The sequence below is a fragment of the Pseudaminobacter soli (ex Zhang et al. 2022) genome (assembly GCF_014595955.1).
GTDB lineage: Bacteria > Pseudomonadota > Alphaproteobacteria > Rhizobiales > Rhizobiaceae > Kumtagia > Kumtagia pseudosoli.
This window is the reverse complement of record NZ_JABVCF010000005.1, coordinates 57,672-115,342: the sequence shown is the minus strand read 5'-3', so window position 1 is coordinate 115,342 and position 57,671 is coordinate 57,672. Positions and strand designations below refer to the sequence as shown.

Sequence of the window (57,671 nt, the reverse complement as noted above, 5' to 3'; positions counted from 1 at the left end):
CCATGACCAGGCCGCGAACGATGCGGAACACGCCGGGGCTCGAAGCGAAGACGACGGCCACGAAGATATTGAGCTGATTGGGATCGATCGAGACGACGCCGAGCGGATCGGCATCGAACACCAGCCCGACATAGATCCAGCCACCCAGCACAAGGGTGAGAGCGAGCAGCGGATAGAGCCGCTCCGGCCGGTTCTTGAAGCGCGTGTAGAACAGCACCACGAAGAAGATGATCGGGAAGAGGAAGAACAGGCCGGCCAATCCGTAAGGGATCGGCGTGTCCATGATCCCCGGCGTCACCAGTAGATAAAAGAGCAGGATCACCGGGAAGGCGAGCACGAGGTTGGCGAGGAACGACAGAACCGAGTCGATCCTGCCGCCGTAATAGCCGGCCGGCAGGCCGAGCGTCGTCCCGACCATCAGTGCAAACATCGTCGCCGTAGGCGCGATGATCAGCACGATCCGACTACCGAAGACCATGCGGCTGAACACGTCGCGCGCCAGCTTGTCGCCTCCGAACAGATAGACACCGCCATGATCCGGCACGATAGCGCCCGGCATGGCGTCTTTCATCACCGGGATCTGCGCCAGCGGGTCGAACGGCGCCACCACATGGGCGAAAATGGCCGTGAAGAGCCAGAAGCAGCAGATGACAACGCCGGCTATGCCGACGCCGCTCTCGAAGAGCTGGCCGTAGAGTCCGAGCCTCTTGCGGTAGATCATGCTGGCGCCAAGCAGGAACGCGAGCGCGATCCATACCGGCCAGAAGCGCGCGAACACGCCGACGATGGTCTGGAGGGTGCCTATGTTTTCAAGCTGCACGGGCGCGCCTCACTGCACTCTAATGCGAGGATTGAGATAGGCGTAGCCGATGTCGGAGATGAGCTGCGTGAACAGCACCACGAAAACCGATACCAGCGAACACGCAAGCAGCAGGTCGATGTCGTTGTTACCGGCAGCTTCCACCAGCGTGTAGCCAAACCCTTGGTAGCGGAACATGGTCTCGACGATCACGACGCCGGTCAGAAGCCATGGAAACTGCAGCATGATGACCGTGAATGGCGCGATCAGCGCGTTCCGCAGCGCATGCCTGATCACCACCTTCGGGAAGCTCAGGCCCTTGAGTCGCGCCGTGCGGATATACTGCTGCGTCATCACCTCGACCATCGAGGCGCGCGTCATCCGCGCGATGTAGCCGATGCCGTAGATCGCCATCGTCATCACCGGCAGAGTGAAGTTGTAGAAGGTGATGCCCTGCCCTGTCGCCGAGGCGGCCGAGCCGTTCAGCCAACCGAGCCATGAGGCGAAGATCACCGTAAAGATGACGCCGGAAACGTATTCAGGCGTCGCCGTCGTGGTGATCGAGGCTACCGAGAGCGTCCTGTCGGTCCGCGAGCCTTCGCGCATGCCGGCGAGGATGCCGATCAGCAGAGCGATGGGCACCATCGTCGCCATCACCCAGAACATCAGGATGCCGGTGGCGGCCAAGGCCGGCCAGAGCTTTGTCGATACTTGCGTCTTGAACTTCGTCGAGCAGCCGAAATCGCCTTGGAGAATCCCGCCATAATAAGGTTCGGCGGGCTCGTCGCAAAACGAGAAGCGGGGCTTGGACTGGCCCGTCTGCGGATCAATCGCCGGCTGCTTCTGCACGACGCCGAGCCACTGGCCGTAGCGCACGAAGAAGTTTTGGCGATAGCCGTTCTTGACGAGCCAGCTTTCCAACTGCTCGGGGGGGCTGCGCATATCGAGTTGGCTGATGGCGAGCTTCTTCAGGTTCGGCTCGAGATTGACCATGAAGAACACGACCATGGTCAGACAGATCATCGTGACCAGCATCGTGCCCAGTCGGCGCACAATGAAACCGAGCATTATGCCCCCCTGCCGCTTATTATCGGGGTCAGTGTTCCACACCCCTTATCGTTGGGAAAAAGGGGGCGGAAACCGCCCCCTTTCCGGGGACTATTCTCAGGCTTCGTCGAGCCAGACCTTGCCGAAGTCGTGCTCGTAGGTCGGATGCATGCCGTGGTTCTTAACCGCCGGCACCGAGTTGTTGTAGAGCTTACGCCAGTACGGCTGAATCATGATGCCGGAGTCCTGAAGGATCGTCTCGATGTCCTTCATGACGACCTTGCGCTTCTCCGCATCGGCGATGCCGAGCGCCTCGCCGATCTTGGCGTCGAGATCGGGATTCGAGTAAGCAGTCTCGTTCCAGGCCTCACCGGTGCGATAGGCCACCGCAATCACCTGGATGCCGAGCGGACGCATGTTCCAGTTCGTCTGGGAGAAGGGATACTTCGTCCAGTCGTTCCAAAAGGTGGACCCGGGCAGAACGGTGCGCTTCACCTTGATCCCGGCATCGCGCAGCTGAGCAGCGACAGCATCGCCCGTGTTCTTGTGGTAGTCCTCGTCGACGGTAATGAGGTCGTGCTCGTAGTCGGCCAGCCCCTCATCCTCGAGCATCTTCTTGGCGCCCGCGGCGTCGCGTGTCAGCTTCGGCAGTTCCACATACTCCGGATGGATGGGGCAGACGTGGTGGTTCTCGGCCACCGTGCCGGCATTGCCGTATCCAAGCTGCAGCACGACCGCGTTGTCGACCGCCTTGCAGATCGCCTGACGAACCTTCTGGTTGTCGTAAGGCTTGTTCTGGACGTTCATGCGGGTGCAGACGGTGGCCGAGGTAACGACCTCCGAAGCCGGTGCACCGACCCCCTCCAGGATCTGCACATAGTCCGCGGTCGTCTCGTGGTTCGTGTGGACCTCGCCGGATTCGAAAGCGGAGACCATCGCCGACGGATCGGTGCCGTAGTCGATGAACTCGACGCCGTCGAGATAGGCTTCGCCGCCCCACCACTTGCCGTCCTCGCGGCGCTTGTACACGACCTTCTGGCCGACATCATAGGAGACGAGCTCGAACGGACCGGTGCCGATCGGGTTCTTGACGAAATTCGCGCCGGTCTCGTCGAAGGAGCGGTGGACGACGAGGCCCGGATAGTCGCAGAGCTGCGGGATCAGCGCGATGTCCGGCTTGGTGAGCTTGAGCTTCACCGTCATGTCGTCGACGCGCTCGACCGAGCCCTCGCGCAGCTTGCCCGTCTTTTCGTCGACCAGCGAACCGAGGCGGCCCGGCATGGAGTTGCCTTCGGCGCTCTTGTCGGCCCAGCGGGTGAAGTTGTGGATCACGTCGTCGGCGTTGAAGGTGTCGCCGTTGGTCCAGGTCACGCCAGGCCGGATATGGAGCGTGTACTCGGTGGCGTCGTCGTTGAGCTCCCAGCTCTCGAGCAGATATGGCTCGAAAGTGTACTCCCTGGTGTACTTCACCAGCGGCTCGAGCGTCTGCCGCTGAGCGTTGGCGATCTCCGACCAGTCAGCGGTGCGCGGATCCTTGGGGTCCTTGACCGACATGGCAACCTTGATGACGCCGCCCTTCTTGGGCTCCTGCGCAGCGGCCGGGGTCGGCGCTGCAAGGCCGATCATGCCGTATGCCATGGCCGTGGACGCACCGAAGACACTCGCGAGCGCGAGGAACTCGCGGCGGTCGACCGTCCCCGCCTTCGCGCCTTCGGCCATCTTCTCGATATGCGCCGGCACGCGGTCGCCGTTACTCCTGTAGAACGCCATTGATCTCTCCCCTATGTGGCGGTTTCGCCTTTAACATTCAGCATCCGCCGCTTGATGTCAAAGCGGACTGCCGGTGTTCCCGGACGTAAATTTGCAATTTTGCGGCAGGGCGGTTCGCGCGAATACGACATCATTGACGCAAATTGGCATATTTGCGTCGCGATATACGGTTTTGCGCTCTGACGCTACGTTATGGCTGGGCGAGCGGAGCACCAGAACCAGAGCGCCCGAACGGCCGGGCCAGTTCCAGGGGTATTGAGTCAGCCCTGTTCTCAGTACTCTTTCTCGTAGAAAATGCCTCCCTTGGCCTCGCCGTCCGTTCGCGCTTCGCCGCGCAGCTTGACCCCTTTGCCGACGTCGAGATCGATGGCGGCGCGGCCGGAGCCTGCCCGATCGCCGGATTCAATCGTGATGTAGGTCCGCTCGTTGAGATGCTTGCCGATGGAAACGGCCGTCCCGCCCTCTTCTGTCGTCCTGACGTCGAGATCGTCCACGCCAAGCGTGTCCCGCAGCGAATTCAGGAGCGAGGTCGAGCCACCAGCGCCCGCGAGTTGAGCGGCGGCATCGGCGAGTTGGGCGATCTGCAGAGGCGACAGGTTCGACATCTCCCGTCCGAAGATCAGCCGCGCAAGCACCTCGTCCTCGGGAAGAGCGGGCGTCGAGGTGAAAGTGAACTGCGGATCGTTAGCCCGCCCGGTGACAAGGACCATGGCCGTCGCATCGCTGGCTACCGATTCGGCAGCCAAGTCGAGATTCGGCACCAATGACCCTGCAAAATCCAGGGTGCCGCGTGTGAAGACCAGTCGGCGCCCCAACAGGGTCAGTCGCCCGCGCCTTAGTGTGAATTCTCCGGTTGCTTGCGGCGACGACAGCGGACCGACCATCCTCAGCGAGCCGCCCAGTTCGGCATCAAGCCCGCGTCCCTGGACGAAGATCTGCTGCGGTGCGTTGACCGTGAGGTCGAGGGTAATCCCTCCGCCCCCGGTACCGGTCGCCGGTGTCCTGGGCCGCAGCGCCCGGTCCTGCGCGATCACGTCGGCGGGCGCGTGTCTATGCTTGACGTTCAAGGCCGCGAGCGAGCCCGGGAGACGCTCCGGAACCTGGATCACGGTCCTGCCCAGGTTGACAGTTCCGCCGAGTTGCGGAGACAAAGCGAGTGGCCCCTTAACGGTCAGGTCTCCAGACATCGTCGTGGTGACAACCTCGCCGTCGGTGTAACGAGCGTCGACGAGCTTGAGGGTGATGTCCGCCGGGAACCCGTCTGCGAGCCCGACCGACCCCGACCCCGTCAGCGCCCCGCCGGCAGCGAGCCTGCCCGTCAACCGATTGATCGTCGCCCGCCCGCCGCCGAGAGCGATCTCGGCCGCGATGTCCTCGACCGCGACACCAGAATCGACATGGACGAGGCGCGCCCCTGAGGTTTTGACCGAGCCTCCGATCACCGGAGCGGCGGCACCGCCCGTAATCGTTATGTCCGCATCCGCCGTGCCCGTCAGGGAAAGGCCCTGCTCCGCCAACCGTGCCGCAAGGACGGAGAACGGGACGCTTCCGTCGAGCCTGATATTGAGTTGCGGCACGCCTGCCGTGCCGACCGTGCCGCTGCTCCTGAGCCGGATCCCCGAGCCTGCGTCTGCGGTCGCATCGAAGCTCAGCCGGTTGTTCTCGAACGTGCCCGTCGACTGCAGCGAGAGGGGGGCAAGTCCGGCAGATTGGGTCTGAGCTGTCTGGGCGCCGGCCCAGTCGATCGAATAGCGCACGTTCGGAGCCGCGGGTGTTCCGGTAACCTTGACTGTGCCCGATATCGTTCCCGCAGCGTCGAGCCCCGGTGCAACTGAGTTTGCAAGCGATGCCGGCAGTCGAGAAAGCGCGACATCCAGGTTGAGGGAGGAGCCGGCGGTTCCCGAGACCGTAGCCGTGCCCCCGCCCAATGCGAGGGAAAGCTTGTCGAGCATCGCCTGGCCGTTGGCGATCCTGACCGCCGAGGGGCGTGCCAGCGCCGTCCTTACGCCGCGCACGGTCGCTTCGGCTGAGGCGAGGTCGACCGTCGTAGTGCCACCCTCCACTTTCGCGCGCCCCGCTGCCCGCACCGGAATGTCGTTCACGTTCACCCCGCCGTTGAAGCGGGTCCAGTCGCCCTCGCGCGAGAGATCGACCTCCAGGTCGCGCACGATGGTCGTGCCGCTGCGGATCTCGCCTGCGCGGACCTTGCCGGAGACGCCGGGCGAAGAGAGATAATCCGCGATCAGTGCATCAAGCGACACCGAGCGGGCAGAGAAATCATCCCGCGAGATGGCATCGGAGTTGAGGGCAATGTGCGCCTGAGCCTTGCCGCCTTCGCGCGTGAATTTGGCCGTCCCCTTGGCGCTGCCTTCCACCTTCTCCAGCGCCAGGGCAGCAAGTGGCCCGACCTCCGGCAGATCGAAGGCGATGCTCCCCTCCGGCACGAAATCCTCGTCCAGGGTCAGCGAGCCGGAAATGCGATTGGGGCCGAGCGTCAGGGCGAGATCGCGCACCGCCCGCACTCCTCCGGCGGTACTTAGCACCGCCTTGCCGTCCAAGGGCTGGCCGGCGACGCGTCCCTTCAGGCTCACGGACGCCTCTGGCATGGCGAGGTCGGCCTTGCCCGAGGCGTTGAGTTCGAGGTTCTCGATCGCGCGGTCCGCGACGGTCATCCTGTCGCTGGTGACCTTCAAGGCCACATCCGGCGCGGAAAACGCTCCCTTGGCGCTCGCAGTGAACGCGATCGATCCGGCGGCCTTGTCGGCGAGCGGGGAGATGTCGGTGAGCGACCCGGCGATCTCGGCATCGATGTTCCCGACGCCGACGCGGACGATGCCTTGGCCGGTAAGACCACCGGACTGCAACGCGAGCGCATTGGCCGAGACGTTTCCCTCCTGATCGCGCACGAGACTGGTCGAAAGCGTCACTTTCTCGGCCAGCACCGGCCTTGCCGCCGACGGCAGCGCAGAGGACAGCACATCGGCGTTGAGGTCGAGCGTCACCGAGCCGGTGCGGAGAGAGACGGTTCCATGAAAATTGCCGTCGATCGCATCGCTGCGGAGGATGCCCTTTTCGACCGTCAGCGCGTCGGCCGAAAGAGCGCCCCCGATCTCAGCGCGCACCTCTCCGGCGACAAGCGGCGCCAGCGACTGATTCTCCAGCTTGAGCTCGGCAGCGGTTACGGCACCGTGGACCGGACCTGCGCGCGATTTCAGATCGAAGCGGTCCGAATGAAGCGCGATACCGAGATCGGTCAGACGCACTGTGTTGGTCGCGACGCTTTTCAGGCTGGCCGTAACGTCCAGAGCCGCTGCAGCCGGGTCGCCGGTCAGGCGAATGCTTGCGGCGCCGACGGTCACGTCCAGCGGCGCTTCGTCGGTGCCGAACGACAGCGGCACGCCCGCGGTTCCGGCGCCAAGCTGCACGTCAAGATCGACCGGTCCGGCGGGAGTGTAGGTGCCAGTGGCCGAGGCGGTCAGCGCCGCATTGGTGAACTCGGCGCGCTCGATCCGAACCGGACCGCCGCCGCCCGAGGCAACGGCAACTTCGAAGCCGGTCTTGCTGGCCAGAAGTTTGTTGAGAGGCTCGGGTGCGAAGCGCGCGAAAGCTCCCTCGCCGCTGGCCTCGACCACGTTGCCGGCCTCCGTCAGCCGATGTTTTGTCGAGAAGTTGGCCACCGTCTCGCCTTCCATCGCGACCGTTCCCGTGGCCGTGGTGTCAGCGAGCGGCCCTTGGAACGACAAACGGATGTCGGCCGGAGGCTGGCCCGGCACCAGGTCCGGCAGCATTGCGGCGACTGTGCCGGAAAGCCTCGGAGCTTTCAGAAAATCAGCGATCAGCGCGTCTATGGAAATCGCCCGCGCCTCGACGCCGCCCCTGCGAATCGCGTCCGCGTTAAGCACCAGATTCGCCTGGGGCACGTCGCCATCCTTGCCGAAGCGCAACGTGCCCTTTGCCCCGCCCTCGACCTGCTGTCCGGCGAGAGCTGCCAGCCGGGACAGATCAGGAAGATCGAGGTTCAGGGTTCCTGTCGGCCGGAAACTCTCGTCCAGTGCCACGGTGCCAGACACCTTGTTCGCCCCGAGAGAGACGGCGAGATCGCGCAGATCCCGGTTAGCGCCCACCGAAGCCAGGAGGGCGCTCGCCTGCAGCGGCTCACCCTCGAAGCTCGCGGTTAGGGAGAGCCGGCCTTGCGGATTGGCCGGGTCCACATGCCCCGAAGCGGTGAGGTTCACCTGGTCGAGCGCTCGGTCGCCCACCCCGATCCGCTCGCTGGTCAGCGCAAAATCCACCTCAGGCGAAAACAGCGACCCGCGCGCAGTGGCTGTCATGGACGCAGCGCCGGACAACTCGGGCGAAACACGCGACACGTCGGCCAGAGAACCGGTGAGCCGCGCGTCTATGGACCCATCGGCTAGTCGGGCCGACCCTTCCGCCGTCAGGCCGGCGGACTTCAGAGAGATTGATTCGGCAGCAATATCGCCTTTTTGGTCGCGAGCAATCGTCGCCGACAGGCTCGCTCGCTCGCCGAGCGCAGTCCGCACCTGTGGGGGAAGTGCGGACGAGGCCACATCCGCCGAGAGTTGGAGATTGATCGACCCGTCCAGGAACGAAATGTTCCCCGACACGCCGCCGTTGAGCGCATCACTCCGCAAGGAAGCGCTGGTCACGCGCAGCGCCTCTGGCGAGAGCGCGCCCGCAAGCTCGACCCGCACTTCTCCTGCAACGAGGGGCTTCAGCGTAGGGTTGTCGACGACCAGCGCGGAGGCGGTCGCGGCGCCGATCACCGGTCCCGAACGGGCTGCGATGTCGAATGCATCCGAGTGCAGGGTAATGCCGAGGTCGATCAGCCGCGTGTCACCGGTCGAAACCAGCGGAAGGCTCGCCGCAATGTCGAACGTCGGCGCATTGGCGTTGCCTTGGACCCGAAGGGTCGCAGACCCAAGCGTGAGGTCGACCGGCGCCTCGTCGGTGCCGAAGGAGAGCGGCACGCCCGCCGTGCCCGAAGCCAGCTCCAGCGAAAGATCAGCCGCGCCAGCGGGGTTGTAGCTGCCGTGCGCGGAGGCCTTCACCGCCGAATTGGCGAACTCGGCGCGGTCGATCTTGACCTCGCCACCGCTGAGTGTGCCCGCCACATCGAAGCTGGTGCGACCATCGAGCAGCCGTCGCATCGGCTCCGGCGCGAAGCGGGCGAAAATCCCCTCTCCGCTTGCCTCGATGTCGCTGCCAGCAACGGTCAGCCGATGCTTGGCGGTGAATGTGGAGACGGTCTCGCCTTGCATGGCCAGTGTGCCCGAGCCGGTCAGTTCACTGGCGGTGCCGGCGACGGTCACGCGCACATCGGCAGCGGGCTGGCCGGGAACGAGATCGGGAAGTGACGCGCCAACCGTGCCGGAGACGCGCGGGTCTTTCAGGTAGTCGGCAACCAATGCATCGACGGAGACGGACCGCGCCTCGATGCCGCCGCGGCTGATGCGATCGGCCGCGAGCGCGAGATTCACCTGGGGCTCATCGCCCTTCCGCGAAAGCTGGGCGGTTCCCCTCGCCTCGCCCTGCACCTCCTGGCCGATGAGCGCCGCGAGCCGGCCAAGATCCGGCAGGTCGAGCGTCAGCGTTCCGACCGGCGTGAGCCGGTTGTCGAACACGAGCGTGCCGGCGATCCGGTTCGGGCCGAGCGATGCCGAGAGATCGCGCAACTCCGGACTGGCGCCATTGCCAGCCAGCGTGCCGCTCGCCTGCAGCGGCTGCCCTTCGAACGAGCCTTTCAGCGAGACGTTCGCCTGTGGGTTTGCCAGTTCGGCAAGGCCGGAGGCGGTGAGTTCGAGGTCCTCGACGGCATGCTCGCCGAAGCCCAGCCGCTGGCTGGTCAGCGCCAGCTCCAGGTCGGGGGCAAGCAGCGCGCCGCGTGCGTTCGCCGTCAACGACACGGGACCAGACGCCTGCGGGACGAGCCGGGAAACATCGGCCAGCGCGCCCGTGAGTTCGGCTTCTAGACTACCGCCGGAGAGCCGCGCGGAGCCGTTCGCAGTAAGGCCGTCCGACTGAAGCGAGAACTGGTCGGCCGAAACGTTTCCCGCGGCATCCCGCGCCAGATTGCCCGAGAGCCTCACCCTATCGCCGAGCGTGGGTCGCACCTCGGCCGGCAGCGCCGATGCTGCGATATCAGCCGACAGCTGCAGCGCGACCGCTCCATCGCTGAAGGAGGTCTGGCCGGAGAAATCGCCATCGACGGCATCGCTCCGCAGCGATCCTTCCGCGACGGTCAGCGCGTCCTTCGACAGTGTCCCGGCCAGTTCCGCCCGGACCTCGCCGGCGACCAGGGGCGCCACCGACGGATTGTCGACCGCGATTTCGGCGGCTGCGGCAGAGCCGCTAATCGGACCTGACCTGCTGGCAATATTGAAACTGTCCGAGTGAAGCGTGATGCCGACGTCGGTCAACTTGACGCCGCGCGCTTGCACGCGTGGCAGGCTGGCGACTATGTCGAGCGCCGGCTCACCGCCCTCGCCGAACGCGCGGGCGGTCAGTGTGTGAAGCACGATGTCGAGCGGGCTTTGGGAAGACCCAAGCGGCAGCAGCACGCCCTCGCCCTTCGCCTCGACCTCTAGCGCGAGATCGGTCATGCCGGCCGGATTGTACGCGCCAGTTGCAGAGGCCGTGACGGCACTGCTTTCCAGCGTGCCCCGCCTGATTTCCAGGACACCGCTCGAGGTGAGTGTGGCGGCGATGTCGAATCCGCTGTTGCCGGCGAGCATTGGGCGCAGTTTCTCGGGCATGAAGCGTGCGAACTCGCCGTCGCCCTTGGCTTCGATGGTCCGCCCAGCCTCGCTCAGGCGGTGGGTTCCGGTCGCGCTGGCAACGAGCGCGCCGTCGATGGCGAAGGTCGCGGTTCCCTGCCAGTTCGCCAGCGGGCCCGAGCCGGTCACGATCACGTCGACGGCGGGATCACCCGGCAACTGCAGAAGACTGGCGAGAATGCCCCCGGAAGGCTCGGACGCCTTTAGATCCAGTTCGAGCTTGTCCTGGGCGGGCGCAAACTCCACCGCGGCCCGCAACTCGCCGGCGGTACCATCGGTCCGCTCGACGGTAAGATCGGCCGATACGGTGACCGGCCGGGCAAGCGCCACGGCTCGGCCCCTGGCCGATACGCTCGCGACCCGGCCGCCGGTGATGTCTTTCCCGAGCCTGATCTCGGGAATGGCGAGGGAGCGGATGGAGATATCCAGCGGCAGCGACGACCCGCCTTTGTCAGGCGCCCTTTCCTGTGTCTGAGGCAGTCGCGAAAAGTCCACCCGTTCCGCGGCAAGGCGATCGGCCTCCAGCCTTCCCCACAACAGCGTGAGCGGCGACCAGTCGGCTTCCACGCCCTGCAATTCCAGCCACGGGCCTTCGGCATCCTCGATCACCACCCTGTCGACCGCCAGATATCCCGACCAGACGCCCTTGATCCCGCTCACCGTGATCTGCCGGTCCGGGGTCGAGGCGAGGTCCGAAACTACGGACGCGAGGGTGTCCCGTCCCTTCTCCGGTACGGTCAGGACGGCCGCCGCCCCCGCCGCGACAAGGAGCACGACGAGAAGCGTGTAGACCAGAATCCGCAGGATACGTCGGAGCAGCGCCATCTATCCGATCCCGAACCTCAGGCCCGCCGCTCAGTCAAGCTGGGCAACCGGGCGGAATTCGGGTTTGGACATCACCCCAGACGCGGCGAGCAATCCCGGCGCCGAAAGAGATTTCACTGTGATGTCCCTCCCTTTCCTCGACTTTGGTCAGAATGCCTGGCCGACGCCGGCATAGATGCCGAAGTCAGGATCGCCGTGGCCCTTGTTCAGCGGTACCGCAGCATCGATTCGCAGTGGGCCGAACGGCGTAAGATAACGCAAGCCCACGCCTGCTCCGAACTTCAGATCGGAAAAGTCGGGGAATTCCTCGAGCGAGACGGTACCCGCGTCGACGAACGGCACGACTCCGAAGTTTTCCGTGACGGCCATCCGCAGTTCCGCCGAAGTTTCGAACAGCGAGAGGCCGCCCGTCGGCTTGTCATCCGGGCCCTTCGGACCGATGCCCTGATAGGCATAGCCTCGCACCGAGCCTCCGCCCCCGGCATAGAAGCGCCGGTCGGCCGGAATTTCCTCGACACCGGCACCCAGAATGCTGCCCAGATTGACGCGGCCGGCAAGCACGTACTGGTCTCTCGCATCGAGCGCCTGATAGGCCGAGGCCTCACCTCTCAGTTTCACGAAGGTCGTGCCGCCGATCGTGTCGTAGGCGGGTTCCGCATAGGCGAGCATTCGAAAACCCTCGGTCGGGTTCAGCTTCTCGTCGCGGTTGTCGAGGGCGTACTGCAGCGGCGTCGAGACGATCAGGTACTGGCGGTTGTCCACGAAGGCGTCAGTGATCTTGGAATAGTCGACCGAGAACTCGCCGGAAACGCTCTGCGACTTGGAGATGTCGTAGGCCAGGCCGACACTCGCCTTCGAGGAGAAGCGGTCGTAAGCGTCCGGATGCTCGAAGACCGTCCTGGCGTTGGCGAAGAAGCGTGAAGCCGGGCCGACCACGCCCGGCTTCTCGAACATGATCGCCGCATTGTAGTTGAGCTTGCCGATGTCTGTGTCGGCCCCGATGCGGCCGATCGATCCTTCGATGCGCAGCTTCTCCGCGCGCCCGAACAGGTTGCGGTGGCCCCAGTAGCCCTCGAGCCCCAGTCCCTCGGTGTTCGACAATGTCGCGCCCACGCCGAAAACGCGCGGCTTGCGTTCGGTGACCGTGATCTTGGTCGGAATGTTGCCGTTCGCGTCGAGCGCATCGGCCTCGGTGACCGCAACGCTGTTGAAGACGGCGAGGCCTGTCAGCCGATCCCGCGCGGCATCCAGATCGTCGGGAGAATAGATGCGCCCGGGCTCGAGGCCTGCCATGTAGGCGGTGAAATCGCGATCGACCTGCTGGGTGCCGTCCACCGCCGCCACACCGTAGCCTGCGATGGGTCCAGCACCCACGGAAATGGCCACATCCAACGTCTTGGTATTGTGGTCGGCGATCACATCCCGTCCGGTAACCGTCGCGAGCGGCCGCCCCTGCTCCTTCAGTTTTCGTACGATATCCTTCTCGGCCTTCAGGATGCGCACCGAACCGGCATCGCCACCGGGGACCAGATCGAACGCCTCCGGCGAAAGGCCGGCGGCGTCGCCCCCGAGGCTCACCTGGCCAAGCACGAACGGCGGACCAGGATCAACGGTGATGGAAACGGGTATGGGCTGGCTCCCGAACTCCGCGTCGGCGGGCAGGTCGTCGATCGACTTGCCCTCGATCAGGATCGTGACGATCCCTTCGTAGCGCGCCTCCTCGTAGAGCGCCGCGACCAGCCGCTCGCGATCGTTGCGCGCCCTGGTGATCAGGCCCAGCGAGCCGGACACCGGCCGGTCCTTCTCGGTGACCAACTGCGATGCGTCGTTGAGCTTCTTGGCCAGTCTCGGATCGGCGCCTTGTACGTCCAGCGAGACCGTGTACCGCCGCGGGTCGACGATGCCGGCCTCGTCGTCATCCCTCTCGAAGAACTTGAAGCCGAGAAACTCGAACGCGGTAGCCGGTTGAGCGGCAACGGCCAGCGAAGTCGTGCAGAGCATGCCGGAAAGCAGAAGCCGCGCGATCCGGAGGGCCGCGCTAGTGCTACTCGAATTCGGCGGTCTCCACTGCATGTCTACCGCGAAAATACCCCGAAGAATAATTTTGATTTCGTGAGGTGTATCATTCGTAAAGGGACCACAATCGCCATGTGTGGAATCGCTGGTTGACGGATGACCTGCCGCATTGAGTCACGTATGATCAAGCGGCCTAGCACGTCTGCCCAAGCCGGCCAACCGCCTACCGAACGTCATCTGGAGACGGCTGGGAAGTGTGGCGGGAATGCATTTTCGCAGGCGAGGAAGCACTGGGGGTTGCGATGCGCGCTGTACGTTTCCTTTCGGCCTTCCTCCTGCTGGTTCTGGCAGGGGCCGCACCTGGACTTGCCGCAGAGGCGAGGCAGATCGCCACGACGCCGGACAGTGACTATTTCGGCTTCGACCTGCGGGCCGAGCAGAATGTCTCGCTCGACCAGTGCAAGGCGATCTGCCTCGGCGACGCCCAGTGCCGCGCCTTCACCTACAACACGAAGGCCAAGTGGTGCTTCCTGAAGTCGGACTTCGCCACGGTGAAGACCTTCAACGGTGCCGTAGCGGGCAAAGTGGTGACCATCGACGGCGAGCCGGACATCGGCGCGCCCCCCGAAATCCCGTTCTTCCCGACATGGATGGCCGACGAAGCGAGACAATATCGCACCAAACTGCTGGCCACGTCCCCGTCCGAGCAGCAGGGACTGGTCACGCTCACTGAAAGCGCGAAGCAGGATCTCCGGACGGGCGATGCGAACGCAGCCATAGCGAAGTACGGCTCCGCCATCCGCATCGCCCCTCAAGACGCTAGGCTGTGGCTCGCAATGGCGCACGCCAACCTCGCCGCGCACGGCAACGGGCAGGAGATGACGGGCTACAGCCGCGATGCGACCTCCGCGGCCTGGAATGCCTATCAGCTTTCCCGCATGAGGCCAGTTCGCGCCGAGGTGCTTGCGGTGATCGCATCGGGGCTCGACCGCCGCGAACTCTCCCGCCCGGCGCTCCAGGCCTATGAAGCAAGCACCGACCTCGTCAATTCCGCTGAAGTCCGATCGCAATACGAGGACCTGAAGGCGCGGAAAGGCTTCAGGATCGTCGAGCATTCGATCGACGCTGACACACACTCGCCGCGCGTCTGCGCCCAGTTCTCCGAGGAACTGGTCAAGATCGGCGTCGACTACGCGCCTTTCGTGACCGTCGACGGTGCCGCGCCGAAGGCGGTCGAAGCCAAGGACCGCCAGATCTGTGTCGAGGGCCTGGAGCACGGCAAGAACTACAACATCACCTTCCGGGCGGGCATCCCGGCCGCCATCGGCGAGACCATCACCTCGCCCGTGGCGCTGTCGGTTTACATCCAGGATCGCGGGCCGACCGCCCGCTTCACCGGAGACAGTTTCGTCCTGCCGGCGCATGCGCGCCGTGGCATTCCGCTGGTCACGGTCAACATGGCCGTCGCAGACATGAAGCTCTACCGGATCGGCGACCGGTCGCTCGCCCAACTTCTCTCCGGCTACCAGTTCCTGCGCCAGCTCGACGGCTACGACATCACCAACATCGCCGACCAGATCGGCGCGCCCGTCTGGGAAGGCAAGCTGGAGATCGCCAACGAGCTCAACAAGGAGATCACCACCAGCTTCCCCGTCGACGAGGCGCTGCCCGATCGCGCGCCGGGCGTCTATGTGCTGACTGCGCAGCGTGAGAACGACACCAGCGACACCTGGACCTCGCGCGCGACGCAGTGGTTCGTCGTCTCCGACATCGGACTCTCCGCCTATACCGGCCAGGACGGTCTCAACGTCTTCGCCCGCTCGCTCGGCTCGGCCAAGCCGCTGGCCGGTGTGGAACTGACGCTGCTTGCCCGCAACAACGAGATTTTGGGCAAGGCCACCTCCGATGCGAACGGCCGCGCCACCTTCTCGCCCGGCCTGACCCGCGGCTCGGGCGGCATGGTGCCGGCGGTGCTCACCGCCAGTTCCGGAGGAAACGACTTCGTCTTCCTCGACATGGTCCGCGCCGGCTTCGATCTTTCGGACCGCGGCGTGGCGGGACGCGAAGCGCCGGGCGCGCTGGACGTCTATACCTGGACCGAGCGCGGCATCTACCGCGTCGGCGAAACAGTGCATGTGGCGGCGCTGGCCCGCGACCATACCGCCAAGGCGGTCGAGAACCTGCCGCTCACCTTCGTCTTCTCGCGCCCCGACGGCGTCGAGGACCGGCGCATGACGAGCGACGGCAGGGCGGCGGGCGGCCATGCGGTCGACTTGCCCCTCACCGCCGACGCCATGCGCGGCACCTGGACAGTCTCGATCTACACCGATCCCAAGCAGCCGGCGGTTTCCAGCCAGATGTTCCTGGTCGAGGACTTCGTGCCGGATCGCATCGAGTTCACGCTGGGAAGCGACAAGGACGAGATCGCCGCGGGCGAGCCGGCGAACATCACTGTCGACGGGCGTTTCCTCTATGGAGCGCCCGCCGCAGGTCTCGCGCTCGAAGGCGAGATCGTCGTGCAGAGCACGCGCGACTTGGTGAATTTCCCGAACTTCCAGTTCGGCCTTGCAGATGAGCAGGAGGGCGACGCTACCCGCATCCCCCTCGTCGCCCTGCCGCCGGTCGGTGAGGACGGCAAGGCAACCTTCCCGGTCAAGGTGGATACCCTGCCTTCGACCACGCGACTGCTGACGGCGAAAGTGACCGTGCGCATGCTTGAGAGCGGCGGCCGCGCCATCGAGAACTCGAGCGACCTCGGCGTCAAGTCGACGGCGGACGCAATCGGCATCCGCCCGGACTTTTCCGGCGGCCAGGTGCGCGAAGGCGACACCGCCGGGTTCACGGTGATCATGCTCGACCCCAACGGCAGCCGTAAGGCGCTTTCAGCCGCGCAATGGTCCCTCGTGAAAGTCGAGCGCGACTACCAGTGGTACCGAAGCGGCAACTTCTGGAACTACGAGCCGGTCACCCACACCCGCGCGATCTCGAACGGCACGCTCGACATCGCTGCCGACGGGTCGACCACCCTGTCCATGCCGGTGGACTGGGGCCGCTACCGCCTCGAGGTGACAACGGCCGATCCCGAAGGGCCGGCCACCAGCGTGGAATTCGACGCCGGGTGGTATGTGATGGCGACCTCGACCGAGACGCCGGACGGGCTCGAGATCGCGCTGGACAAGGACAAGTATGCGCCGGGCGAGGTGGCGAAGCTCAAGATCTCGCCGCGTTTCGCCGGCGAGTTGCTGGTCACGGTCGGCGCCGAGCGCCTGCTTTCCACCCAAACCGCCACCGTGCCGGAAGGCGGCGCGACCATCGACATTCCCGTCTCGGCAGACTGGGGCGCCGGCGCCTATGTCACCGCCACGCTGTTTCGCCCCGGCGACGCGCAGGAATCGCGGATGCCGGCGCGCGCCATCGGCCTCAAGTGGCTGACCATCGATCCCGGCGCCAAGAAGCTCGACGTGGCGCTCGCGCCCGTCGCCAAGACGCAGCCGCGCCAGCCTCTCACGATCCCGGTGTCTGTCACCGGCATAGCGTCGGCGACTGACGCCTATGTCACGGTCGCGGCGGTCGACCTCGGTATCCTGAACCTCACCGACTACCGGCCGCCGAACCCCGAGAGCTGGTATTTCGGCCAGCGCCGGCTCGGCCTCGAACTGCGCGACCTCTACGGCCGCCTCATCGACGGCTCGCTCGGCGCGGCGGGAAGGCTGCGCACCGGCGGCGACGGAGCCGCCATGACCTCACACGGCAGCCCGCCCACCGAGAAGCTGGTGGCGTTCTTCGCCGGCCCGGTGAAGCTCGATTCCGAAGGCAAGGCGGCGATTTCGTTCGACATCCCGCAGTTCAACGGCACCGTCCGCATCATGGCCGTCGCCTGGACGAAGGACGCCGTCGGCCATGCCTCCACCGACGTGATCGTCCGCGACCCGGTGGTCATCACCGCCGGCCTGCCGCGCTTCATGGCGCCGGGCGACGCCGCCCTGATGCGGCTGGACATCGCCAACACCGACGGTCCCGACGGCGACTACGAGTTCCTGGTGGAGACCACCGGCGACCTCTCCACCGGCAACGCAGCGCTTCCCGAGAAAGTCACATTGACCTCAGGGCGGCGCCAGACGGTCACCGTGCCGCTGGTCGCGCAGACGGCCGGAGACGCGACTGTCACCGTGCGGCTCGCCCATACCGGCGGCACCGCGGTGGACCAGACGCTACATGTGCCGGTGCGGCCCGCCACCCTGCCGGTCACCAATCGACTCGTGGTCGACCTTGGCCCGAACGGCAGCCTGCGGGTGGACCGCGAGTTGCTTGCCGAAAGCGTGCTGCCGGGCGCCCATGTCAGCGTCGGCGTGAGCCCGTCCGCGGCGCTCGACGTACCCTCGCTTCTGCTTGCACTCGACCTCTACCCCTATGGCTGCGCGGAGCAGACGACCAGCCGCGCGCTGCCGCTGCTCTATGTCAGCGAGTTGGCTGCGGGTGCCGGCATGTCGGACGACCCCGCCCTGCGCGAGCGCATCCAGAAGGCGATCTACGCAGTGCTCAACTACCAGTCCTCTTCGGGCAGCTTTGGCCTCTGGGGCCCCGGCTCCGGCGACCTCTGGCTCGATGCCTACGTGACCGACTTCCTGACCCGCGCCCGCGAACTGAACTACGACGTGCCGCAGCAGGCCATGGACCAGGCGCTCAGCAACCTGCAGAATTCGCTCGCCTACGACGTCAACCTGCAGGATCGTGGAACCGAGATCGCTTATTCGCTCTATGTCCTGGCGCGCAACAAGAAGGCCTCCGTCGGCGATCTCCGATACTATGCCGACACGCAGATCGAGGCCTTTTCGAGCCCGCTCGCGATCGCCCAGCTCGCCGCCAGCCTTGCTCTCTATGGCGATACGCAGCGCTCCGAAGCAACGTTCCTGGCAGCGCTCCAGCTGGCGCAGTCCCAGAGCGAGCACGATTACTCCCGATCGGACTACGGCTCGCGCCTTCGCGATGGCGCCGCCATGCTGGCGCTCGCCGCCGAAAGCAAGCCGATGTCTTCGGTCGTTCCGCGACTGGTCAGCTTCGTCAGCGCCGAGCGCCAGGCGACCCGCTGGAACAGCACGCAGGAGAACGCCTGGATGCTGCTCGCCGCCCGCGCGCTGAGCGCCAACGCGGCCGACATGCGGCTCGCCGTGAACGGCGTCGAGCACACCGGCGTGTTCTCGGAGCGCTTCGAGGGCAGCGAGATCGTCGAAAGCCCGATCATCGTCACGAACACCGGACAAGACACCGCGCAAGCCGTGGTCACGGCGGTCGCCGCGCCGGTCCGGCCGCTGCCCGCCGGCGGCGACGGCTTCACCATCGAGCGCACCCATTACCGGCTCGATGGCACCGAAGCCAACGTGACCGAGGTCAGGCAGAACGAGCGCTTCGTGGTCGTTCTGAAACTCACCGAGGAGAACGATTGGCCCTCGCGGGTGCTGGTCAGCGACCTCCTGCCGGCCGGCTTCGAGATCGACAATCCCGGCCTCGTTTCCAGCGCAAACCTCGCCAACTTCCCATGGCTGGCGCAGACGGAAGCCGCGCATCTCGAATTCCGCGACGACCGCTTCGTCGCGGCCTTCGACCGCAGTGCGGACAGCCCACACGAGTTCACGCTGGCCTATGTCGTCCGCGCGGTGACGCCCGGCGTCTACGCGCATCCGGCCGCGAGCGTGGAGGACATGTACCGTCCGCAGTTTTCCGCCCGCACCGCCACGGGGATGATGGAGGTGAAGGAGTAGCGAAATCATCTTGGGCATAGCGAGATGCCTCGCAGCAGCATGACCGAGTCAGCGGGCACTAGTCTCAGGGCATCGCCGTTTGAGCCATTGTTGAGGGCTGCGAAAGAGAGCCCGCCTGACCTAGGCCTCGCCACTCGTCACTTTACATCTGCAGCGGCTCACGTCGGCATCAGGTGAGATTGATGCTGAACGTTCAGAAATACCTGAAACGCCTACTCTACGCAGCCGCAGCGCTTGCCACCTTCGCCGCCGTCACCCTGGCCGCTCTCATTTCTCTCGATCGCGCCTTCCCGCCACCTATCCCCGAACAAATCGCCGTCTCCCGCGAGGTGGTGGACCGCGACGGCGCGCTGCTCAGGACCTATGCCACGCAGGACGGCATCTGGCGCCTCGGCGTGTCGCTCGACCAGGTCGATCCCGCGTTCGTAAAGATGCTGGTCATCTATGAGGACAAGCGGTTCTGGGACCATGCCGGCGTCGACCTACTGGCGCTCGCCCGTGCTGCCGGCCAGTTCGCCGCCAACGGCCGCATCGTCTCGGGCGGATCGACGCTCTCGATGCAGCTCGCCCGTCTCACCGAGCCGCGTGAGGAGCGCAGTCTCGGCTCGAAGCTGAGGCAGATTTTTCGCGCCTGGCAGATCGAGCGGCGGCTCTCGAAGAGGGAAATCCTGGAGCGATACCTGACCCTCGCGCCCTATGGCGGCAATCTGGAAGGCATCCGAGCCGCCTCGCTCGCCTATTTCGGCAAGGAGCCGAAGCGGCTGACGGTTTCGCAGTCCGCCCTGCTGGTCGCCCTGCCGCAACTGCCGGAGCGCCGCCGGCCGGACCGGTTTCGCGACGCCGCTGAGACCGCGCGGGACCGTGTGCTGACGCGTATGGTCGACGCCGGGCTTCTTGCCGAGCGGGAAGCACAGCGCGTTTCGGCGGAGGAGGTGTCGGAGTACCGCTTCCCTCTGCCCGCCCTCGCCGCCCACCTCGCCGACTCGGCCGCCCGCGCGGCGCCCACTTCGGTCCGACATACCCTCACGATCCAGAAGTCGGTACAGACTGCCCTTGAGGCTGTCGCACGGACCGCGGCGCGCAGGCTCGGCGACCGCGTCTCCGTCGCGATGGTGCTTGCCGATGCACGGACCGGCGAAATCCTCGGCTTGGTCGGCTCATCCGACTATTTCGACGCGGCCCGCTCCGGATGGATCGACATGACGCGGGCCAGCCGCTCGCCCGGCTCGACGCTGAAACCGTTCATCTATGGGCTCGCCTTCGAACAGGGGCTGGTCGCGCAGGAGACGCTGATCGAGGACCGCCCTGCTGATTTCGCGGGCTACCGGCCGAGGAATTTCGACCTCGGCTACCAGGGTGACGTGACCGTGCGCCAAGCGCTGCAGATGTCGCTCAACGTTCCGGCCGTGCGGCTGCTCGATGCGGTCGGCCCCGCCCGCCTCACTGCCCGCTTCCGCCGGGCGGACGTCACCCCTTCCCTGCCGCCGGGCGAATCCCGCGGCCTGGCGATCGGCCTCGGCGGCGTCGGCCTCACGCTGCGCGACCTCGTCCAGCTCTATACCAGTCTCGCCAATGGCGGCCGCGCCATGCGCCTGCGCGACGGCACGGAAACTGCCTTCGAGCCGCTACCCGACGGCATGATCTTCGAGCCGCAGGCAAGCTGGCAGGTCACCGACATCCTGGCCGGCGTGCGTCCGCCGGAGAATGCCAGCCCGCGCGCCATCGCCTACAAGACCGGCACATCCTACGGCTACCGCGATGCCTGGTCGGTCGGCTATGACGGCGGCTATGTGCTGGGCGCCTGGGTAGGACGCGCCGATTCCGGTTCGGTGCCGGGGCTGGCCGGCTACACCTCCGCCGCGCCGATCCTGTTCGAAGCCTTCGCCAGGTCGGGGCTTCCCGTGGTTCCCCGGCAGCCCGCGCCGGCCGGGGCGTCGCGTCAGGCCCCGCAAGATCTTCCGGTCACGCTGAAGCGGTTCGGCACGCCAGATTCCGGCCGGATTTTATCAGCTTCAGCCGGCTCTGCGGGCCCGACAGTGACCGAGCCGGCCCCGCGCATCGTCTTCCCGCCGGACGGCGCGCATGTCGATCTCAACGCCTCCTCGGGCGGCAACCCGTTGGTGCTGAAGCTGCAGGGCGGCCGCGCGCCCTTCCGCTGGCTCGCCAACGGCAAGCCGCTGGCCGGAGCGGTCCGCCGCCCGACCGCCACCTGGCAGCCCGACGGCGCTGGCTATTCCACACTGACGGTCATCGATGCTGCGGGACGGGCCGCCAGCGTGAAGGTGTTTGTGGAGTAGGTTCTACCTTTCCGTTCTCTTCTCCCCGTGAACGGGAGAAGGGAGCCAAATCACCCCTCCTCAAACCCCGTCAGCACGCCGACGGCATTGATGCCGATCTCCTCGACCGCATAGCCGCCCTCCATCACGAACAGCGTCGGCAAACCGAGCCTGGCGATGCGGCGGCCGATCTTGGGATAGTCCTCGGTCTTCAGCTTGAACTGGCTGATCGGGTCCTTCTCGAAGGTGTCGACGCCGAGCGAGACGACCACGGCGTCAGGACCATAATCCTGGAGCTTGGCGCAGGCGTCCTCGTGCGAGGCGCTCCAACGCTCCCAAGAGGTGCCGGGCGGCATTGGATAGTTGATATTGAACCCCTCGCCTTCGCCGGCGCCGCGCTCGTCGGCATGGCCGAGGAAGAAAGGGTACTCCGACATCGGGTCGCCATGCAGGTTGAGCACCTGGACGTCGGCGCGCGAATAGAAGATCTCCTGCGTGCCGTTGCCATGGTGGTAGTCGACGTCGAGGATCGAGACCTTCTTTGCGCCCTGGTCGCGAAACCACTGCGCCGCCACGGCGGCATTGTTGATGAAGCAGTAGCCGCCCATGAAGGCCGCGCCCGCATGGTGTCCCGGCGGACGGCAGAGCGCGAAGGCCGACCGCTCGCCGCCCTTGACCAGCTCCGCGGCCGTGAGCGCCACGTCATAGGACGACTTGATGGCGTCCCACGTTCCCTTCACGAAAGGCGCCCCCGCATCGAATGAATAGTAGCCGAGGAGCGCGTCGATGGTCTTCGGGCGCACGTCGGCGCGCAGGCCGCGGGTCGGCCAGGTGTAGCCGAGCGCCGAGCCGCCGCGGCCGGATTTTTCCCATTCAGGCCAGACGGTCGGAAGGAAATCGATATAGTCGGCCGCATGCACGCGCTTTGCCGCGGCAAGGTCGTGCTCGACCGGCGGCAAGATCGGGCCGAGCTTCTCCGACTCGACCCGCGCCCGGACATATTCGGCCCGTGACGGCATCTCGAAGCCTGGCACGATCTCGCCCGCGACAAGCTCCATCTGCCCCGAATGGCCCGCGTGCAGCGGCGAAAAGATCGTCTTCATTGGTCTCTCTGGTTTGAATGGCGCGGCACCCTAGCCGCAGGCTGTCGCGATCCACAAGAGCCCAGGAATGCGATGATGTGCACAGTTCGGCCCGGTCTGGGCCAACTGTGGCGGGCGGCCGGGCCACCGCCACCAGAGCGCTTCAATCAGTGTACAGGTTACAGTAGAGAAGCCGGCCCGGAGGAGCGCGCCCATGAGCAGTTACGCCGATCTGATCGTCATCAACGGTCGCATCAAGACCATGGACCCGCGGCGCCCGAACGCCAGTGCGCTCGCGGTTTCCGGCGGCGAGATCGTCGCGGTCGGCGACCGCGCAGGTGTGGAGGACCTTCGCGGGCCCGGCACACGCTTGATCGATGCGCAGGATTGTTCCGTGCTGCCCGGCTTTATCGAAGGCCACATGCATCTCTTCTCCGGGGCGGCCGAACTCGCGCATCTTCAACTAGCCGGCGTGCATGGTGCGGATGCTCTCGCAGTCGCGGTGCGGGAGTATGCGAAGTCGCGCCCGGAGATGCCGCTGCTCGTCGGCCAGGGCGCCGATTACACCATCCTGGGCGATCGGGCCGTCACCCGCCACGACCTCGACAGGATCGTCGCGGACCAGCCGCTCGTCCTGGTCGCGCCGGACCACCATACGGCTTGGGCGAACACCGCGGCGCTGGAGCGCGCCGGCATACTGCAAGGACGGCAGGTCGGTCCGGGCAACGAAGTGGTCATGGGCGAGGACGGACTTGCTGCAGGCGAGCTGCGCGAAGGCGAGGCATTCGGGCCGGTGCTGGCGCTTGCGGGCGAGGAACGTGCCAGGCTCGGGCTCTCCACCGGCGGCGAGCCCGACCCGGCACCGACGCCGGAGCAGCGAGCGAGGGATCGCGAGACCATCCGGCGCGGCCTCGAATGGTGCGCGCGCCACGGCATCACCTCCAGCCAGAACATGGACGGCAATCTCTACCAGTTGGAGCTTCTGTCCGAGATCGAGCAAGCAGGCGGGCTGCTCTGCCGCACCAAGATCCCGTTCCACTTCAAGAACTTCATGTCGCTCGACATGCTCGAGAAGGCCTCGATGATGGCGGCGCGCTACCGTTCGGAGTGGCTCTCCTCCGGCATGGTGAAGATGTTCTTCGACGGCGTGCTGGACTCCTGGACCGCCGTGATGATCGAGCCCTATGCCGACCGGCCGGACTGGCGCGGCGACGCGCTTTTCACGAAAGAGCAGTTCGAGGCCGCAGTGGTCGAGGCAGACCGGCGCGGACTGCAGGTCGCGGTGCATTCCATCGGCGACGGCGCTGTGCGCGGCGTGCTAGACGCCTACGAGGCCGCGCGGCTGGCCAATGGCAAGCGCGACAGCCGCCACCGCGTCGAGCACATAGAGGTGACGACGGCGGCGGACCTTCCGCGCTTTCGGGAACTGGGCGTGATCGCGTCCATGCAGCCGACCCATCCGCCGGGCGCCGACGGGTTCCCGCTCGAGCCGACCGTGTCACGGATCGGCGAAGCGCGCTGGCCCTATGCCTATCCGGTGCGGACCCTGAAGGAAGCCGGCGCCCGGATCGTCTTCGCGTCGGACTGGCCGGTGGCGCCGATCGACCCGATCCGTGGCATCAAGGCCGCCATGCTGAGAAAACCTTGGAAGGAGGGCCTGCCAGACCAGCGCTTCTCGCTCGACGAGGCGATCGCTGCCTACACGACCGGCGGCGCGTATGCCGAGTTCATGGAGCACAGGAAGGGCATGCTGAAGCCCGGCTACCTTGCGGACATCGTTGTTCTTTCAGGCGACATCGACTCACAACCGCGGGAAATGCTTGCGGATATCCATCCCGTCACCACGATCTGCGGCGGGCGAATCACCTATGCTCAGTGAGACACCCGGGTCGACAAAAGGCGTCGGCGGGAATGTCGCAGAAGCTTTCGCCGCGGTTCTGTTGCCAATCGCTTTCGCTTGTGCTGACAATCCGGCGACAGGGGAACAACGCTGGCTTGGCCAGTCACGAGAACGAGTTGGGGCGTAAGCGTGCCGGATCAACCGGGTAGGAACGCGATTGAAGTTCGCGACGTCAGCAAAATTTTCGGTTCGGGCGATGCGCGATTCGCTGCGCTGGACCGGGTCTCCGTAGCCATCCGGGAGAACGAGTTCTTCACGCTGCTCGGCCCCTCCGGCTGCGGGAAAACCACGCTGCTGCGCCTGATCGCCGGCTTCGATTTCCCGAGCGAAGGCGAGATCTTCCTTTATGGCGAGGACATCGCGCCGCTGCCGCCCTACCGTCGGCCGGTGAACACCGTCTTCCAGAGCTACGCGCTGTTCCCGCACATGACGGTCGCGCAGAACATCGGCTTCGGGCTGGAGATGCTCGGCAAGCCGAAGAACGAGATCAAGGCTCGTGTCGAGCTGATGCTCAAGCTCGTGCGCATGGAGGCGCTTGCCAACCGGCGCACCAGCCAGATTTCCGGCGGCCAGCAGCAGCGCGTTGCGCTCGCTCGTGCCCTGGCTCCGCAGCCGAAGGTGCTGCTGCTCGACGAGCCACTTTCGGCGCTCGACTACAAGCTGCGCAAGGAGATGCAGATCGAGCTGAAGCGCCTGCAGAACGAGACAGGCATCACCTTCATCTTCGTCACCCACGACCAGGAAGAGGCGCTGACGATGTCGGACCGCATCGCGGTGATGTCGGCCGGCAAGATCCTCCAGATCGGGTCGCCGCGCGACATCTACGACCGACCCGCCGAGCGGTTCGTCGCCGACTTCATCGGCGAGAGCAATTTCCTGCCGGCAACGATGGTTTCGAAGCAGGATGACCATGCCACCGTGCGGCTGACATCGGGCGCCGAGATCTCGGCTTCGCTGCCCCAGAACGCATCGCCCGCCGGCGACGTGACCGTCGTCGTCAGACCCGAGCATGCGCAGTTCGCCGCCGCTGCCAACGGAGCGCCGCTCGCCGGGACGATCGAGAACGTGGTCTATCTCGGGACCGACACGCACTTCCACCTGAAGCTCGACACAGGCGAGCCGTTCATCGTGCGGCGGCAGAACGCCCGCGGCCACGCCGACCATCGTGAGGCCGGCAGCCGGGTCGGCATTCTCATCCCGGCCGACGCCGCGCAGGTCTTGAGGGACTGAGATTGGACACCGCCTCCGAAGTCGCGAAAAGAGCAGAGCGCGCCGACGTTCGCTCTCGCTGGCTGCTGTCCGCGCCAGCGCTGCTGGTCATCTTCTTTGCTGCCGTCGGGCCTCTCTTCGTAATGCTCGCCTATTCATTCATGGTGAAAGGCGACTATGGGGACGTGAAGCCCGGCGAGTTCTCGCTGGACGGCTGGTTTTCCGTCTTCTTCCAGCGCGACATCTTCGACGACACGGTCGGCCTGGCTGACGCGCATCTGTCGATCTTCTGGCGGTCGGTGAAGCTATCGCTGATCACCACCATGCTTGCGCTCGCGTTCGGATTTCCGACCGCATATTTCATCGCCACGCGCCCGGCGAGAACGCGCGAGGTCTGGGTCTTCCTGATCACCATCCCGTTCTGGACGAACCTGCTGATACGCACCTTCGCCATGCAGGAGGTGATCCGAAACGAGGGCATCCTCAACACGCTGATGATGTGGCTCGGGCTGATCGACCAGCCCATACAGCTCATGTACACCGATGCGGCCATCCTTTTTGGCATGGTCTATGTTTACCTGCCGCTGATGGTGCTGCCGCTTTACGCAAGCATGGAGAAGCTGGACTTCAACCTGGTGGAGGCCGGCTACGACCTTTACGCGACCAGGCTTCGGGTACTCTGGCGCATCATCATTCCCCTGGTCCGCCCGGGCGTTATTGCCGGATCCATCCTGGTCTTCATCCCGTCTCTCGGTGCCTATGTCATCCCGCGCGTGCTGGGCGGCGGCAAGAACATGATGCTTGGCAATCTGATCGAGTTGCAGTTCGGAGCTGGCCGCAATTGGCCGCTCGGTGCAGCCATCTCTATTACACTGATGGCAATCGTGATGCTGGCGCTGCTCGTCTACGTGCGCAACGAGGCTCGTTCGGGAGCGCAGAATGTCTAAGCGCCGCAGCTTCGATCTGCGCAGTCAGCCGGGCTTCACTTTCGTCGCGCTCCTGACCTTTTTCATGCTCTACCTGCCGATCGCAGCACTCGTCGTCTACGCCTTCAATGCAGGCAGCTCGATGGCGATCTGGGAGGGCGTGTCGCTTCGCTGGTTCTACTCGGCCGCCAGCAACGAGCGCGTGCAGGAAGCGGCTATGCGATCGGCCTTGATTGCCGTGTGCGCCGCACTCATCGCGACTGTGGCGGCTACGATGGCTGCCATCGCCACCACACGAACGAAGCCCTATCCGGGCCTCACCTTCAAATACGCCTTCATCAACCAGCCGCTGATGGTCCCTGAGATCGTGACGGCCGTCGCCCTACTCATCGTCTTCTCGAGGATCAAGGTTTGGACCGGCTATTCCGGCCTGGGCTATCTAATCGCCGCGCACGCGGCCTTCTGCATCCCGTTCGCCTATCTCCCGATCCGCGCGCGGCTGGAGAGCATGGACCTCACTCTGGAGCGTGCAGCGGCCGATCTCTATGCAACGCCGTGGAAGGCTTTCCGTCACGTGACGCTGCCGCTGCTGCGGCCAGGCATAATCGCTGGCTTCATGCTCGCTTTCGTCATCTCCCTGGACGACGTGGTCATCACCGAATTCGTGAAGTCGGGCGGGCAGGACACTCTACCGACCTATATGCTTGGCCAACTTCGACGCGCCACGAGCCCGGAGGTCAATGCCATAGCGACGGTGTTCCTGCTCTTTTCCGTCGTCCTCGTTACCGCCTTCTTCTTCATAAACCGCCGCAAGGCATAGCCTTCGGCTAGCAAACCAAAGGAGAACACCATGAGAGGGAAACTGAAGGCTGCCACGGCAGCACTGGCGCTAGTCGCCTTCGCCGGCGCGGCGCACGCGGATGGCGAGCTCAACATCTACAACTGGGGCGACTACACCAGCCCCGAGATGATCAAGAAGTTCGAGCAGACCCACAACGTCAAGGTCACGATAACGGACTACGACTCCAACGACACCGCGCTCGCCAAGGTGCGCGCCGGCGGCCATGGCTTCGACATCGTCGTTCCTTCCGCCAATTACGTGCCGATCTGGGTCAAGGAGGATCTGCTTCTGGAGGCGCGTCCCGACCAGATGGAGAACTTCAAGAACGTGGATCCGCGCTGGGTCGACGTGCCGTGGGATCCGGGCCGCCACTACACCGTTCCATGGCAGTGGGGATACACCGGGACTGCCGTCAATTCGAAGGTCTATAGCGGCGACATCAACACGTCGGCTCTCTTCCTCGATCCGCCGGCCGAGCTTGTCGGCAAGATCAACGTCGCTCCGGAGATGAACGACGTCCTCTTTGCCACCATCAAATACTTCGGCGGCAACTGGTGCACGGACGACAAGGAGCTCCTGAAGAAGGTGCGAGACAAGCTCGTCGAGGCCAAGACGAAATGGCTGGCGATGGACTACAGCGTCACCGAGAAGCTTCCCGCCGGCGATTATTCCGGGGTCTACTACTGGAACGGCGCCATCATGCGTTCGCGCCTGGCCAATCCGGACATCAAGATCGGCTACCCCAAGGAAGGCTATCCGCTCTTCATGGACAGCGTGGCAATCCTCAAGGATGCCAAGAACGTCGAAAACGCCAAGTTGTTCATGAACTTCATCATGGATCCGGAGAATGCGGCGATGCTCTCCGCTTTCGCCAAATACGCCAACGGCATCAAAGGTTCGGAGAACTTTATGCCGGAGGAGATGAAGACAGCGCCGGAACTCGTCATCCCCGCCGAGTTCGAGAAGGCCGGCGAGTTCCTCGAATCCTGTTCGCCGGAGGTCCTCAGCCTCTACTCGCGAATCTGGACCGACGTACAGAAGTAACAAGACGATAGCGGCCGGCGGCATTGCCGCCGGCCCTTATGGCAGGCTTCGATGACACCCTATCGCAATTCCGAACCGCGACCGCCGATCATGCAGGGGTCGCCGCCAAAGCTCATCGTGCCGCGGCAGGACTGGGATAGAGCCCCCTGGAACCGCTGGGCCTTCCAGCATATCCGCGAGATCGTGCCGACCGTGGAGGTGTGGCGTGGCCACGGTCACCGCCAGCATTTCAAGCGCGCCGAGCGCGACCTCGAGGGCCTGGAGTTCGATACCGAGGCGGGCCGGACCACCCTCGCCCAGCATCTCGACGACACCTATACCGATGGCTTCCTGGTCCTTAAGAACGGCGAACTCGTCTTCGGGCGTTACTTCAACGGGATGACCGAGCGGACGCTGCATCTGTCGCAATCCGTTGCAAAATCGATCGTCGGCACCACATTCGGCATCCTGGCCGGCCGCGGCGTGGTCGACCCTACTGCGCCGGTCACCGACTACCTGCCCGAACTCGAGGCCACAGGCTGGCAGGGGGCGACCCTTCAGCAGGTGCTCGACATGACCACCGGGGTCCGTTTCGACGAGACCTACGAGAACCCCCAATCCGATATCGGCAAAGTCGACGTTGCGTGCGGCTGGAAGCCGCCGCCTGAGAGCAGCGATCCGGATTACCGCTGGCCGGCGAACATGTGGGAAGTGATCCTCGGATTGCGCGACAAGGTGCGCCCGCACGGCGAGAGCTTCGTGTATCGCTCGATCGAGACGGACGTGCTCGGCTTCGTGATCGAGCGCGTCACCGGCAAGCGCCTTTCCGAAATCGTCTCCGAAGAGCTCTGGCAGAAGATCGGAGCGGAGGAGAGCGCCTGCTTTACCGTCGACACCGCCGGTACGTCGGTGGCGGACGGCGGATTCAATGCGACGCTGCGGGACTATGGCCGCTTCGGCCAGTTGATCCTTGACGGCGGCCGCGGCATTGTTCCCGCCGCCTGGATCGAGGCCACCCGCAACGGAAAGTACGACCAGGTCTATAACCCTAGCTTCCCGCAGGGATCCTACAAAAACCAGTTCTGGATCGAGGACCAGCGCTCGCGCACGCTGATGGCACGCGGTGTGTTCGGCCAGCTGATCTACATCAGCTTCGACCACAATATGGTGGTGGTGAAACTCTCGTCCTATCCGGATTTTTCCAACATCGCCTTCTCGAAGGCCACGCTGGTCGCCATCCACGCCATCGCGGCGGAGTTTGGCGGCGCCTGAACCAGTCACGACGAGCATACCGAATTGATCCAATCAGCTTTCAAGAACCGCTACGCCTTCGACCGCAGCGAGGTGACGCTGGGCAACTGGCGCACGCGCCCCTACTCCTCCTGGTCCTTCCAGAACGTCTCCGAAATGGTGCCGTCGGCCGATATGTCGACCGGCATCACGATCGAAGAGGAGACGATCGAGGATCTGAAGCCGCTGCTCGGCCGCTCGGTCAATGTCGGCGTCGGGCAGGAGAGCGTGGCGGAATTCCTGAACCGCTCGAATACGGACATATTGCTCTTGATGAAGTCCGGGCAGTTCGTCGGGGAATATGTGGCACCGACCGCGGATCCGGCGGCCCCTCACATCATCTTCTCGATCAGCAAGTCACTCACCGCGATTCTTGCGGGCGTGCTGCAGGACGAGGGGCTGCTTGACCCCGAACAACTCGTGACCCGCTACATCCCCGAGGCGGCAGGCACGGCCTATGCCGACGCCACGGTCCAGCAGGTTCTCGACATGCGGTTCAGCCTCGATTTCGTCGAGGCCTACCTCGATCCAGACAGCGACTTCGCCCGCTATCGCCGCGCGATGCTGTGGAACCCGATCCGGCCCGAAGAAGGGCAGGAGAGTCTTCGCGAGGTCATCCTGTCGCTGCCGAGGGGCGAAGGACCACATGGCGGGCCCTTCCGCTACTACTCGCCGCTGTCCGACCTGCTGGGCATCATCGTCGAGCGCGCCTCAGGCCAGCGCTATGCCGATCTCTTCCGGGAAAAGCTCTGGACGCCCCTGCGCGGACATGGCCGCTGCAACGTGACGGTCGATCGGGAAGGCGTTGCGCGCGCTGCCGGCGGCGTTTCGATGACCGCGCGCGATCTTGCCCGCATCGGCGAGATGATGCGCAATGGCGGCATGGCAGGCAGCCGCGCCATCGTGTCGGAACGCTGGGTCCGCGACACGCTCCGTGGCGGAGACAAGGCCGCCTGGAAGGCGGGTGACTTCCACACCCTGCTGAAGGACGGCAGCTACCGCAACAAGTGGTACCAGTCGGGCCTCGACAACGGCGCCTTCATGGCCATCGGCATCCACGGCCAGTGGCTCTACGTCGATCCCTCTCGGGAGGTTGTCATCGTCCGCTTTTCCTCGCAGGACCTGCCGGCCGATGATGCACTCGACCAGCAGACGCTGCGATTCTTCGACTTCATCAGCAAGACGATCTGAAGCGGGCGGCACGGCCCTTCACCAATGGTGTGAGGACCATCTGCCCCCTCACCCGCTCTCAGAGGCGAGTGCATTGACTATCTCATATGGATGTAAGCACCCCCACCCCTAACCCCTCCCCACAAGGGGGAGGGAACTTGGCGGCGCGGCTGTCCCGCGCCGATATTCGATGATTGGCTGCAAGGGCGGCGGGAACCGGTCCCCTTTCCCCCTTGGGAGGGTTAGTGGTGGGGGTACAAGGCGAGCACGCGACGTCGCCCTACCCTGCCCTTGCGTGCAGTTCCTTTGCGCTCGGCAAGAAGATGGTGAGCAGCCCGAGCAGCGGCAGGAACGAGCAGATCCAGTAGACATACTCGATCCCCTTGGAGTCGGCCACGACGCCCAGCACCGCGGCGGCGATGCCGCCCATGCCGAAGGCGAAGCCGAAGAAGATGCCGGCGACCATGCCGACCCGGCCGGGCACCAATTCCTGCGCGAAGACCACGATCGCGGGGAAGGCCGAGGCCAGCACCAGCCCGATCACGCCCGACAGGACGATCGTCCAGAACAGATTGGCGTAGGGCATGATCAGCGTGAACGGCAGCACGCCGAGGATCGAGAACCAGATCACGAATTTCGCGCCGAAGCGGTCGCCGATGGGTCCTCCGACCACGGTGCCGAGCGCTGCCGCGCCAAGGAATACGAACAGCAGGTACTGCGACGTCTGGACGGACACATCGAAGCGCTCGATCACATAGAAAGTGTAATAGCTGGCGATGCTTGCGGTATAAATGTTCTTGCTGAAGGTGAGAATGGCCAGCACCACCAGCGCGATCACCACTTTTTGGCGCGGCAGGTTGAGCGACATCGGCGCTGCGGAGCGCTTGGGCGCGTTGCGGCGCAGGTTGCTGTACCAGTTCCCGACCTGCCAGAGGATCACCATGCCGAGCAGCGCGGCGGCCGAGAACCACCCGACGCTCCCCTGCCCCAGCGGGACCACGATGAAAGCAGCAAGCAGCGGCCCGAGCGACTGGCCGAAATTGCCGCCCACCTGGAACAGCGACTGCGCAAGACCGTATCGGCCGCCCGAAGCCAGACGCGCCACGCGCGAGGATTCTGGATGGAAGATCGACGAACCGACGCCGATGAAGCACGCGCCTACGACCAGCATCCAGTAGGTGTGGGCGGTCGCAAGCAGCATCAGGCCGATCATCGACGAGCCCATGCCGACCGTCAGCGAATAGGGCATCGGCCGCTTGTCGGTGACGATGCCGACCAGCGGCTGCAGCAGCGAAGCGGTGACCTGGAAGGCGAGCGTCAGCAGACCGATCTGCCAGAAATCGAGCCCGAAGTCGCTCTTCAGCATCGGGTAGATCGCCGCCAGCAACGACTGCATGATGTCGTTGAGCATATGGCAGAAGCTCACCGCCAGAATGATCGCATAGACCGTGTTCTGGGCAGAAGGAGAGCGTCCCGCCGTCGCCGCAGCGTCCGTCATGTCGAAGTCCTAGCCGGAACTTGATTCCGATTGGGCCGGCTAAGCCGGCCAGGGGCCTGGCAGCAGATAGCCCTCTACTGCCGATCCGCCAAGACGGGATTGTGACAGTTCACCCGGCTGCTTGGGGCAGAACCTGATTCTGCCAGCGTTCGGGGACTATAGTTCTGCTAAATGCCCGATCCGTAGAGTTCTTCCGCGTCGATTCCCTGCCATGGCGCCGGCATCTCCGCGGCCGCACTTTCGCCGGCGTCGGCCTTCGGCAGCGGCATCCAGCATTTCAGCTCGGGTTCGGCATAGGCGATGACCTGCCCCGGATGGGAGTCGACCGCCCGCCAGCCTTCGATGCCGAACTGGTCGGCGCGCGCCCAGTAGGCCAAGTCGACCTCAGCCGGACCCTGCTCGGACGACCTTACCGTCACAAGGATGCGGCTGCCGTCCTTCGGCGCCGTGCCCATGTGCCGCCATCCGCCAGGTTCGTCCATGAACTGCCTCCTTCGAATTCGTTGAAAAGGTAGAGCATGGAACGCGGGCGTGCCATAGGCGGCGCGGCAACTGGTAGGGACCGAATGGGCTCCTAAGACGCTACGCGTCGCGCCCGTTCTTCGCCGTCATCACCGCCCTGCCGCCGCCGGGCACGACCACCAGTTGCTTCACCTTGCCTTGTTTGAAGGCGTTGAGGAACTTGTTGTAATCCTTGAAGGCGACGCATCCATGCGACTCGGCACGCCCGCCCCGCAGCAGGTAGCTGTGGGTAAGAAAACCGTCGCGGCCATGCTTGTTGCGGCCATCGGCCGGCAGCATCCGGATCGCCTCGACGCCGTGGAAGCGTTTTTCTCGCATCTGCAGGTTGTAGGTGTGGGGAGGCGTCGGCCCGTTCATCTTCACATGCACATATTTCGGATTGTCGGCCATATGACCGATGCCGGAATGCGCCTCGAGCACGGTGCCGTCGGGCATGTACACCCTTGCCGCGCTGATATCGTAGACGGCCACGCCCTTGCCTGCCTTCGGCCGGTTCCCGAACATCCGGTCCAGCAACCCGCCGCCCGAGTTCTTCTCGGCCGGATTGTCAGGACGCGCGAAGGCGAGCTGACGCTCCGAACGCATGATCGGTTGGTCCGGCTCGCTCTGCCGCTCAGAGCGAAGCACGGGGCTGGCGGGCTGGCGCGAAGGCTTGTCCGCATCCGCGCTTCGCGTACGCTCGCGCGCGGGTTTCTCTGTCTCCTCATCGCGTGTGCGCTCGGCCTGTTCGGCCGGCTTCGCCTTCGGTTTGCCGAGCGGCAGCGGCGTCTCGTCGGGCGTGGTCTCGTAGTCGGGCAGGAGCGCCGCATCGCCGGGAAGCTCAGTTCCCACACCGTAGGGCGCCAGCCCGCCCGGAACCGGCGCGATCGCGTCCGACAGCGCCGCCAAGGCGCCGGATTCGGCGGCCGCCGAGGGCTCGGCATAGGCCAGCATCGTTCCCAGGTAAGCTGTTTGGGGATGCGCGGAGAAGCGCGCTGGGGCAGGAGCATTGGCCTTTGCCAGCAGCGCCTTGGCTCCCTTGCCGCTGACGGACGGCTTGCCTGCGCCGGAGGCCTTGGCGGGCGCAGACTGCTCGGCAACCGCCATGCCTTTTTCGGCAAAGATGCTAACTAGCTTTTCGGACGACAGAGACGCCTGCCGGACCACCTGATCAAAGCGCGCTTCGAGTTCCGCTCCCGCGGCAGCTATCTTGCTGTCCATCGGCAGACGAGCCGTCTTCGCTGCCGTGACCGGGGCCTGCGGTTCATCCTGGCGCGCGGCCGACATCGTTCTCGTCATGGCCTCGCCCGAGCCAAGCGAGGCGAGCCGCGCATCCTTGTTGGCTGTTACGTCCGATGCGGCAGCTTTGTTGGAACTCGTTTGCAGCGCCCGCGTTGGAAAGGCTGCGGCAGGAGTCGAAGCGAGCAGAGAAAAGGCGGGCTCGTGCGGGGCGGCCGCGTATCTGAAGGCGAGATCGGCTGTCACGGCCACGCCCCAAAGCGCCAACCCCGCAGCAATGGTCGGAACGGCGACCCGACCGGCCAACCTCGCCATGCCGCCCGAAGATCTTGCGCCTCGGCGCGTGGGAAATCGTTTACTCATGAACGCCACCACGTGTTTCGGCCTGCACTCCAGACGGCAGCTTTGACGGTTGCCCGCGGAGCGCAGCTGCGAAAAGTCCGACCGGCAAAGCGCCGGCTGATCAAAGTGTGGCCGATTATGGTTAACAACCTCTCGCCGAGCGCATTTTGTCCCACCTCGCGCTCGTTCTTAATTGAAGGCCGGAAAACTTGGCGAGAATGTGATTGCACGGTTAATGCAATCGCGCCTGCGACCAGACGACCACCGCACCTATTGGAGTAGGCGCGAGACGTTTCCAAGACAAACGTTTTGGTTGCGCTTTCACTATTCCGGCCGGCTATTGATGCATGGAGCTGAAATCGAGACCATCCGCTACATTTGCCACATCAAATACGACTATGTTCTTCCTGCCGATAACGCGCGGGGGAAGCTCCAAGGATCAGCAATGACAAGTTCAGGAAAGTAGCTGCGAGCTCGACGCCATACTTCACCGTCTCGGCGAGGATTCGAGCGAGCGAGCTTCTAAAGCTGAGTTCCATCAATCCCAGCGCAACAAATTCAAGTTTGGGCGTATCCCCTCTCCCCTTCCCCCTCGACAAGCTCGGGATCGGCCCGTCTCCCCCTGAGGGGGACGAGAAAGCGCCGGGCGCGGCGCAGGGCACACTTCCTCCCCCGCTTGGGGAGAGGTGCAGATCCCGAGCTTGTCGAGTTGGAGGCGGAGAGGAACTTTCGAGTCCTGAAGGACTGTCCGCCGCGCCTTCTTACTCCGGCACGTGTCGCACCGCGCCCTTGTCGGCGCTGGTTGCGAACGCCGCATAGGCGCGCAAGGCGGTGGTCACGTTGCGCTTGCGCTTTTCGGCCGGCCTCCAGCCGAGCACATCCTGCTCGGCACGACGGGCCAACAATTCCTCGTCGGGGACGAGCAGGTTGATGGTGCGCTTCGGGATGTCGATCTCGATCATGTCGCCCTGTCGCACCAGCCCGATGGCGCCGCCGGTCGCGGCCTCGGGCGAGACATGGCCGATGGACAGTCCAGAAGTGCCGCCGGAAAAGCGTCCGTCGGTCAGCAGCGCACAGGCCTTTCCGAGGCCCTTCGACTTCAGGTAGCTGGTCGGATAGAGCATCTCCTGCATGCCGGGCCCGCCCTTCGGGCCCTCGTAGCGGATGACGACGACGTCGCCCGCCTTCACCTCATTGCCGAGGATCCCCTTCACCGCCGCGTCCTGGCTCTCATAGACCCGCGCCGGACCAGTGAACTTCAGGATCGACTCGTCGACGCCGGCCGTCTTCACCACGCAACCGTCGAGAGCGATGTTGCCCTTCAGCACGGCGAGGCCGCCGTCCTTGGAGAACGGGTGCTCCGCCGAACGGATCACGCCGTTTTCGCGGTCGGTGTCGAGATCGTCCCAGCGCCGGTTCTGGCTGAAGGCGACCTGCGTCGGTACGCCGCCCGGCGCGGCGAGGAAGAGATCGCGGACCTTCGTGCTGGTGGTGCGCGAGATGTCCCAGTGATCGATCGCGTCGCCGATCGTGGCGCTGTGTACGGTCGGGCTGTCGCGGTGGATCAGGCCGGCATTGTCGAGCTGGCCGAGGATCGCCATGATGCCACCGGCGCGGTGCACGTCTTCCATGTGGACGTCGTTCTTGGCCGGCGCGACTTTGCACAGCACCGGCACGCGCCGCGACAGCGCGTCGATGTCGTCCATGTCGAAATCGATATCGCCCTCATGCGCGGCCGCGAGGATGTGCAGCACCGTGTTAGTCGAGCCGCCCATCGCAATGTCGAGCGCCATCGCGTTCTCAAACGCCTTCCTATTCGCGACCGAGCGCGGCAGGACGCTCTCGTCGTCCTGCTCGTAGTAGCGCTGGCAGAGGTCAACCACGAGATGCCCCGCCTCGACGAACAGCCGCTTGCGGTCGCCATGGGTCGCCAGCGTGGAACCATTGCCGGGCAGGGAGAGGCCGAGCGCCTCGGTCAGGCAGTTCATCGAGTTGGCGGTGAACATGCCCGAGCATGACCCGCAGGTCGGGCATGCGGAGCGCTCGATGACCTTCACGTCCTCGTCCGAAATCCGATCGTCCGCAGCCGCGACCATCGCGTCGACCAGGTCGAGCGCCTGCTCCTTGCCCTGCAGTACGACCTTGCCGGCTTCCATCGGGCCGCCGGAGACGAAGACCGCGGGGATGTTGAGGCGCATCGCGGCCATCAGCATGCCGGGCGTGATCTTGTCGCAGTTGGAGATGCAGACCATGGCGTCGGCGCAGTGCGCGTTCACCATGTACTCGACCGAGTCCGCGATGATCTCGCGCGACGGCAGCGAATAGAGCATGCCGTCATGGCCCATCGCGATACCATCGTCGACGGCGATGGTGTTGAACTCCTTGGCCACACCGCCCGCCGCCTCGATCTCGCGCGCGACCAGTTGGCCGAGGTCCTTCAAATGCACGTGCCCCGGCACGAACTGCGTGAACGAGTTCACCACCGCGATGATCGGCTTGCCGAAATCGCTGTCCTTCATGCCGGTGGCGCGCCAGAGGCCGCGGGCGCCGGCCATGTTGCGGCCATGGGTCGTGGTGCGAGAGCGATAGGCTGGCATCGGGCTTTCCTGTCTTCCTGTCCGCCGTCCCTCCCGAAGGGCCAGCCGGTCGTCCAAATGTCGCGGGTCGCGGAGGCGCACAGTCATGCGCGGGCCGCCTCAGATAGCCGAAATTCTGGCGGTACGACAGCCCTGGCGCAATCATTGACCGCCTATGACGTCATCTATGCGCCGGAGCCGACGACTTCAACGAGCCGGCCGGGTCAGCCGCGGGCGTGGTTGTGGTTCCTGGCTTCGTGGACTGCAGGAGCAGGCGCAGCAACGGCCGTTCGCTGACTGCCCGGATTGGCAATGGTTCGAGGCGACCTCAGGGGCGCCCGAGATTGAGGTCTCGGCGCGCGTGACGGAATAGACAGATCACCTGTATGATGCCGGCGAGCAACCGGAAACGCCGACGGCGGTTGCTGGGGAGACGAGGTGCTGGCGATGCCCGATACAAAACTCTTTGCACGCCGCGAGGAAGGCGAGTGGCTAGCCACCCCGGACGGCAACCGGCGTCGCGTCATCGTGCACACGGCCGAACTCATGATGGTGGAATTCGCGTTCGAGGAGGGCGGCGTCGGCTGGCTCCATTCGCATCCGCATGTGCAGGCGAGCTATGTCGCCGAGGGCCGTTTCGAGGTGACGATCGGCGACAGCACCGAGACCCTTTCGGTCGGCGCCAGCTTCATCGTTCCGTCGAACGTCGTGCATGGGGTGAAGGCGCTGGAGCGCGGCCGCCTGATCGACTCCTTCACGCCGGCGCGAGCGGATTTCCTCGGCTGATATCCCATGGCCCTCTGGCCCCTCCGGCCCTTTCTTGACGCTGCTTCCGGCAATCCTTAGTTTGGAATAATTCTAAACTGGAGAAGCTCATGCTCGCACGTGTCCTCGGTTTCGGTCGCCGCTCCTTCGACTCGCTCAGCGAGCAGGAGGTGCTGGCGCTGGCGATCTCGTCCGAGGAGGATGACGCCCGCATCTATCGCGCTTATGCAGACGGCTTGCTGGACGCCTATCCGAGTTCCGCTGCCGTATTCGAAGAGATGGCCAAGGAGGAGGACCGCCACCGGGCTTCGCTCATCGAGTTGCATAGAAGGCGCTTCGGCGAACGCATCCCGCTGATCCGGCGCGAGCACGTGCGCGGCTATTACGAGCGTAAGCCCGACTGGCTGGTGAGGCCGCTGGGCCTTGAGAAGGTGCGCGTACAGGCCGAGCGGATGGAGGAGCAGGCGCGGCGCTTCTACGAGGAAGCAGCCAAGCGCACCGAGGACGCCGGGACACGCAAGCTGCTCGGCGACCTCGCTGCGGCCGAGAAAGGGCACGAGTCGCTCGCCCGGCGTCTCGGGGAGAAGCACCTGCCCGAAGATGTGCGCGCGCAGGAACACGCCGACGAGCGTCGCCAGTTCATCTTGACCTATGTGCAACCTGGGCTCGCCGGCCTCATGGACGGCTCGGTGTCCACTCTGGCGCCGATCTTCGCCGCCGCCTTCGCGACAGGCGACACGTGGCAGACCTTCCTCGTCGGCCTCTCGGCCTCGGTCGGCGCAGGCATATCCATGGGCTTCACCGAGGCCGCTCATGACGACGGAAAACTCTCCGGCCGGGGCTCGCCGGTGGCGCGCGGATTTTCCTCCGGCATCATGACCACGATCGGCGGGCTGGGGCACACCCTGCCCTATCTCATCCCCCATTTCTGGACGGCGACAGCGGTCGCGGCTGCGCTCGTCTTCGTGGAGCTCTGGGCGATCGCCTTCATCCAGAACCGCTTCATGGAAACGCCATTCCTGCGGGCGGCCTTTCAGGTGGTTCTGGGAGGCGGGCTGGTGCTGGCCGCAGGCGTCCTGATCGGTAGTGCGTGAGCAGCAAGCTTTTTCCAGCAGCGCACAAACGCAAGAAGGCCGGCGCCCAGGCACCGGCCTCTCGATAGCTTTTTGGCAACGAGTGCCGTTTACATTGCGGTCTTCGCCTGCATGTTGACCCTGCTCTCCGCCATCTGGCTGAGCTTGCGGTCGGTCGCTTCCTCCTCGCGCAGGTTCTCGGCGAGAATCGCGGCGCAATCGGCGCGCCCGAGTTCCTTCGCCCAGGCAGCGAGCGTGCCGTAGCGGGTGATCTCGTAGTGCTCGACCGCCTGTGCGGCGGCGATCAGGCCAGCATCCAGCACATTCTTGTCGGCGATGTCGCCGGCGAGGTCGTTGGCCTCCTCGATGATGCCATCGATGGCCGGGCAGTGCACTTCCTTCGCCGCGACGCCGTGCATCTGGAAAACCCTCTCGAGCCGGGCAATGTGGTTCGTGGTCTCGCGCAGATGCTGCTCGAACCCGGCCTTGAGCTGCGGGTTGGTCGCCTTGTCGATCATCTTCGGCAGCGCCTGCTCGATCTGCTTCTCGGCATAATAGATGTCACGCAGCGTATGCACGAAGAGGTCGTCAAGCGTCTGGATGTCCTTGGAAAAAAAGCCCATGGCTAAATCCCTTCCTTGCTGGCGTTGGTCTTGAAATTCGGCTGCGGGCGCAAGCGGCGACTGCCGGGCCGCTTGCGCCCGTCTGTGTGCCCAACGTCGGGATGATGGCACGGTTCCGAACCGTTATGCTTTTGTTGCAGCGCGCTCGGCTTCAGTAACCAGACCTGGGAGCGGACGGCATCGGCACGATACGTTGTGGCTTCACGATCACACACCTGCAAAAGCGGGAGCCTGCCGTCAAAAAACGCGCAGTTTTCCGCTTTTCGGAACACAATCGGCCACGGCTTCGACCCGAATTTACGATGTCATTCACCGAGGATTCACCGCAGCCGGGGTAGGATGTCTCTCCAATCGGACGGGACATCCGAGGGACAGGGAAGAAGAAGATGACAATCTGGGCACGCATCACGACCTGCGCGTTCGCAATCCGCGAATTCATCGCGCCGACCTACAGGCCCGAGCGGTACTACATGCGAGGTCCCGGCCCCGCCTGCGCACGCCGCCAGGGCATGAGAAGCGTAGAGGCCCGCGCCTCCTTTCATTGAGTTCGTCCCGGTCGAGCCTAACACCCACAGGCTCGAAGCGAAGCCCTCGCCGGCGGCTGCCCGAGAAGTGCGGCCGGCATGGACTGAGAGGCGCTCGATTTAGAGCTGTGACACAACGAGATTTGCCGAAATCCTCGGCGAGAACTTTCCAAGCCTTCTACGAGCATTGCTGCAGGCTTAACCACCGGTCCTTTTCGCGCCGATTCCCCAAATTGCAGCGCCAATTTCTCCAGGCTACGCCGCGATGTTCGGTCGGTGACGTGCTCGAAGCTGCGCTCCTTCCCCCGCCGATGGAGGGAAGAAGCCCCTGGTAGACGGGTCCCCAAGCCCAATTCGGGCCGACTAACCGCCCAGCCCTTCGAACAGGACCGTCGAGAGATAGCGCTCGGCGAAGGATGGGATGATGACCACCATGTTCTTGCCGGCGTTTTCGGGGCGGGAGCCGACGACAACTGCAGCCTGGAGCGCTGCGCCCGACGAGATGCCGACCGGCAGGCCTTCCAGCCTCGCCACCAGGCGTGCATTGGCGATCGCGTCTTCGTTCGAGACCTTTACGACCTCGTCATAGATCGAGGTGTCGAGCACCTCCGGCGCGAAGCCGGCGCCGATGCCCTGGATCTTGTGCGGGCCCGGCTGGCCGCCGGAAAGCACCGGCGAGGCCTCGGGCTCCACGGCCACGACATAGAACGACGGCTTGCGCTTCTTGATCACCTGCCCGACGCCGGTGATCGTGCCGCCGGTGCCGACGCCAGAGATCAGGATGTCGGCCTGTCCGTCGGTATCGTTCCAGATCTCCTCGGCCGTCGTGCGGCGATGGATCTCCGGGTTGGCCGGGTTCTCGAACTGCTGGGGGATGACCGCATCGGGGATTGTCGCCGCCAGTTCGTCGGCCTTGGCGATGGCGCCCTTCATGCCCTTGGCGCCCTCGGTCAGCACCAGTTCGGCGCCGAGCAGGGCGAGCATCTTGCGGCGCTCTACCGACATGGTTTCGGGCATGGTGAGGATGAGCTTGTAGCCCTTCGCCGCGGCCGCGAACGCGAGCGCGATGCCGGTATTGCCGGAGGTCGGCTCGATCAGCGTGGTCCGGCCGGGCTTGATGCGACCCTCGGCCTCCAGCGCCTCGATCATCGCCACTCCGATGCGGTCCTTCACGCTAGCGATCGGATTGAAGAACTCGAGCTTGGCGAGCAGGTTGGCGACGATGCCCTTTTGCTTGGCGAACTTGTCCAGCCTGACGAGCGGCGTGTCACCGATCGTCTCCGTGATCGAGTTGTAGATGCGCCCTCGTCCGTGGACCCGCTCTTCGGACTTGCTCATCGCTGGCTCTCCTGCTTCTTGCCGCAATCGGAATGGGAATGGACCGCTAAAAGCCGTCCGCGTGGTCATACTTCGAAGCGCCTCCAAGCGGAATGCCCATTGTGGAGGCGCCCCGGCTATGGCGAAAAACGCTACTACCGAGCGGCGATCGCTGCGGCAGCGCCCGCCATGAAGAGGGCGGCGGTGCGGTTGAGCGCCCTGAGTGCGCGTGGTCTTCGGAGAAGCAAGCGGGCCTGCGCGGCAAGCGCCAGATAGGGGATGAGCACGATCAGCAATACAATGATGGTGAGCCCCGCGAGCACGCAATAGTCGACGAGAGTGATCTTGTTCAACTCGATCACCGTCGGGGCGATCGCAAGGTAGAAGATCATCGTCTTAGGATTGCCGAACGTGACGGTCAGCCCCGCAAGGAAACTGGAGGTCAATCCGCCCTGCCCCTTGCTCGCCTCAACCTGTTCCGCGCTGATCCCGCTCGTCCAGAACGTCCATGCCAGCCATGCGAGATAGGCGACGCCCAGCCATTTGACGACCAGGAAGACCATACCGAAGGTTTGGGCGACGATCGCCAGTCCGAGCACGACCGCGGTAAGATAGATCAGGTCGCCTACAATCAGGCCGAGCGACATGAAGAACGATGAGCGGAAGCCTGAGCCGAGGGCACGCGCCACCACCGCCGTGATCCCTGGCCCGGGAATGACAGCGGCAAGCGCCAGCGCGCCGCTATAGGCAATGAATCCGGCAAGCGTCATCGGGAATTCTCCAAAGCTCTCCTCTGGCATAGACTGCCCCACCTGAGAATGGATCAGCGCCCATTCTCCTGCTGGCCAGGTGCTGGAGGAAGAAGCGCCGGCCTTTCGGCGTTGACTACCTACGCTCAACAATTGGGCACCGCGAAGAGAAATGTCGCGCAATAGGGACGTCTCGTTCGGGCTGACCGCGATCCTGCTGCACTGGACAATCGCGGCGCTTTTCCTTGGCGAACTCGTGCTCGGGTTCTGGATGACGCGCGTCAAGGACATGGCGCTGCAGTTCGAGCTCATCCAATGGCACAAGTCCTTTGGCCTGCTCGTCCTCGTGCTCGCAGTGCTTCGCATCCTCTGGCGCATTGTCGCGGGCCGCCCCCCTGCATTGCCGACCCTTTCGCGACTGGAGAGAGCAAGCGCAGCGACCGTGCAGGCACTCCTGCTTGCGGCGACCATTCTCGTGCCGCTGGCGGGCTGGGCATTGGTTTCGGCCTCAACCTTGCGCATCCCGACGCTCCTGTTCGGCCAAGTCTTGATCCCGCACCTGCCACTCATTCCGTCCGGGCATGCCGAGGCTTTCTGGAGCAGAGGGCACGCTCTGCTCGCCTACGGCTCAGCAGTACTCGTGCTTGCCCATACGGCTGCGGCCCTGGGCCACCACTTCCTCCTCCGCGATGATGTCCTGCGGAGGATTCTGCCGCTGCCGACCCGTGATCCCTTGGCGAGGGTCGGCGACTATGGAGAACAGCGATGACCGGAGAATACATTCGAAAGGCCCGCTCTTTGGTGAAGCCCTCTTTCCTCGGGGCTCTTGCGCTGCTTGGCGGGCTTTCGCCTGCAGCCGCCGATGCCCTCGCGCAGGGGGCGGGCAGCTACCGTATCGCGCCAAACTCATCGATCCGATTCCACGTGGGTCAGGTGGCGGGCGCCGGCATCAACGGCAGCTTCGGCTCATTCGGCGGCTCTTTCGCCATCAACGGGAACGATGTGTCGAAGTCGAGCGTCGCCTTCACGCTCTATCCGAAGAGCGTCCGGGCCGGTGAGCCGCGCGTCGAGGATTTTCTGCGCTCCAACGCCGTCTTCGATGTCGCCGAGCATCCGCAGATCACCTTCCGCTCCACCAGCGTGAGACGCATCGGCCCGAATGAAGCGGCTATCAGCGGCGTGCTCACGGCCCGCGGCAGGTCGGGGCCCGCCAAGTTCGACGCGAGGCTAAGGCAGTTGGGGTCCCGCTCGATCTCGTTTCATGTGACAGGCTCTATCTATCGCACCGCCTACGGTATGGGCGTTGGTGCGCCGATCTACTCCAACGTCGTCCAGTTCGACATGGTGCTGAATGGTACCCGGAGGTGATCAGTATCCGGCTTCGTCCAACTGCCGCTCCAGTTGGACGAGATCCTGCGGCAACGGCATTCCGAGTGCTCGCAATTCCACGAGCTTCTCCCTGACCTGCTCGTGAAGCTCATGGTCATCCTTGGGCTGATTGACCATCTCCTTGAAGAGAAGCGCAAACTGAGCCTTGTACTGTTCGAGCGCCATTCCACCCTCCGTCGCGACCATGCCAGGAGGATACACCCGCTTGCGGGCTCGGGCCACTCTCAGAAGGGAGATTCAGCGAAGCATTCGCGAGATCAGTTGCGCCGTATAGTCGACCATGGGAACAATTCGGGCATAGTTGAGCCTCGTCGGTCCGATCACGCCCAGCGCGCCGACCACTCGGGCGTCCTTGTCGCGATAGGGCGCCACCACCAGCGACGAGCCGGACAACGAGAAGAGTTTGTTTTCCGAGCCGATGAAGATGCGCACGCCGGAGCCGGCCTCGGCGAGATCGAGAAGTTGGAGCAGCCCGTCCTGGGTCTCCAGGTCCTCGAACAGGTGCCGTAGCAACTCGATGTCCGCCTGGGCGGTCACATTCTGCAGCAGATTGGCGCGGCCGCGCACGATCAGCCGCGCAGGCAGCCCGCTTTCCGCGCCGGCCCAGACGGCGAGCCCCTCCTCGACAAGCTGTTGCGACAACGTGTCGAGCGCGGCCATCGTCTCCGCCTTGATGCGCTCGATTTCGCCTCTCGCTTCGGCGAGCGTACGTCCGCGGATATGGGCGTTGAGGAAATTCGAAGCCTCTTGAAGCTGAGACGTCGTCACGCCGGCCGGCAATTCGATCACGCGGTTCTCGACATCGCCGTTCTGCGACACCAGCACCGCCAGCGCCCTCCTCGGCTCGAGTTGGATGAACTCGATGTGCTTCAGCGGCGCTTCGCTCTTGGCCGTGAGCACCAGCCCCGCGCCGCGTGATACGCCGGACAGCAGTTGGCTCGCCTCGGTCAGCATCTGCTCTACCGATACACCCTGCCCCGACGCCTTGATCTGGGATTCGATCGATTTGCGCTCGTCCTCGGCGAGATCGCCAAGCTCAAGGAAGGCATCAAGGAAGAAGCGCAAACCCTTTTGGGTGGGCAGTCGGCCAGCAGAAATATGCGGCGCATAGATCAGGCCGAGATGTTCGAGGTCGCTCATGACGTTGCGCACTGTCGCAGGAGACAGGGCGGCTGGCAGCATGCGCGAAAGATTGCGTGATCCCAGCGGCTCGCCATCGAGAAGGTAGGTATCGACGATCCGGCGGAAGATGTCGCGCGAGCGCGCATCGAGGGACTGAAGCGTAAGGTCGGAGACCGGTTTGTTCATGGCGCTACGAAAACCTCAGGAAGAGTCATATAAATACCCTGGGAAGCCACGCAACCGCCTTGTTTCGCCGGAAATTGTTTTGCACCGTGCCTTCTTGGGGTCTACAAGCCGCCGACGAATCCTGAAACCCGGAAGTTCGATGCGCCCCTCCAAGCGACAGTACGACGAAATGCGTCCGATCTCGTTCGAACGCAATGTGTCCAAGCACGCCGAGGGGTCGTGCCTGGTCAAGTTCGGCGACACGCATGTGCTGTGCACGGCGAGCCTCGAGGAAAAGGTTCCGGGGTGGCTGCGCAACAGCGGCCGCGGCTGGGTCACGGCCGAGTACGGCATGCTGCCGCGTGCGACGGGGGATCGGATGCGCCGCGAAGCGGCTACGGGTCGGCAAGGCGGCCGGACGCTCGAGATCCAGCGTCTGATCGGCCGCTCGCTACGGGCCGTGGTCGACCTCCAGGCCCTGGGCGAGATGCAGATCACGATCGACTGCGACGTGCTGCAGGCGGACGGCGGCACTCGCACTGCCTCGATCACCGGCGCCTGGGTGGCGCTGCACGACTGCCTGCGATGGATGGAAGCACGGCAGATGACGTCCGTGTCCAAGGTTTTGAAGGACCATGTGGCAGCGATCTCCTGCGGGATCCATGGCGGCCACGCAGTGATCGACCTCGACTATGAGGAGGATTCGAGCGCAGGCACCGACGCGAATTTCGTCATGACCGGCAAAGGTGGTATGGTCGAGATCCAGGCGACCGCGGAGGGCATCCCCTTCACACAGGAAGAATTCGACGCGCTGATTGCGCTGGCTCGCAAAGGCATAGCCCGCCTGGTGAACCTGCAGCAGCTTGCAGTGGCATGACGGAGTAGTCTTGCGGCCCTCCCACATCCTCGAATCCGCGCTGTATGTGACCGATCTCGACCAGGCTGAAGCGTTCTATCGGGATGTGCTGGGGCTGGAGAGGATCGCACGGGTCGAAGGACGGCACGTCTTCTTCCGCTGCGGTCAGGGCATTCTGCTTCTGTTCAATGCGGAAGCGACCAAGATTCCTCCCCCTGCCGATGCCAAACTGCCTGTTCCCCCGCATGGAACTGCTGGCCCGGGGCATCTCTGCTTCGCCGCGACAGCGGATGAAATAGAGCGCTGGAAGCACCATCTGGAAACCCGCGGGATCTCCATAGAAGCCGATTTCGAATGGCCGAACGGGGGCCGCTCCATCTATTTTCGCGATCCATCGGGCAACTCGCTGGAATTCGCCGAGCCGAGAATCTGGGGACTTTGATGCGGCCGCTAGAGCAAAAGCAGATCGTGGTGGCGAGCCACAATGAAGGCAAGCTGCGGGAATTCGCCGACCTGATGAAGCCGTTCGGTTTCGAGGCGAGATCGGCGAAGGAGCTTGGATTGGGCGAGCCCCACGAGTCCGGGACCACCTTCGAGGAGAACGCTTACATCAAGGCCTTCGCCGCCGCCGAGGCGACGGGGCTGCCAGCGCTGTCAGACGACTCGGGCCTATGCATCGATGCCCTCGGCGGTCAGCCGGGCGTCTACACGGCCAATTGGGCGGAGACCCCCGAGGGCAGCCGCGACTTTCAAATCGCCATGCAGCGCGCCGAGGTGGCGATGCAGGAGGTCGGGGCTGTCGAGCCCGAGAAGAGGACCGGCCGCTTCGTTGCGGTGATCTGCCTCGCCTGGCCGGACGGGCACGCCGAATATTTCCGCGGCGAGGCGGAGGGACACCTAGTGTGGCCGCCGCGCGGCGAAAGGGGATTCGGCTACGATCCCGTCTTCGTGCCGAACGGCCACAAGCGCACCTTCGGCGAGATGAGCGCCGAGGAGAAGCACGGCTGGAAACCCGGCCAGCCGGACGCGCTGTCACATCGCGCCCGAGCGTTTCAGAAATTCGCGCGTGCCAAGCTGGGGGTAGCGTGAGTCCGATCACGATGGCAGAGGACGGAGGCTTCGGCGTCTATGTACACTGGCCGTTCTGCGCGGCCAAATGCCCGTACTGCGACTTCAACAGCCATGTGCGCCATCAACCGGTCGACCAGCCCCGCTTTGCCGCGGCCTTCAACCTCGAGATGGCATCGATGCGCCAGCGCACCGGGCCACGCACCGTCACCAGCATTTTCCTGGGAGGCGGCACCCCGTCACTAATGGAGCCCGGGACAGTGGGTGCCGTGCTCGACGCTGTCGCGAAGCATTGGACCGTTCCCCGGGACATCGAGGTCACGCTCGAGGCCAATCCCTCTTCAGTCGAGGCGGAGCGCTTTCGCGGCTATCGGGCCGCAGGCGTCAACCGCGTGTCGCTCGGCGTTCAGGCCCTGAACGATCCGGATCTTCGCTTCCTGGGCCGCCTTCACAATGTCGAGGAGGCGCTGACCGCGATCCGGCTCGCGCGCGAGACATTCCCCCGCCTTTCATTCGACCTCATCTATGCGCGTCCCGGGCAGACGCCGGAGGCTTGGGAAACAGAACTCAATGAAGCGATCGATCATGCGGTCGATCACCTGTCGCTCTATCAACTGACGATCGAGGAAGGCACGCGCTTCCACGCGCTCCACGCCGCAGGCAAGATCGTCATGCCGGACCTCGATCTCGCTGCCGAACTCTACGAACTTACCCAGGAGGTTACCGCGGCGCGCGGCCTACCGGCCTACGAGATTTCCAATCACGCCCGCCCCGGCGCGGAGAGCCGCCACAACCTCACTTATTGGCGCTACGGCGAGTATGTCGGCGTCGGTCCGGGGGCGCACGGCCGCTTCATCGAGCACGGGCGGCGGATCGTCACGGTCGCTGAAAAAGTCCCGGAAACCTGGCTCAACCTGGTCGAGGCCAGGGGACACGGGGTGGTCGATGGCGAGGTGCTCAACCGCACCGAGGAGGCCGACGAGTTTCTGCTGATGGGGCTTCGACTGGTCGAGGGAATCGACCTCGACCGCTACGAGCGGCTTTCTGGGAGCGGTTTGTCTCCAGAGCGCATGTCGATTCTCCAGCAGGAAGGGCTGATCGCTCCGGTGGGGAACTCGCGGCTGCGCGCTACGCCCGCGGGTATGGTCGTGCTGAATGCCGTGGTGGCCGACCTGGCTCGTTGAAAAAGGCTGCAACCAGGCCAAGAGCGAGGTCTAGCAGATGATCGCAGGCTACTGGCAGTTCTGGGCGGTCCTGTCGGCAGTCTTCGCCGCAATGACCGCGATCCTGGCGAAGCTCGGTGTGGCCGGCGTCAATTCCGATTTCGCGACCCTTGTCCGCACCGCAGTCATCCTGCCGGTCCTAGGCATGATCGTGCTATTCACCGGTCAATGGCAGTCGCCTTCGAGCGTGAACGGCAAGACCTGGCTGTTCCTCGGTCTCTCGGGGCTGGCGACCGGCGCGTCCTGGCTCTGCTATTTCCGCGCGCTGAAGCTGGGCGATGCCAGCAAGGTCGCGCCCCTAGACAAGATGAGCGTCGTTCTGGTCGCGCTGTTCGCGGCCGCCTTCCTTGGAGAGCGGCTCACTCTTCCGAACTGGCTTGGAGTCTTTCTGATTGCCGCCGGCACGGTTCTGGTTGCGTATCGCGGCTGATCGGGAGCGCGAGGCGCTCCCCATGCGGCCGATCAGCCAGTCGAAGCGGGTGGGCACGTTTAGTGCTTGCCCGCCTCGATTGCCGCGATCGCCCCAGCGAGCTTGCTACAGCAGGCTTCCAGGCGCGCGCGCAGTTCCGCGCTTGTCAGCGCCGGCTTCGTCGCGGCGTCCTTGCTTATTTGTTCGGTCTGAACGGTGTGGTTGGCGTAGTAGGGTTGAAAGCTATCCTGGAACTGAAGGTTCGTCTGCATGCAGGTCTCCCGAATGTCAGCTACCAACGTTGATGATGATGAAGAGGTTCCACCGTTAATCGCCGAGGGGCTGGCACCTGAGGGTAGGCGTCGGGGCCGACACCATCGAACCGGAGTGGCGACAATTGAAGGGTGAAGGATCGGAGCACGGCTTTGTGATCGGCGGAACCGAGATCGCCGCCCGCCCGCTCGAGCCGGCGCTCTATCTCGTCGCCACTCCGATCGGAAATCTCGGAGATATGACGATTCGCGGTCTCGAGACACTGGCGTCCGCTGACGTCGTGGCCTGCGAGGATACGCGAGTCACGCGCATCCTTCTCGATCGATACGGGATTCGTCAGCGTCCCCTCCCCTATCACGAGCACAATGCAGCCGAAGCCGGGCCACGCCTTCTCAAAGCACTTGAGGATGGCAGAAGCGTGGCGCTGGTGTCGGATGCCGGTACGCCGCTGGTTTCGGACCCAGGCTTCCGGCTGGTCGAGCAGGCGGTCGAGGCCGGCATCCGGGTTGTCCCGGTTCCGGGGCCCTCGGCGGTGCTCGCCGCGTTGACCGCCTCCGGCCTGCCCTCCGACACGTTCCTGTTCGGCGGCTTCCTTCCCGTGAAGGACGGCCAGCGCCGCGCTCGGCTGGAAGAGCTAAAGGCGGCGCCGGCCACGCTAATCTTCTTCGAATCGCCTCGCCGTCTCGCCGATACGCTTGCCGCCATGGTAGATGTCTTGGGCGAGCGCCCGGCCGCGGTTGCGCGGGAATTGACGAAAACCTTCGAGGAACTGCGGCGGGGCTCGCTCGCGGAACTGGCTGGCTTCTACGCCAGCGCAGAGACGCCTAAGGGCGAGGTTGTCGTCTGTGTCGGGCCTCCACTGAAATCAGATGCCCTAAGCGAAGATGACACCGACCGGTTGCTGCTGTCGCTGGCCTCTGAAATGCCTGCTTCGAAGGCGGCAGCGGAAGCGGCGCGCATGACCGGCGGGAAGAAGCCGGATCTTTACCGCCGGCTGCTAGAACTCAAGGCCGATGGGGAAGAATGACCCCAAGGCCCGCCTGAAGGCCTACCGCCGCGGTCACCGCGGCGAGTGGCTGGCCTCGCTGCTCCTCCTGACCAAGGGGTTTCGCGTTGTCGAACGGCGCTACCGCACGCCGCTCGGCGAGATCGACCTCATCGCCCGGCGCGGCGGTCTGGTCCTCATCGTCGAGGTGAAGGCCAGACCGACCCTGATGGCGGCGATGGAAGCGATCAGCCGGCAATCGGAGCGCCGGATCGAAGGCGCCGCCGATCTTTGGCTGGCGCGCCAGCACGATTATGGCCGGCTTTCGGTGCGCTTCGACATGATCGCGGTGCTGCCGTGGCGCTGGCCGGTGCATGTCGAAAACGTCTTCTATGCGCGGCAGTAGTCTTTGGAAGAAATGCACTTGCGCGGGACCTCGACGCAACTCAGTCTGATCTCCGGCAACGGGCAGGAGAGAAGACAATGTGCCATCATTGCGTAATCGAATCCGTGAAATCCGACATGCTGAACCGCCGCAGCTTCTTCAAGGGAGGGCTTGCCGCAGCAGGGGCCGCAGCGCTCGCCGTGTCATCCGCGCCGACCCCGCTGTTCGCGCAAGACGCGAAACCGACCAAGGCCGAGGACCTCACTCACGAACTGTTCGACAAGTTCCCCACCTATTTCGGCGGCCAGCAGCTATTTTATGGCAAGAAATTCGACTTCGCGAAGGACACGTTTAACCTCTACGAGTTGCGGCTGAGCGAGCATACGGGCACGCACATAGACGCGCCGCTGCATTTCTCTGCCGACGGCAAGTCGGTCGCCCAGCTTCCCGTTGAGGATCTCATCGCGCCCCTGGTCGTCATCGACATCGCCGCCAAGGCCGCAGAGAACCCGGATGCCCAAGTCACGCCGGACGATATCCAGGCGTGGATTTCAAAGCATGGAGACCTGCCGGCCGGCGCCGTAGTCGCGATGCATTCCGGCTGGGGCGCACATCTTGGAACGGACAAGTTCCGCAACGCCAGCACGGATGGGAAGAGCATTCACTTCCCCGGCTTCCATGTCGAAGCCGCGCAGATGCTGATCGAGCAGCCCTCGATCAAGGCAATCGCGGTCGACACCCTGTCGCTCGATTTCGGCGCCTCGCCCGACTTCATCGTCCATAAGACATGGCTGCCGACCGGCCGCTACGGCATCGAGGCGATCGCCAACTTGGACAAGGTGCCAGCCAGCGGCGCGACCGTCGTAGTCGGCGCCCCGAAGATCAAGGGCGGAACCGGTGGGCCGGCCCGCATCTTCGCGCTGGTGTAAGCGCTACAGTTTGCGCTTTCCGTCCTGCTCAAATCGGCGGGACGGCCGGCTCCTGGGCGCGCACCTCTGCGCTGGCGGAGCTTTCGGCCACGGGACCCCAACTCAGCCCGATGGCGTTGAGCACGGCGGCGACCTTGTTCGATGCTCTCTCGATCAGGCTGAAATCGCCGCGCAGCGCACGCAGCGCATAGCGCTCCTGGTTGATCTCGTCTGCGGTACGAAAGCCCAGCCGCCTCAGCACCGGCACGGGCGGGCACCAGCCCTGGATCGCATGCTGGAACAGAAAGCCCGTCACAACGGCCGGTAGCGCCAGCCACCGCCGGTCGACCGCCGTTCCGAGCAGCAGTCCGGCAAAGGCCAGGCTCGACGCGTTGGCCTCGATGGCGCGCTCGATATCCCATTCCTGGTCGAGTTCCTCCAGACGTCGCGGGATCTCTTCCGGGTGCTGGGCAAAATAGGCGATCCGCGCCTTCATCTCGCGCTGGAGCTTCAGGTTGACGCCACTGTCCGAATGAGCGGCGACGCGCAATTTTGTGGACCAGATCATGCGAACCTCCCTTCGCGGGCTTCGAACGCAGTCTAGTGAGGAATGTTCCTTGTTGCTCCGCAGGCTCACTGCGATGTGCGTCAGCGCCTCGTCACCCGCATCGGCAATCCGCCCTGCGGCTGGGTAGTCAGTTTTTGCACCGGCCAGGGCTTCGTCGCAGCCACCGGGTCGAAGCGGAACCGCGACATCAGCACCGCCAGCGCGATCACCGCCTCCTGCATGGCGAAGGAGGCGCCGATGCAGACGCGCGGACCCGCACCGAAGGGCAGGTATTGGAAGCGGTCGATCTTCTCGCGGTTGCCGGGATGGAAGCGTGACGGCAGGAAGGCGTTGGGATCGTCCCACAGCTTGCGATGCCGATGCACCACCCACGGCATCACCAGCACCTGCGCTCCGCGCGGGATCTTGAGCGTCTTGTAGGTCTCCGGCTCGATCGGCTCGCGGTTGATCGACGGCGCCGGCGGGTAGAGCCGCATCGCCTCCTCAAAGGCCGCGCGGGTGAGCGGCATCCTGTCGAGCCACTTCACCGGATCCGGCTCCGCCTTCAGGACCGCATCGATCTCCGCCTCGATCGGCTCGCGCTCCCATGGCGCTTCGGCCAGGCAATAGATGGTCCAGCCTAGCGCGCGGGCGGTCGTCTCATGGCCGGCGCCGATGAAGGTGATGATGTTGTCCTCGACCTCCTGCCGCGTCAGACCGTCCTTGCCTTCGGCGCGCAGGAGAAGCGTGAGAAAATCCTCCGGCACGTCGTCCGGCGTCTTTCTCATGCGGGCAATGCGCATGTCGGCGGTATCGCTGACGATCTTTCGGAAGAACGCCATGGTGCGACGGCCGCGGATGTGGGTGAAGCGCGGCAACCAGTCGGGCGCGCGCAAAATGTCGAGCGGATCGACCCGGCCCATCGTCTCGAACAGCCGCTCGATCTCATGGCCGAAGCTGCCCGGCTCCGCCGCGATCTCGTTGGAGAACAGCGTCTCCGCGAGGATATCGAAGGTGAGCAGGGTCATATCCTGCGCGATGTCGACCACGCCATCCACGTCGTCGTAGCGTTCGGCGAAAAGCTCCGCCCGCCGCAGCATCGGAGCGGCGAAGCCGAAGATGTGGCGGGGCGTGAAGACGGGCGCCATCGCCTTGCGCGAACGCCGCCATACCTCGCCTTCGGCGGTGAGCAGCCCGTCGCGCAGGATCGGCCGCAGCACTTTCTGCCGGACCGTGGCAAGCTTGTAGTTCTTCACATTGTCGATCAGCACGTGCCGGATCAGTCCGGGATCGTTGGCGACGATCAGCGGCCCACCGACGCCGTTCACTAGGATCCAGGGCTGGTTGTAGGATGGCTCGCCCCACAGCTCGAGCGGGTTGCGGTAGATGATGCGGATCATCTCCAGCATCGACGGCGGGCTGGTCCGCGGCGTCGGTGCAGGGGGGCGGAAGGGAGCGGGCGCGGTATCCATCGTGTCCTCCGTCAGGTCCATGTAGGCAGCCAAAACGCCCTCGTCCACAGAAACGAAGACCGCAGCGCAAAGGGTGAACGCAGCGTCACGGCAAAATCGGCCGGTTGCCACAAGGAACTCGCTTGCCTTCAGGGGGAGACAGGCCCATTTCCTCTCTAAGTCACCTTTGGTGACTAGATTACATAGGGAATACGACTTTGAAGCATAAGCTCCACATCATCATCGGCAGCACTCGGCCAGGCCGTGTAGGCCCCCTCTTCGCCAAGTGGTTTGCCGATTTCGCCCGCGAACACGGCAAGTTCGAGCCGGTGCTGGTGGACATCGCCGATTTCGACCTGCCGGTGTTCGACGAGCCAAAGCACCCGCGACTTGGCCAGTATGAGAACGAGCACACCAAGCGCTGGTCGCAGACGATCGCGGAAGGCGACGCCTTCGTGTTCGTGACACCGGAATACAACTATTTCATCCCGGCACCGTTGGTGAACGCCATCACCTATCTTGTCAACGAGTGGCACTATAAGCCCGCCGGTTTCCTGAGCTATGGCGGTGTTTCGGGCGGCCTGCGCGCTGTGGAATCGGCCAAGACGCTGCTCAATACGCTGAAGGTCGTGCCGATCCCGGAAGGCGTGCCGGTGCCGAACTATCCGCAGTTCCTCGTGGACGGCGAATTCAAGCCGAGCGATCTCATCACGACCGGTGCCAAAATCATGCTGGACGAACTCGATCGCTGGGCCGGCACCCTCGAGAAGCTGCGTCCGCCTAAGCAGGCCGCAGTTGCCGCCTGACCCGCGGGCTTAGTCAGATATAGCCAGTTGGGAAACTCGCCGCCCGGCCGACGATCTGCCGGGCGCGCGGCCGGGTAGGCCGTATGGTCCGCGGCGAGCGGCTGCGCAGCTTTCCCGCGCCGTTGTGGATCTCCTTTCATGCCTTGCGCCGCTACGACCCGGTGGCCAGGCAGCCTGCGCGGCGTTGTTGGCCTAGGCCATACTCGCCCGCCGGGAACTGCTTTCGGGCGTGAAGAATCCGCGCTCGCTCGCCTCCGTCTGAAATGGCGACGGACTTATCCGAGGAAGATGCGCGCCCGGCCCTCGAATAGCCGCGTTTCCCCACCAAAAGGCCTTGGAAACCTTGGAAAAAGGGGTTCGAACGCCTATATCTCGGATTACTGACCCGCGCACGATTCGGGCGGAAAGTCCCGAGTCAATTCACGACAGAACAGAACGGAATTCATGAGCGACCAGTCCGAGAACATCGCCGGCGTGAGCGCCGATTACGGCGCGGAATCCATCAAGGTTCTCAAGGGGCTGGACGCCGTCCGCAAGCGGCCGGGCATGTATATCGGCGACACCGATGACGGCTCGGGCCTGCACCACATGGTTACCGAGGTGGTCGACAACGCAATCGACGAAGCACTGGCCGGCCATGCCGATATCGTGACGGTGACGCTCAACCCGGATGGCTCCTGCACCGTGACCGACAACGGCCGCGGCATTCCGACTGACATCCATCCTTCCGAGGGTGTTTCGGCGGCCGAAGTGATCATGACGCAGTTGCACGCCGGCGGGAAATTCGACCAGAACTCCTACAAGGTGTCCGGTGGCCTGCATGGCGTCGGCGTCTCAGTCGTCAACGCGCTGTCGGTTTGGCTGAAGCTCAAGATCCGCCGCAAGGGCCAGATCCATGAGATGACCTTCAACCACGGCAATGCGGTCGCGCCGCTGGCCGTGACCGGCGATGCCGACGACGAGACGGGCACGGAAGTGACCTTCCTCCCCTCGCCCGAGACGTTCTCGATTGTCGAGTTCGACTACGGCACGCTCGAGCACCGGTTGCGCGAACTCGCCTTCCTCAACTCCGGCGTCCGCATCGTCCTGACCGATCGCCGCCACGCTGACGTGAAGCAGGTGGAACTGCTCTATGAGGGCGGGCTCGAGGCGTTCGTAAAATATCTCGACCGGGCCAAGAAGCCGCTGATCCCGACCCCGATCGCCATCCGCGCCGAGCGCGACGGGATCACCGTCGAGGTCGCGATGTGGTGGAACGACAGCTACCACGAGAACGTGCTCTGCTTCACCAACAACATCCCGCAGCGCGACGGCGGCACGCATCTCGCGGGCTTCCGCGGAGCCCTTACGCGCCAGGTCACCGGCTATGCCGAGACATCCGGCCTGACCAAGAAGGAGAAAGTGACGCTAACCGGCGACGACTGCCGCGAAGGGTTGACGGCCGTCCTGTCGGTGAAGGTGCCGGACCCAAAATTCTCGTCCCAGACCAAGGACAAGCTGGTCTCCTCAGAGGTCCGCCCGGTGGTGGAAAGCCTTGTCAACGACGCGCTTGGCACCTGGCTCGAGGAGCATCCGAGCGAGGCCAAGGTGCTGATCGGCAAGGTGGTCGAGGCCGCTGCCGCGCGTGAGGCGGCCCGCAAGGCTCGCGAGCTGACGCGGCGCAAGGGCGTGCTCGACATCACCTCGCTGCCGGGCAAGCTCGCCGACTGCCAGGAGCGCGATCCGGCAAAGTCCGAGATCTTCATCGTCGAGGGTGACTCGGCCGGCGGCTCGGCCAAGAGCGGACGCTCGCGCCAGAACCAGGCGATCCTGCCGCTGCGCGGCAAGATCCTCAACGTGGAGCGCGCCCGTTTCGACCGCATGCTGTCGTCCGAGATGATCGGCACGCTGATCACCGCGCTCGGCACCTCGATCGGCAAGGACGAGTTCAACGCCGACAAGCTGCGCTACCACAAGATCATCATCATGACGGATGCCGACGTCGACGGCGCGCACATCCGCACGCTGCTCTTAACCTTCTTCTTCCGCCAGATGCCGGACCTGATCGAGCGCGGGCACCTCTACATCGCCCAGCCGCCGCTCTACAAGGTCACGCGCGGCAAGAGCGCGCAGTACCTCAAGGACGAGGCGGCGTTCGAGGACTACCTCATCGACCAGGGTCTCGACGAGGCGTCTCTCACGCTCGACTCGGGCGAGGTGCGGGTCGGCGCCGATCTGCGTGCTGTCGTCCAGGACGCGATCGCGGTCCGCTCGCTGATCAACGGCCTTCACACGCGCTACAACCGCGCGGTCGTCGAACAGGCGGCAATCGCCGGCGCGCTAAACCCCGACTTGTTCAGCGATCTCGGCCGAGCCGACGCCATGGCGAAGATCATAGCCGAGCGGCTGGACGCCATAGCCGAGGAAACCGAGCGTGGCTGGGAAGGCCGCACCCAGACCTCGAATGAAGGTCCGGGCGGCTTCGTGTTCGAGCGGACCGTGCGCGGCGTCAGGGAATATGCCGTGCTCGACATGAACCTGATCAACTCCGCAGATGCCCGCGCGCTCGACCGCTATGCGGCCCGGCTCGGCGATATCTATTCAGCCCAGCCGGTGTTACGGCGCAAGGACAACTCGGAGACAATCTCGGGGCCGTTGGCACTGCTCAACGCCGTCTTCGCCGCCGGCCGCAAGGGCATCACCATGCAACGCTATAAGGGCCTCGGCGAGATGAATGCCGAGCAGCTCTGGGAGACGACGCTCGATCCGAACGTCCGGTCACTGCTGCAGGTGAAGATCGCCGACGGTACCGACGCCGACTCGCTGTTCTCGCGCCTTATGGGCGACGAGGTCGAGCCGCGCCGCGACTTCATCCAGGAGAACGCGCTGAGCGTCGCGAATCTCGACGTCTGAACCGAATTGTTGGTCAGTCAGTCAGCCTCAGAATAATGAGAATCTTGTTCACAGTAGCGAGAAACTACGGAACAAGATTCCCGTTCTCCAGAAAGTTGCGAGTTGTCACACCTGTCATGGCTGATGACGGCAAATGAGGTGAGGCCGACCCCGGCCGCCCCCGCGGTATTATCAAATCGTTCCGGGCAAATCAGAACGTGCGCTGGAAACGAACGTTCACGCCCAAAGCGTCGGAGTTGTCGACGTCGAAGTTGTCGAGATAGTCGATTTCCGGGGTAATGGTGAGGCCGGGCACCGTCTGGTAGGCGATGTTGGTAGCAATTGAGAAGTTCGAGAAGTCGTCATAGCCAACTTCGGCATTGAAGGTCGCCTTCTCGTTCAGCTTGATCGCCGTTCCGCCCCAGACGGCCCATTTTCCTGGGTCGGGGCCAGGGAACTGGACTGAACCGCCGCTGCGGCCCGCTCGAGCCTTTCGAAGACAATGTCGAGTTCGGCATCCGTGACCGTCATTGGAAGGGAAAAGCCGACACTGGCGCACCCCTTATCGGTCGTCGACAAGCCCTCGGCCATGCAGGCGCTGACGAGGCTAGCCGTGAACTCAGGCCCGGCCGTCATGTCGCATGCAGCCGGATCGAACTCGACCGCAAGCAGCAAACCACGCCCCCGGGCGCCGACTATCGACGGCGCTCGCCGCGCGACTTTGGCGATACGCGCCATGATCTGCTTCTCAAGCTCGGCGGCGCGCTCCACAAGCCCATCGCGCTCGATGATTTCGATGGTCGTCAAAGCCGCCAGCGCGGTGAGCGGATTCTTCTCATGGGTGTAGTGGCCGAGGTCGAGTTCCGGCGCCACATTGAGGCGGGCGTCGGCAATCACCGCCGCGATCGGCAGGATGCCGCCTCCAAGCCCCTTGCTCAGGACCACCGCATCCGGCGCCACACCGACATGCTCGAAGGCGAAGAAGCGGCCGGTCTTGCCTAGACCCGACGGAATCTCGTCGAAGATCAACAGCGCGCCGTGCTGGTCGCATAAGCGACGCACTTCCTGCCAAAGCCCCTCTGGCGGCACATGGCAGTTCGAGCGGATCGGCTCGGCGATGACCGCGGCAATGCCTCCCTCCGATTGCGCGAATGCGCGGCGCATGTCCTCGAGCATGCGCTCAGCCCCGCCCTCCGCCCAATAGCCTGTCGCGTGCCGGCGCCCCGGCAGCAGCGGCCCCAGGCGAGCGTCGGGCCGGGCCTCTGAAAGACCGAAC

At 64.6% G+C, this 57,671-nt stretch carries 44 protein-coding genes (2 of these 44 cut by a window edge); 24 read left to right on the top strand and 20 right to left on the bottom strand.

The annotated features are described in order from the left end of the window. The 5 genes from HUI96_RS10950 to HUI96_RS10930 form a co-directional block, all read right to left on the bottom strand. Positions 1 to 820: the 5' portion of an ABC transporter permease subunit gene (locus tag HUI96_RS10950; RefSeq protein ID WP_188254690.1), read on the bottom strand. Its footprint begins 338 nt before the window's first position; the window shows 820 of its 1,158 coding nt (coding positions 1-820); it begins with the start codon at positions 818 to 820; its stop codon lies beyond the left edge, outside the window. A gap of 9 nt (positions 821 to 829) precedes the next feature. Then, a complete protein-coding gene (locus tag HUI96_RS10945) occupies positions 830 to 1,867 on the bottom strand; it encodes an ABC transporter permease (protein WP_188254689.1) in 1,038 nt (345 codons plus the stop codon). Between the two features lie 96 nt (positions 1,868 to 1,963). Then, entirely contained in the window at positions 1,964 to 3,616 is a 1,653-nt protein-coding gene (locus HUI96_RS10940) for an ABC transporter substrate-binding protein (protein ID WP_188254688.1), read from the bottom strand. Between the two features lie 272 nt (positions 3,617 to 3,888). Beyond that, positions 3,889 to 11,238 (bottom strand): translocation/assembly module TamB domain-containing protein, encoded by a 7,350-nt coding sequence (locus HUI96_RS10935; protein ID WP_188254687.1) that lies wholly within the window; start codon positions 11,236 to 11,238, stop codon positions 3,889 to 3,891. Positions 11,239 to 11,385: 147 nt separating this feature from the next. Next, on the bottom strand, positions 11,386 to 13,311 hold the full coding sequence (locus HUI96_RS10930; protein WP_237684079.1) for an autotransporter assembly complex protein TamA: 1,926 nt from the start codon (positions 13,309 to 13,311) through the stop codon (positions 11,386 to 11,388). A 245-nt stretch (positions 13,312 to 13,556) separates the two neighbouring features. Here HUI96_RS10930 and HUI96_RS10925 point away from each other — a divergent pair, with 245 nt between their 5' ends. Together HUI96_RS10925 and pbpC are read left to right on the top strand one after the other, a co-directional pair. Further along, positions 13,557 to 19,013 carry an alpha-2-macroglobulin family protein gene (locus HUI96_RS10925; protein WP_188254686.1) on the top strand — a complete coding sequence of 1,819 codons (5,457 nt, stop codon included), beginning with the start codon at positions 13,557 to 13,559 and terminating at the stop codon, positions 19,011 to 19,013. Positions 19,014 to 19,195: 182 nt separating this feature from the next. After that, on the top strand, positions 19,196 to 21,310 hold the full coding sequence (pbpC, locus tag HUI96_RS10920; RefSeq protein ID WP_188254685.1) for a penicillin-binding protein 1C: 2,115 nt from the start codon (positions 19,196 to 19,198) through the stop codon (positions 21,308 to 21,310). 50 nt (positions 21,311 to 21,360) lie between these two features. Here the strand turns inward: pbpC and HUI96_RS10915 are convergent, their stop codons facing one another. Then, a complete protein-coding gene (locus HUI96_RS10915) occupies positions 21,361 to 22,392 on the bottom strand; it encodes a histone deacetylase family protein (protein WP_188254684.1) in 1,032 nt (343 codons plus the stop codon). A gap of 193 nt (positions 22,393 to 22,585) precedes the next feature. Here HUI96_RS10915 and HUI96_RS10910 point away from each other — a divergent pair, with 193 nt between their 5' ends. The 7 genes from HUI96_RS10910 to HUI96_RS10880 all read left to right on the top strand — a co-directional run bounded on the left by HUI96_RS10910 (position 22,586) and on the right by HUI96_RS10880 (position 30,751). Beyond that, positions 22,586 to 24,250 carry an amidohydrolase gene (locus HUI96_RS10910; protein ID WP_188254683.1) on the top strand — a complete coding sequence of 555 codons (1,665 nt, stop codon included), beginning with the start codon at positions 22,586 to 22,588 and terminating at the stop codon, positions 24,248 to 24,250. Positions 24,251 to 24,400: 150 nt separating this feature from the next. Beyond that, positions 24,401 to 25,501, top strand: a complete 1,101-nt coding sequence (locus HUI96_RS10905; protein WP_188254682.1) for a polyamine ABC transporter ATP-binding protein — start codon at positions 24,401 to 24,403, stop codon at positions 25,499 to 25,501. 2 nt (positions 25,502 to 25,503) lie between these two features. After that, positions 25,504 to 26,427 carry an ABC transporter permease gene (locus HUI96_RS10900; protein ID WP_188254681.1) on the top strand — a complete coding sequence of 308 codons (924 nt, stop codon included), beginning with the start codon at positions 25,504 to 25,506 and terminating at the stop codon, positions 26,425 to 26,427. Further along, a complete protein-coding gene (locus HUI96_RS10895; RefSeq protein WP_188254680.1) occupies positions 26,420 to 27,226 on the top strand; it encodes an ABC transporter permease in 807 nt (268 codons plus the stop codon). Before HUI96_RS10900 ends, HUI96_RS10895 begins: the two co-directional genes overlap by 8 nt. Before the next feature lie 30 nt (positions 27,227 to 27,256). Next, the gene (locus tag HUI96_RS10890; RefSeq protein WP_188254679.1) at positions 27,257 to 28,291 is read left to right on the top strand and encodes an extracellular solute-binding protein; all 1,035 of its coding nucleotides are present in this window, start codon (positions 27,257 to 27,259) and stop codon (positions 28,289 to 28,291) included. Positions 28,292 to 28,342: 51 nt separating this feature from the next. Beyond that, a complete protein-coding gene (locus tag HUI96_RS10885; protein ID WP_188254678.1) occupies positions 28,343 to 29,542 on the top strand; it encodes a serine hydrolase domain-containing protein in 1,200 nt (399 codons plus the stop codon). Positions 29,543 to 29,566: 24 nt separating this feature from the next. Continuing rightward, entirely contained in the window at positions 29,567 to 30,751 is a 1,185-nt protein-coding gene (locus tag HUI96_RS10880; protein ID WP_188254677.1) for a serine hydrolase domain-containing protein, read from the top strand. 259 nt (positions 30,752 to 31,010) lie between these two features. On the opposite strand, the gene HUI96_RS10875 is transcribed toward HUI96_RS10880, so the two are convergent. From HUI96_RS10875 to ilvD, 4 genes are all read right to left on the bottom strand, one after another. Then, positions 31,011 to 32,228: an MFS transporter gene (locus tag HUI96_RS10875; protein ID WP_188254676.1), complete on the bottom strand. Its 1,218-nt coding sequence runs from the start codon at positions 32,226 to 32,228 to the stop codon at positions 31,011 to 31,013. 167 nt (positions 32,229 to 32,395) lie between these two features. Beyond that, positions 32,396 to 32,710 (bottom strand): hypothetical protein, encoded by a 315-nt coding sequence (locus HUI96_RS10870; RefSeq protein WP_188254675.1) that lies wholly within the window; start codon positions 32,708 to 32,710, stop codon positions 32,396 to 32,398. Between the two features lie 100 nt (positions 32,711 to 32,810). Continuing rightward, positions 32,811 to 34,331: a tlde1 domain-containing protein gene (locus tag HUI96_RS10865; RefSeq protein WP_237684078.1), complete on the bottom strand. Its 1,521-nt coding sequence runs from the start codon at positions 34,329 to 34,331 to the stop codon at positions 32,811 to 32,813. 740 nt (positions 34,332 to 35,071) lie between these two features. Next, a complete protein-coding gene (gene ilvD / locus HUI96_RS10860) occupies positions 35,072 to 36,907 on the bottom strand; it encodes a dihydroxy-acid dehydratase (RefSeq protein WP_188254674.1) in 1,836 nt (611 codons plus the stop codon). A gap of 426 nt (positions 36,908 to 37,333) precedes the next feature. Between ilvD and HUI96_RS10855 the strand changes: the two genes are divergently transcribed. Together HUI96_RS10855 and mbfA are read left to right on the top strand one after the other, a co-directional pair. Then, complete coding sequence (locus tag HUI96_RS10855; RefSeq protein ID WP_188254673.1) at positions 37,334 to 37,672, top strand: cupin domain-containing protein; 339 nt, start codon at positions 37,334 to 37,336, stop codon at positions 37,670 to 37,672. A gap of 89 nt (positions 37,673 to 37,761) precedes the next feature. Further along, positions 37,762 to 38,745, top strand: a complete 984-nt coding sequence (gene mbfA / locus HUI96_RS10850) for an iron exporter MbfA (RefSeq protein ID WP_188254672.1) — start codon at positions 37,762 to 37,764, stop codon at positions 38,743 to 38,745. Between the two features lie 89 nt (positions 38,746 to 38,834). Here the strand turns inward: mbfA and HUI96_RS10845 are convergent, their stop codons facing one another. Next, positions 38,835 to 39,347, bottom strand: coding sequence for a ferritin-like domain-containing protein (locus tag HUI96_RS10845; protein ID WP_188254671.1), 513 nt, complete (start codon positions 39,345 to 39,347; stop codon positions 38,835 to 38,837). 386 nt (positions 39,348 to 39,733) lie between these two features. On the opposite strand from HUI96_RS10845, the gene HUI96_RS10840 reads away from it, so the two are divergent. Next, on the top strand, positions 39,734 to 39,892 hold the full coding sequence (locus HUI96_RS10840; RefSeq protein WP_188254670.1) for a hypothetical protein: 159 nt from the start codon (positions 39,734 to 39,736) through the stop codon (positions 39,890 to 39,892). 342 nt (positions 39,893 to 40,234) lie between these two features. Here the strand turns inward: HUI96_RS10840 and cysK are convergent, their stop codons facing one another. Together cysK and HUI96_RS10830 are read right to left on the bottom strand one after the other, a co-directional pair. Next, positions 40,235 to 41,209: a cysteine synthase A gene (gene cysK, locus HUI96_RS10835; protein ID WP_188254669.1), complete on the bottom strand. Its 975-nt coding sequence runs from the start codon at positions 41,207 to 41,209 to the stop codon at positions 40,235 to 40,237. A gap of 134 nt (positions 41,210 to 41,343) precedes the next feature. Next, positions 41,344 to 41,958, bottom strand: coding sequence for a LysE family translocator (locus HUI96_RS10830; protein WP_188254668.1), 615 nt, complete (start codon positions 41,956 to 41,958; stop codon positions 41,344 to 41,346). A 151-nt stretch (positions 41,959 to 42,109) separates the two neighbouring features. Between HUI96_RS10830 and HUI96_RS10825 the strand changes: the two genes are divergently transcribed. Together HUI96_RS10825 and HUI96_RS10820 are read left to right on the top strand one after the other, a co-directional pair. Then, a complete protein-coding gene (locus tag HUI96_RS10825; protein WP_188254667.1) occupies positions 42,110 to 42,706 on the top strand; it encodes a cytochrome b in 597 nt (198 codons plus the stop codon). Then, the gene (locus tag HUI96_RS10820) at positions 42,703 to 43,305 is read left to right on the top strand and encodes a YceI family protein (RefSeq protein ID WP_188254666.1); all 603 of its coding nucleotides are present in this window, start codon (positions 42,703 to 42,705) and stop codon (positions 43,303 to 43,305) included. Before HUI96_RS10825 ends, HUI96_RS10820 begins: the two co-directional genes overlap by 4 nt. Here the strand turns inward: HUI96_RS10820 and HUI96_RS10815 are convergent, their stop codons facing one another. Then, entirely contained in the window at positions 43,306 to 43,491 is a 186-nt protein-coding gene (locus tag HUI96_RS10815; RefSeq protein WP_188254665.1) for a hypothetical protein, read from the bottom strand. It lies immediately after the preceding gene. A 72-nt stretch (positions 43,492 to 43,563) separates the two neighbouring features. Further along, positions 43,564 to 44,634 (bottom strand): heat-inducible transcriptional repressor HrcA, encoded by a 1,071-nt coding sequence (hrcA, locus tag HUI96_RS10810; RefSeq protein WP_188254664.1) that lies wholly within the window; start codon positions 44,632 to 44,634, stop codon positions 43,564 to 43,566. A 139-nt stretch (positions 44,635 to 44,773) separates the two neighbouring features. On the opposite strand from hrcA, the gene rph reads away from it, so the two are divergent. From rph to HUI96_RS10785, 5 genes are read left to right on the top strand one after another with little or no spacing between them, the layout of a single operon-like run. Beyond that, positions 44,774 to 45,490 (top strand): ribonuclease PH, encoded by a 717-nt coding sequence (rph, locus tag HUI96_RS10805; RefSeq protein ID WP_188254663.1) that lies wholly within the window; start codon positions 44,774 to 44,776, stop codon positions 45,488 to 45,490. Positions 45,491 to 45,500: 10 nt separating this feature from the next. Next, positions 45,501 to 45,911 carry a VOC family protein gene (locus HUI96_RS10800; RefSeq protein ID WP_188254662.1) on the top strand — a complete coding sequence of 137 codons (411 nt, stop codon included), beginning with the start codon at positions 45,501 to 45,503 and terminating at the stop codon, positions 45,909 to 45,911. Then, on the top strand, positions 45,911 to 46,558 hold the full coding sequence (rdgB, locus tag HUI96_RS10795; RefSeq protein WP_188254661.1) for an RdgB/HAM1 family non-canonical purine NTP pyrophosphatase: 648 nt from the start codon (positions 45,911 to 45,913) through the stop codon (positions 46,556 to 46,558). Before HUI96_RS10800 ends, rdgB begins: the two co-directional genes overlap by 1 nt. 11 nt (positions 46,559 to 46,569) lie before the next feature. Next, a complete protein-coding gene (gene hemW / locus HUI96_RS10790; RefSeq protein ID WP_188254660.1) occupies positions 46,570 to 47,721 on the top strand; it encodes a radical SAM family heme chaperone HemW in 1,152 nt (383 codons plus the stop codon). Positions 47,722 to 47,758: 37 nt separating this feature from the next. Further along, positions 47,759 to 48,190 carry an EamA family transporter gene (locus HUI96_RS10785; protein ID WP_188254659.1) on the top strand — a complete coding sequence of 144 codons (432 nt, stop codon included), beginning with the start codon at positions 47,759 to 47,761 and terminating at the stop codon, positions 48,188 to 48,190. Between the two features lie 59 nt (positions 48,191 to 48,249). Here HUI96_RS10785 and HUI96_RS10780 read toward each other — a convergent pair whose 3' ends face one another. After that, positions 48,250 to 48,441: a hypothetical protein gene (locus tag HUI96_RS10780; RefSeq protein WP_188254658.1), complete on the bottom strand. Its 192-nt coding sequence runs from the start codon at positions 48,439 to 48,441 to the stop codon at positions 48,250 to 48,252. 125 nt (positions 48,442 to 48,566) lie between these two features. On the opposite strand from HUI96_RS10780, the gene rsmI reads away from it, so the two are divergent. The 3 genes from rsmI (at position 48,567) to HUI96_RS10765 (ending at position 50,741) form a co-directional block, all read left to right on the top strand. Then, positions 48,567 to 49,469: a 16S rRNA (cytidine(1402)-2'-O)-methyltransferase gene (gene rsmI, locus HUI96_RS10775; protein WP_188254657.1), complete on the top strand. Its 903-nt coding sequence runs from the start codon at positions 48,567 to 48,569 to the stop codon at positions 49,467 to 49,469. Next, positions 49,456 to 49,833, top strand: coding sequence for a YraN family protein (locus tag HUI96_RS10770; protein ID WP_188254656.1), 378 nt, complete (start codon positions 49,456 to 49,458; stop codon positions 49,831 to 49,833). The genes rsmI and HUI96_RS10770 overlap by 14 nt, the downstream gene beginning before the upstream one ends. Positions 49,834 to 49,910: 77 nt before the next feature. Beyond that, entirely contained in the window at positions 49,911 to 50,741 is an 831-nt protein-coding gene (locus HUI96_RS10765) for a cyclase family protein (protein WP_188254655.1), read from the top strand. 28 nt (positions 50,742 to 50,769) lie between these two features. On the opposite strand, the gene HUI96_RS10760 is transcribed toward HUI96_RS10765, so the two are convergent. Next, positions 50,770 to 51,288 (bottom strand): hypothetical protein, encoded by a 519-nt coding sequence (locus HUI96_RS10760; protein ID WP_237684077.1) that lies wholly within the window; start codon positions 51,286 to 51,288, stop codon positions 50,770 to 50,772. A gap of 80 nt (positions 51,289 to 51,368) precedes the next feature. Beyond that, positions 51,369 to 52,739, bottom strand: a complete 1,371-nt coding sequence (locus HUI96_RS10755; RefSeq protein ID WP_188254924.1) for a cytochrome P450 — start codon at positions 52,737 to 52,739, stop codon at positions 51,369 to 51,371. 197 nt (positions 52,740 to 52,936) lie between these two features. On the opposite strand from HUI96_RS10755, the gene HUI96_RS10750 reads away from it, so the two are divergent. Continuing rightward, the gene (locus HUI96_RS10750) at positions 52,937 to 53,524 is read left to right on the top strand and encodes an NADPH-dependent FMN reductase (protein WP_188254654.1); all 588 of its coding nucleotides are present in this window, start codon (positions 52,937 to 52,939) and stop codon (positions 53,522 to 53,524) included. A 444-nt stretch (positions 53,525 to 53,968) separates the two neighbouring features. After that, positions 53,969 to 56,416 carry a DNA topoisomerase (ATP-hydrolyzing) subunit B gene (gene gyrB, locus HUI96_RS10745; protein ID WP_188254653.1) on the top strand — a complete coding sequence of 816 codons (2,448 nt, stop codon included), beginning with the start codon at positions 53,969 to 53,971 and terminating at the stop codon, positions 56,414 to 56,416. A gap of 190 nt (positions 56,417 to 56,606) precedes the next feature. Here gyrB and HUI96_RS29070 read toward each other — a convergent pair whose 3' ends face one another. Both HUI96_RS29070 and HUI96_RS10740 read right to left on the bottom strand, forming a co-directional pair. Beyond that, complete coding sequence (locus HUI96_RS29070; RefSeq protein WP_210320134.1) at positions 56,607 to 56,798, bottom strand: porin; 192 nt, start codon at positions 56,796 to 56,798, stop codon at positions 56,607 to 56,609. Then, positions 56,795 to 57,671: the 3' portion of an aminotransferase class III-fold pyridoxal phosphate-dependent enzyme gene (locus tag HUI96_RS10740; protein ID WP_337918268.1), read on the bottom strand. It continues 422 nt past the right edge of the window; 877 of the gene's 1,299 nt are visible here — the last part of the coding sequence; its start codon lies beyond the right edge, outside the window — the gene reads right to left on this strand; it ends in the stop codon at positions 56,795 to 56,797. Before HUI96_RS10740 ends, HUI96_RS29070 begins: the two co-directional genes overlap by 4 nt.

What these genes read in the sequence shown, in the direction of transcription:
- HUI96_RS10780 (WP_188254658.1), bottom strand. Translation starts at nt 48,441, where the DNA reads ATGCAGACGAACCTTCAGTTCCAGGATAGCTTTCAACCCTACTACGCC.
- HUI96_RS10930 (WP_237684079.1), bottom strand. Translation starts at nt 13,311, where the DNA reads ATGCAGTGGAGACCGCCGAATTCGAGTAGCACTAGCGCGGCCCTCCGG.
- HUI96_RS10915 (WP_188254684.1), bottom strand. Translation starts at nt 22,392, where the DNA reads ATGAAGACGATCTTTTCGCCGCTGCACGCGGGCCATTCGGGGCAGATG.
- HUI96_RS10845 (WP_188254671.1), bottom strand. Translation starts at nt 39,347, where the DNA reads ATGGGCTTTTTTTCCAAGGACATCCAGACGCTTGACGACCTCTTCGTG.
- hrcA (WP_188254664.1), bottom strand. Translation starts at nt 44,634, where the DNA reads ATGAACAAACCGGTCTCCGACCTTACGCTTCAGTCCCTCGATGCGCGC.
- HUI96_RS10785 (WP_188254659.1), top strand. Translation starts at nt 47,759, where the DNA reads ATGATCGCAGGCTACTGGCAGTTCTGGGCGGTCCTGTCGGCAGTCTTC.
- HUI96_RS10820 (WP_188254666.1), top strand. Translation starts at nt 42,703, where the DNA reads ATGACCGGAGAATACATTCGAAAGGCCCGCTCTTTGGTGAAGCCCTCT.
- rdgB (WP_188254661.1), top strand. Translation starts at nt 45,911, where the DNA reads ATGCGGCCGCTAGAGCAAAAGCAGATCGTGGTGGCGAGCCACAATGAA.
- HUI96_RS10865 (WP_237684078.1), bottom strand. Translation starts at nt 34,331, where the DNA reads ATGAGTAAACGATTTCCCACGCGCCGAGGCGCAAGATCTTCGGGCGGC.
- gyrB (WP_188254653.1), top strand. Translation starts at nt 53,969, where the DNA reads ATGAGCGACCAGTCCGAGAACATCGCCGGCGTGAGCGCCGATTACGGC.
- HUI96_RS10940 (WP_188254688.1), bottom strand. Translation starts at nt 3,616, where the DNA reads ATGGCGTTCTACAGGAGTAACGGCGACCGCGTGCCGGCGCATATCGAG.
- ilvD (WP_188254674.1), bottom strand. Translation starts at nt 36,907, where the DNA reads ATGCCAGCCTATCGCTCTCGCACCACGACCCATGGCCGCAACATGGCC.
- HUI96_RS10825 (WP_188254667.1), top strand. Translation starts at nt 42,110, where the DNA reads ATGTCGCGCAATAGGGACGTCTCGTTCGGGCTGACCGCGATCCTGCTG.
- HUI96_RS10925 (WP_188254686.1), top strand. Translation starts at nt 13,557, where the DNA reads ATGCGCGCTGTACGTTTCCTTTCGGCCTTCCTCCTGCTGGTTCTGGCA.
- HUI96_RS10830 (WP_188254668.1), bottom strand. Translation starts at nt 41,958, where the DNA reads ATGACGCTTGCCGGATTCATTGCCTATAGCGGCGCGCTGGCGCTTGCC.
- HUI96_RS10910 (WP_188254683.1), top strand. Translation starts at nt 22,586, where the DNA reads ATGAGCAGTTACGCCGATCTGATCGTCATCAACGGTCGCATCAAGACC.
- HUI96_RS10815 (WP_188254665.1), bottom strand. Translation starts at nt 43,491, where the DNA reads ATGGCGCTCGAACAGTACAAGGCTCAGTTTGCGCTTCTCTTCAAGGAG.
- hemW (WP_188254660.1), top strand. Translation starts at nt 46,570, where the DNA reads ATGGCAGAGGACGGAGGCTTCGGCGTCTATGTACACTGGCCGTTCTGC.
- HUI96_RS10885 (WP_188254678.1), top strand. Translation starts at nt 28,343, where the DNA reads ATGACACCCTATCGCAATTCCGAACCGCGACCGCCGATCATGCAGGGG.
- rph (WP_188254663.1), top strand. Translation starts at nt 44,774, where the DNA reads ATGCGCCCCTCCAAGCGACAGTACGACGAAATGCGTCCGATCTCGTTC.
- HUI96_RS10855 (WP_188254673.1), top strand. Translation starts at nt 37,334, where the DNA reads ATGCCCGATACAAAACTCTTTGCACGCCGCGAGGAAGGCGAGTGGCTA.
- HUI96_RS10895 (WP_188254680.1), top strand. Translation starts at nt 26,420, where the DNA reads ATGTCTAAGCGCCGCAGCTTCGATCTGCGCAGTCAGCCGGGCTTCACT.
- HUI96_RS10755 (WP_188254924.1), bottom strand. Translation starts at nt 52,739, where the DNA reads ATGGATACCGCGCCCGCTCCCTTCCGCCCCCCTGCACCGACGCCGCGG.
- cysK (WP_188254669.1), bottom strand. Translation starts at nt 41,209, where the DNA reads ATGAGCAAGTCCGAAGAGCGGGTCCACGGACGAGGGCGCATCTACAAC.
- mbfA (WP_188254672.1), top strand. Translation starts at nt 37,762, where the DNA reads ATGCTCGCACGTGTCCTCGGTTTCGGTCGCCGCTCCTTCGACTCGCTC.
- HUI96_RS10875 (WP_188254676.1), bottom strand. Translation starts at nt 32,228, where the DNA reads ATGACGGACGCTGCGGCGACGGCGGGACGCTCTCCTTCTGCCCAGAAC.
- HUI96_RS10770 (WP_188254656.1), top strand. Translation starts at nt 49,456, where the DNA reads ATGGGGAAGAATGACCCCAAGGCCCGCCTGAAGGCCTACCGCCGCGGT.
- HUI96_RS10890 (WP_188254679.1), top strand. Translation starts at nt 27,257, where the DNA reads ATGAGAGGGAAACTGAAGGCTGCCACGGCAGCACTGGCGCTAGTCGCC.
- HUI96_RS10945 (WP_188254689.1), bottom strand. Translation starts at nt 1,867, where the DNA reads ATGCTCGGTTTCATTGTGCGCCGACTGGGCACGATGCTGGTCACGATG.
- HUI96_RS10840 (WP_188254670.1), top strand. Translation starts at nt 39,734, where the DNA reads ATGACAATCTGGGCACGCATCACGACCTGCGCGTTCGCAATCCGCGAA.
- pbpC (WP_188254685.1), top strand. Translation starts at nt 19,196, where the DNA reads ATGCTGAACGTTCAGAAATACCTGAAACGCCTACTCTACGCAGCCGCA.
- HUI96_RS10935 (WP_188254687.1), bottom strand. Translation starts at nt 11,238, where the DNA reads ATGGCGCTGCTCCGACGTATCCTGCGGATTCTGGTCTACACGCTTCTC.
- HUI96_RS10870 (WP_188254675.1), bottom strand. Translation starts at nt 32,710, where the DNA reads ATGGACGAACCTGGCGGATGGCGGCACATGGGCACGGCGCCGAAGGAC.
- HUI96_RS10765 (WP_188254655.1), top strand. Translation starts at nt 49,911, where the DNA reads ATGTGCCATCATTGCGTAATCGAATCCGTGAAATCCGACATGCTGAAC.
- HUI96_RS10760 (WP_237684077.1), bottom strand. Translation starts at nt 51,288, where the DNA reads ATGATCTGGTCCACAAAATTGCGCGTCGCCGCTCATTCGGACAGTGGC.